The sequence below is a fragment of the Acidihalobacter sp. genome (genome assembly GCF_037381185.1).
Taxonomy (GTDB): Bacteria; Pseudomonadota; Gammaproteobacteria; order DSM-5130; family Acidihalobacteraceae; genus Acidihalobacter_A.
This window is the reverse complement of record NZ_JARRQY010000006.1, coordinates 1-57671: the sequence shown is the minus strand read 5'-3', so window position 1 is coordinate 57671 and position 57671 is coordinate 1. Positions and strand designations below refer to the sequence as shown.

50 protein-coding genes, 1 tRNA gene and 2 pseudogenes (1 of these 53 running past the window's edge) are annotated in these 57671 nt (G+C 61.4%); 17 read left to right on the top strand and 36 right to left on the bottom strand.

The window, feature by feature from the left end; all coding sequences use genetic code 11:
• The 6 genes and pseudogenes from P8014_RS02980 to dnaE all read right to left on the bottom strand — a co-directional run.
• Positions 1 to 106, bottom strand: partial view of a YqhA family protein gene (locus tag P8014_RS02980; RefSeq protein WP_337815818.1) — the beginning only. Its footprint begins 251 nt before the window's first position; 106 of the gene's 357 nt are visible here — the first part of the coding sequence; the start codon lies at positions 104 to 106; the stop codon falls past the left edge of the window.
• Positions 107 to 117: 11 nt separating this feature from the next.
• A complete protein-coding gene (locus P8014_RS02975; protein ID WP_337815817.1) occupies positions 118 to 255 on the bottom strand; it encodes a hypothetical protein in 138 nt (45 codons plus the stop codon).
• A gap of 104 nt (positions 256 to 359) precedes the next feature.
• Positions 360 to 1664, bottom strand: coding sequence for a tRNA lysidine(34) synthetase TilS (gene tilS, locus P8014_RS02970; protein WP_337815816.1), 1305 nt, complete (start codon positions 1662 to 1664; stop codon positions 360 to 362).
• On the bottom strand, positions 1661 to 2887 hold the full coding sequence (locus P8014_RS02965; protein WP_337815815.1) for a diguanylate cyclase: 1227 nt from the start codon (positions 2885 to 2887) through the stop codon (positions 1661 to 1663). Before P8014_RS02965 ends, tilS begins: the two co-directional genes overlap by 4 nt.
• A 48-nt stretch (positions 2888 to 2935) precedes the next feature.
• Positions 2936 to 3889 (bottom strand): acetyl-CoA carboxylase carboxyl transferase subunit alpha, encoded by a 954-nt coding sequence (accA, locus tag P8014_RS02960; protein WP_337815814.1) that lies wholly within the window; start codon positions 3887 to 3889, stop codon positions 2936 to 2938.
• A 514-nt stretch (positions 3890 to 4403) separates the two neighbouring features.
• Positions 4404 to 7763 (bottom strand): annotated as a pseudogene (gene dnaE, locus P8014_RS02955) (DNA polymerase III subunit alpha); the annotation flags it as partial.
• Positions 7764 to 7902: 139 nt separating this feature from the next.
• Between dnaE and cysZ the strand changes: the two are divergent.
• Positions 7903 to 8655, top strand: a complete 753-nt coding sequence (cysZ, locus tag P8014_RS02950; RefSeq protein WP_337815813.1) for a sulfate transporter CysZ — start codon at positions 7903 to 7905, stop codon at positions 8653 to 8655.
• 180 nt (positions 8656 to 8835) lie between these two features.
• Positions 8836 to 9474 carry a hypothetical protein gene (locus tag P8014_RS02945; RefSeq protein ID WP_337815812.1) on the top strand — a complete coding sequence of 213 codons (639 nt, stop codon included), beginning with the start codon at positions 8836 to 8838 and terminating at the stop codon, positions 9472 to 9474.
• 79 nt (positions 9475 to 9553) lie between these two features.
• On the opposite strand, the gene P8014_RS02940 is transcribed toward P8014_RS02945, so the two are convergent.
• The 19 genes and pseudogenes from P8014_RS02940 to P8014_RS02850 form a co-directional block, all read right to left on the bottom strand.
• Positions 9554 to 10726, bottom strand: coding sequence for a pyridoxal phosphate-dependent aminotransferase (locus P8014_RS02940; RefSeq protein WP_337815811.1), 1173 nt, complete (start codon positions 10724 to 10726; stop codon positions 9554 to 9556).
• Positions 10727 to 10763: 37 nt separating this feature from the next.
• Entirely contained in the window at positions 10764 to 12176 is a 1413-nt protein-coding gene (der, locus tag P8014_RS02935) for a ribosome biogenesis GTPase Der (RefSeq protein WP_337815810.1), read from the bottom strand.
• Between the two features lie 31 nt (positions 12177 to 12207).
• Complete coding sequence (gene bamB / locus P8014_RS02930; protein WP_337815809.1) at positions 12208 to 13449, bottom strand: outer membrane protein assembly factor BamB; 1242 nt, start codon at positions 13447 to 13449, stop codon at positions 12208 to 12210.
• A complete protein-coding gene (locus P8014_RS02925; protein ID WP_337815808.1) occupies positions 13449 to 14090 on the bottom strand; it encodes a tetratricopeptide repeat protein in 642 nt (213 codons plus the stop codon). Before P8014_RS02925 ends, bamB begins: the two co-directional genes overlap by 1 nt.
• Before the next feature lie 2 nt (positions 14091 to 14092).
• Positions 14093 to 15382, bottom strand: coding sequence for a histidine--tRNA ligase (hisS, locus tag P8014_RS02920; protein ID WP_337815807.1), 1290 nt, complete (start codon positions 15380 to 15382; stop codon positions 14093 to 14095).
• A gap of 56 nt (positions 15383 to 15438) precedes the next feature.
• On the bottom strand, positions 15439 to 16452 hold the full coding sequence (locus P8014_RS02915) for a RodZ domain-containing protein (protein ID WP_337815806.1): 1014 nt from the start codon (positions 16450 to 16452) through the stop codon (positions 15439 to 15441).
• A 1-nt stretch (position 16453) separates the two neighbouring features.
• Entirely contained in the window at positions 16454 to 17182 is a 729-nt protein-coding gene (pilW, locus tag P8014_RS02910) for a type IV pilus biogenesis/stability protein PilW (RefSeq protein ID WP_337815805.1), read from the bottom strand.
• 38 nt (positions 17183 to 17220) lie between these two features.
• The gene (gene rlmN, locus P8014_RS02905; protein ID WP_337815804.1) at positions 17221 to 18330 is read right to left on the bottom strand and encodes a 23S rRNA (adenine(2503)-C(2))-methyltransferase RlmN; all 1110 of its coding nucleotides are present in this window, start codon (positions 18328 to 18330) and stop codon (positions 17221 to 17223) included.
• Between the two features lie 4 nt (positions 18331 to 18334).
• Positions 18335 to 18766 (bottom strand): nucleoside-diphosphate kinase, encoded by a 432-nt coding sequence (ndk, locus tag P8014_RS02900; RefSeq protein WP_337815803.1) that lies wholly within the window; start codon positions 18764 to 18766, stop codon positions 18335 to 18337.
• A 184-nt stretch (positions 18767 to 18950) separates the two neighbouring features.
• A complete protein-coding gene (iscX, locus tag P8014_RS02895) occupies positions 18951 to 19151 on the bottom strand; it encodes a Fe-S cluster assembly protein IscX (RefSeq protein ID WP_337815802.1) in 201 nt (66 codons plus the stop codon).
• 14 nt (positions 19152 to 19165) lie between these two features.
• Positions 19166 to 19504, bottom strand: a complete 339-nt coding sequence (fdx, locus tag P8014_RS02890) for an ISC system 2Fe-2S type ferredoxin (protein ID WP_337815801.1) — start codon at positions 19502 to 19504, stop codon at positions 19166 to 19168.
• Between the two features lie 46 nt (positions 19505 to 19550).
• Positions 19551 to 21425, bottom strand: a complete 1875-nt coding sequence (gene hscA, locus P8014_RS02885; protein ID WP_337815800.1) for a Fe-S protein assembly chaperone HscA — start codon at positions 21423 to 21425, stop codon at positions 19551 to 19553.
• Between the two features lie 110 nt (positions 21426 to 21535).
• Complete coding sequence (hscB, locus tag P8014_RS02880; RefSeq protein ID WP_337815799.1) at positions 21536 to 22084, bottom strand: Fe-S protein assembly co-chaperone HscB; 549 nt, start codon at positions 22082 to 22084, stop codon at positions 21536 to 21538.
• Positions 22084 to 22407, bottom strand: coding sequence for an iron-sulfur cluster assembly protein IscA (iscA, locus tag P8014_RS02875; RefSeq protein WP_337815798.1), 324 nt, complete (start codon positions 22405 to 22407; stop codon positions 22084 to 22086). Before iscA ends, hscB begins: the two co-directional genes overlap by 1 nt.
• A gap of 19 nt (positions 22408 to 22426) precedes the next feature.
• Positions 22427 to 22543: pseudogene (locus tag P8014_RS02870) on the bottom strand (iron-sulfur cluster assembly scaffold protein); the annotation flags it as partial.
• A gap of 31 nt (positions 22544 to 22574) precedes the next feature.
• Positions 22575 to 23798, bottom strand: a complete 1224-nt coding sequence (locus P8014_RS02865) for an IscS subfamily cysteine desulfurase (protein ID WP_337815797.1) — start codon at positions 23796 to 23798, stop codon at positions 22575 to 22577.
• A 43-nt stretch (positions 23799 to 23841) separates the two neighbouring features.
• Positions 23842 to 24330: an Rrf2 family transcriptional regulator gene (locus tag P8014_RS02860; RefSeq protein WP_337815796.1), complete on the bottom strand. Its 489-nt coding sequence runs from the start codon at positions 24328 to 24330 to the stop codon at positions 23842 to 23844.
• A 52-nt stretch (positions 24331 to 24382) separates the two neighbouring features.
• Positions 24383 to 25177: a serine O-acetyltransferase gene (gene cysE, locus P8014_RS02855; protein ID WP_337815795.1), complete on the bottom strand. Its 795-nt coding sequence runs from the start codon at positions 25175 to 25177 to the stop codon at positions 24383 to 24385.
• Positions 25178 to 25213: 36 nt separating this feature from the next.
• Positions 25214 to 25960 carry an RNA methyltransferase gene (locus tag P8014_RS02850; protein ID WP_337815874.1) on the bottom strand — a complete coding sequence of 249 codons (747 nt, stop codon included), beginning with the start codon at positions 25958 to 25960 and terminating at the stop codon, positions 25214 to 25216.
• Between the two features lie 63 nt (positions 25961 to 26023).
• On the opposite strand from P8014_RS02850, the gene P8014_RS02845 reads away from it, so the two are divergent.
• The gene (locus tag P8014_RS02845; protein WP_337815794.1) at positions 26024 to 26824 is read left to right on the top strand and encodes an inositol monophosphatase family protein; all 801 of its coding nucleotides are present in this window, start codon (positions 26024 to 26026) and stop codon (positions 26822 to 26824) included.
• Positions 26825 to 26907: 83 nt separating this feature from the next.
• On the opposite strand, the gene secF is transcribed toward P8014_RS02845, so the two are convergent.
• The 5 genes from secF to queA form a co-directional block, all read right to left on the bottom strand.
• Positions 26908 to 27834: a protein translocase subunit SecF gene (secF, locus tag P8014_RS02840; protein WP_337815793.1), complete on the bottom strand. Its 927-nt coding sequence runs from the start codon at positions 27832 to 27834 to the stop codon at positions 26908 to 26910.
• 14 nt (positions 27835 to 27848) lie between these two features.
• Positions 27849 to 29705, bottom strand: a complete 1857-nt coding sequence (gene secD / locus P8014_RS02835; RefSeq protein ID WP_337815792.1) for a protein translocase subunit SecD — start codon at positions 29703 to 29705, stop codon at positions 27849 to 27851.
• 18 nt (positions 29706 to 29723) lie between these two features.
• Complete coding sequence (yajC, locus tag P8014_RS02830) at positions 29724 to 30056, bottom strand: preprotein translocase subunit YajC (protein ID WP_337815791.1); 333 nt, start codon at positions 30054 to 30056, stop codon at positions 29724 to 29726.
• 78 nt (positions 30057 to 30134) lie between these two features.
• Complete coding sequence (gene tgt / locus P8014_RS02825; RefSeq protein WP_337815790.1) at positions 30135 to 31253, bottom strand: tRNA guanosine(34) transglycosylase Tgt; 1119 nt, start codon at positions 31251 to 31253, stop codon at positions 30135 to 30137.
• On the bottom strand, positions 31243 to 32277 hold the full coding sequence (gene queA / locus P8014_RS02820) for a tRNA preQ1(34) S-adenosylmethionine ribosyltransferase-isomerase QueA (RefSeq protein ID WP_337815789.1): 1035 nt from the start codon (positions 32275 to 32277) through the stop codon (positions 31243 to 31245). Before queA ends, tgt begins: the two co-directional genes overlap by 11 nt.
• Before the next feature lie 110 nt (positions 32278 to 32387).
• On the opposite strand from queA, the gene P8014_RS02815 reads away from it, so the two are divergent.
• Positions 32388 to 32474: transfer RNA gene (locus P8014_RS02815), tRNA-Leu, on the top strand.
• A 136-nt stretch (positions 32475 to 32610) separates the two neighbouring features.
• Here the strand turns inward: P8014_RS02815 and P8014_RS02810 are convergent.
• Together P8014_RS02810 and lexA are read right to left on the bottom strand one after the other, a co-directional pair.
• The gene (locus P8014_RS02810; protein WP_337815788.1) at positions 32611 to 33816 is read right to left on the bottom strand and encodes a DNA polymerase IV; all 1206 of its coding nucleotides are present in this window, start codon (positions 33814 to 33816) and stop codon (positions 32611 to 32613) included.
• A 49-nt stretch (positions 33817 to 33865) separates the two neighbouring features.
• Complete coding sequence (gene lexA, locus P8014_RS02805) at positions 33866 to 34456, bottom strand: transcriptional repressor LexA (protein ID WP_337815787.1); 591 nt, start codon at positions 34454 to 34456, stop codon at positions 33866 to 33868.
• Between the two features lie 263 nt (positions 34457 to 34719).
• Here lexA and P8014_RS02800 point away from each other — a divergent pair, with 263 nt between their 5' ends.
• From P8014_RS02800 to P8014_RS02765, 8 genes are all read left to right on the top strand, one after another.
• Positions 34720 to 37524 (top strand): PAS domain S-box protein, encoded by a 2805-nt coding sequence (locus P8014_RS02800; RefSeq protein ID WP_337815786.1) that lies wholly within the window; start codon positions 34720 to 34722, stop codon positions 37522 to 37524.
• A complete protein-coding gene (locus P8014_RS02795) occupies positions 37521 to 38720 on the top strand; it encodes a response regulator (RefSeq protein WP_337815785.1) in 1200 nt (399 codons plus the stop codon). The genes P8014_RS02800 and P8014_RS02795 overlap by 4 nt, the downstream gene beginning before the upstream one ends.
• Positions 38717 to 40468: an EAL domain-containing protein gene (locus tag P8014_RS02790; RefSeq protein WP_337815784.1), complete on the top strand. Its 1752-nt coding sequence runs from the start codon at positions 38717 to 38719 to the stop codon at positions 40466 to 40468. The genes P8014_RS02795 and P8014_RS02790 overlap by 4 nt, the downstream gene beginning before the upstream one ends.
• Before the next feature lie 296 nt (positions 40469 to 40764).
• Positions 40765 to 41400 carry a CerR family C-terminal domain-containing protein gene (locus tag P8014_RS02785; protein WP_337815783.1) on the top strand — a complete coding sequence of 212 codons (636 nt, stop codon included), beginning with the start codon at positions 40765 to 40767 and terminating at the stop codon, positions 41398 to 41400.
• Between the two features lie 18 nt (positions 41401 to 41418).
• On the top strand, positions 41419 to 42963 hold the full coding sequence (locus P8014_RS02780) for an efflux transporter outer membrane subunit (protein WP_337815782.1): 1545 nt from the start codon (positions 41419 to 41421) through the stop codon (positions 42961 to 42963).
• Between the two features lie 11 nt (positions 42964 to 42974).
• On the top strand, positions 42975 to 44108 hold the full coding sequence (locus tag P8014_RS02775) for an efflux RND transporter periplasmic adaptor subunit (RefSeq protein ID WP_337815781.1): 1134 nt from the start codon (positions 42975 to 42977) through the stop codon (positions 44106 to 44108).
• 3 nt (positions 44109 to 44111) lie between these two features.
• Positions 44112 to 47267 carry an efflux RND transporter permease subunit gene (locus tag P8014_RS02770; protein ID WP_337815780.1) on the top strand — a complete coding sequence of 1052 codons (3156 nt, stop codon included), beginning with the start codon at positions 44112 to 44114 and terminating at the stop codon, positions 47265 to 47267.
• A gap of 136 nt (positions 47268 to 47403) precedes the next feature.
• Positions 47404 to 48483 carry a DUF1207 domain-containing protein gene (locus tag P8014_RS02765; protein WP_337815779.1) on the top strand — a complete coding sequence of 360 codons (1080 nt, stop codon included), beginning with the start codon at positions 47404 to 47406 and terminating at the stop codon, positions 48481 to 48483.
• Between the two features lie 88 nt (positions 48484 to 48571).
• Here P8014_RS02765 and P8014_RS02760 read toward each other — a convergent pair whose 3' ends face one another.
• Positions 48572 to 49471, bottom strand: a complete 900-nt coding sequence (locus P8014_RS02760; RefSeq protein ID WP_337815778.1) for a DMT family transporter — start codon at positions 49469 to 49471, stop codon at positions 48572 to 48574.
• A 142-nt stretch (positions 49472 to 49613) separates the two neighbouring features.
• Here P8014_RS02760 and P8014_RS02755 point away from each other — a divergent pair, with 142 nt between their 5' ends.
• Positions 49614 to 51059: a PLP-dependent aminotransferase family protein gene (locus tag P8014_RS02755; RefSeq protein ID WP_337815777.1), complete on the top strand. Its 1446-nt coding sequence runs from the start codon at positions 49614 to 49616 to the stop codon at positions 51057 to 51059.
• A gap of 94 nt (positions 51060 to 51153) precedes the next feature.
• On the opposite strand, the gene icmH is transcribed toward P8014_RS02755, so the two are convergent.
• The 3 genes from icmH to tssJ all read right to left on the bottom strand — a co-directional run bounded on the left by icmH (position 51154) and on the right by tssJ (position 54045).
• A complete protein-coding gene (icmH, locus tag P8014_RS02750; protein ID WP_337815776.1) occupies positions 51154 to 51918 on the bottom strand; it encodes a type IVB secretion system protein IcmH/DotU in 765 nt (254 codons plus the stop codon).
• Entirely contained in the window at positions 51915 to 53258 is a 1344-nt protein-coding gene (gene tssK, locus P8014_RS02745) for a type VI secretion system baseplate subunit TssK (protein ID WP_337815775.1), read from the bottom strand. The genes icmH and tssK overlap by 4 nt, the downstream gene beginning before the upstream one ends.
• 109 nt (positions 53259 to 53367) lie before the next feature.
• A complete protein-coding gene (gene tssJ, locus P8014_RS02740) occupies positions 53368 to 54045 on the bottom strand; it encodes a type VI secretion system lipoprotein TssJ (RefSeq protein WP_337815774.1) in 678 nt (225 codons plus the stop codon).
• Positions 54046 to 54416: 371 nt separating this feature from the next.
• Between tssJ and P8014_RS02735 the strand changes: the two genes are divergently transcribed.
• From P8014_RS02735 to P8014_RS02720, 4 genes are all read left to right on the top strand, one after another.
• Complete coding sequence (locus P8014_RS02735; RefSeq protein WP_337815773.1) at positions 54417 to 55025, top strand: hypothetical protein; 609 nt, start codon at positions 54417 to 54419, stop codon at positions 55023 to 55025.
• Between the two features lie 48 nt (positions 55026 to 55073).
• On the top strand, positions 55074 to 55580 hold the full coding sequence (tssB, locus tag P8014_RS02730; protein ID WP_337815772.1) for a type VI secretion system contractile sheath small subunit: 507 nt from the start codon (positions 55074 to 55076) through the stop codon (positions 55578 to 55580).
• Complete coding sequence (gene tssC, locus P8014_RS02725; protein WP_337815771.1) at positions 55577 to 57067, top strand: type VI secretion system contractile sheath large subunit; 1491 nt, start codon at positions 55577 to 55579, stop codon at positions 57065 to 57067. The genes tssB and tssC overlap by 4 nt, the downstream gene beginning before the upstream one ends.
• A gap of 94 nt (positions 57068 to 57161) precedes the next feature.
• Positions 57162 to 57665 carry a type VI secretion system tube protein Hcp gene (locus P8014_RS02720; RefSeq protein ID WP_337815770.1) on the top strand — a complete coding sequence of 168 codons (504 nt, stop codon included), beginning with the start codon at positions 57162 to 57164 and terminating at the stop codon, positions 57663 to 57665.
• Positions 57666 to 57671: the final 6 nt, after the last annotated feature.

The following is a 57671-nucleotide window of genomic DNA, read 5'->3' as shown; positions in this document are numbered from 1 at the left end:
CGGCCTCGTCGATTTTGCTCGCGAAAAACTCATAAAGCTTCGGCGCGAATATCAGCGGCATGGTGACCAGCAGATAGCCGCCAAGGATACCGGCCACGTGGGCCATGGTGGAAGCCCTCACCCCGGGACGCCGGCGTTGCCCAGGTCGGGCGAAGCGTAGTGCCCCAAATGCAGGATCATGTACCACGCACCCACCGTCGCCGCGTAGAACATCGCCAGCGCCAATGCCAGACTGGTGATTACCGCGACGGGCATCACCAAGTGAAAAACCTTCGGAGACTGCTTCGAGCCACTTCATGCCGCCGAGAACCTCTGCCTGCTTGGGATTGGTGAGCGCTATCGCTGTAGCGTGATAGCGTTCACGAATCCAGCTCTTCGCACAACCAGTAACCGATCACCTCATGCAATTGCTCCCCCACATAGAGCAAGGGGATACGGTCACGCTCCCAAGGCGGCACCCCGGCTTCCTGCAGCATCGACTTCAGTGCACGCGAATGCGCCGTGCCCCTAACCCGGCAGCGCTCGCCCCCGCGCCTGAAACGAATACTGATCGCCCGCCCCGCCCGTCTTAGACCTTCGACATCAGCACGCAAATCGGCCACGCAAAGCCTGCATCCGAGGTGGGGAAGATCAAGCGGATCCCCGTTCAAATCCCAGTCGATGACCTGAGTGGGGTCGTGCGGGGACAGCGGTGTCATAGCGTACAGCGCACCCCGATAGCGGCGCAATTCGCCGCCAGGCCAGCGCAGGTGCGGCTGCGCGTCCGTCGCGGCCGCGAGCACCCGACTGCGCACCTGCTCCAGGCGCGCGGCATTGGGCGCAGGAAGCCCCTTGTCCGTCAACCAGACTCGCAGAACGTTATGCAAGCGCGCTCGACTCAGCACACGCAGCGCGGATACGCTGAGCGCCCCCGGTTCATCTGCCGCAACGGCCTCCATATCAACCCGCCCCAGGGTCGCCGTCAGTTCCAGAGTTTCGGCCTGATGCCCGGCGGCGCGTGCAAGCGTGCGTCCTGCAGCAGGCCAGCGCGCCTGGAGTGCCGGCATGATCCGGTGACGCAGATAGTTGCGTGCGGGGTCGAGCGAGCTGTTGGAAGGATCCTCGATCCACCCCAAACCCCGACGTTTCAGGTATTCCTGCAATGTCTCACGCGTTTGACCCAACAGTGGTCTTGCGTGCCAGCCTTTTCCGAACGGTACGAGGGGAGGCATACCGGCAAGACCCGCTGGCCCGGCACCGCGCAGCAATTGCAGCAGCAGGGTTTCAGCCTGATCGTCGCGGTGATGCGCGGTCAGCACGACGTCTCCCGGACGCATCTGTTGCGCCAGAGCCTCATAGCGGGCCGAGCGTGCTGCCGCCTCGGGCCCCTGCTCCGACATCCGCTGCACACTCACGCGCAGCAGCTGAAACTGCGCGCCGGTCTGGCAGGCCACGTCTGCGCATCTCAAGGCCCATTCTTCGGCCTGAGGCTGCAGCCCATGGTGAACATGCAGGGCTATCACCTCGCGGCCCAGACCGTCGAGCGAGGTCAACGCATGCAACAGCGCGTAGGAGTCCGCGCCGCCACTGAAACCGATCAACCATCGCCCGCTATCGGGCAGCTTTCGCAGTTCGAACGCCAGCGCTTCCGCATCGAAGCTCTCCACGCGGCTTCGCACGCTCATTGCGTTTGCCAATGAACCCGATTGCGCCCCGACTGCTTGGCTTTGTACAACGCCCGGTCGGCCCACTCCAGCAGACGCGAAACGCTGGTGTCCATCCCTGCTGTGCAGTATGCCGCTCCGATGCTGACCGTCACCTCGAGACTTCCAGCTTCCGCGTCCCTGTATGGAGCCTCCTGCACAGCGCGGCAAATGCGGCTGGCGACCTCTTCCGCCTCATCCAACCCGGCCTCCTCCAACAGCACGCAGAACTCCTCACCTCCGAGACGTCCGAAACGATCGTTATTCCGCAACTGCGCGCTGACCACGGCAGTGAAGTGCTTGAGCACCCTGTCACCGAACATATGGCCGTAGCGATCGTTGAAAATCTTGAAATGGTCCAGATCGAGCAACAGCAGCGCATACGACCGCTGATACCGACGACATCGCCGGATTGCATCGTCGATCTGGTTCAGAATCGTGCGGCGGTTACCGATCCCGGTGAGTTCGTCCGTGGTAGCGCGATATTCCAGTTCGCGCTCGAGCGTACGGCGCTCGGTGATGTCGCGCCAGATTCCCTCGACTCCGACGAAGGCTCCCTCCTCGTCGTACAAGGCTCGGGTGCTGATCGAGATATCGATGACTCGGCCGTCCTTGCATACCATCTGTCCGGGAAAATCCCGTACTGCACCTTCCCGCAGAATAATTTCACGCAGAGCCTCACGATCTTCAGGATCGGGATAGAAGTCGGCCGCCGGACGCCCGATGATCTCCTCCGCTTCGTAGCCAAGCACATTGCGCACCGCAGGACAGACCAGACGCGTGATACCCTCAGCATCGGTGCGATAGAAAACGTCCTGCATGTTCTCCAGCATACTGCGGAAGTTTTCGTCGCTTTCACGCAGGCGCTGCTCCATCTCGGAGCGGGCCGTCATGTCCATAAACACCGCCAATAAACCATTTGTGTCGCCGACGGGCTGCGTCACGCTGGTCAGCCCCAGGACGCGCAGCTTGCCCTTGGCGGTGTGAATGCGAAATTCGGTGGGAGGATTGTGCTGACGCCTCGCCTCGGCGCGACGGATGCGAGCGGTGATACGGGCCTGATCCAGCGGGTGGATGAACTCCATGACCGAGCGGCCGATCAATGCCTCGGCGCTGTCACCCTCGAGCAAGACCACCCCCGCAGGATTGATGTAGCACATGCGGTCGCCGACGAACAGAACGACCCCGGCTGGGAGATTATCCAACAAATGCTGAGTATCGGGCCCCGCGATGATCATTGTCCGGGCAAAACATCAGCCAAGAGCGCTATAGCTCATGAGCCGCTCATAACGGCGTTCCAACAGCTTCTCGACGCCTTGCTCGCGCAACTTGTTGAACGTCCGTTCCAGAGCCTCTCCAAGATGCGTGGCCATCGTTTCCGGATCGCGGTGCGCGGCGCCCGCCGGCTCCGGAATCACTTCGTCGATGAGTCCCAGCGAGCGCAGCCGCCCGGAGGTAATGCCCAGGGCCTCGGCAGCATCCGGAGCCTTCTCCGCGCTCTTCCAGAGGATAGAGGCACAGCCTTCGGGCGAAATCACCGAATAGGTGCTGTACTGCAGCATCATCACGTGGTCACCGACTCCGATCGCCAGCGCGCCGCCAGAACCGCCTTCGCCGATCACCGTGCAGATAATCGGCGTGCGTAGTTTCGACATCTCGAACAAATTGCGCGCGATAGCCTCGCTCTGGCCCCGTTCCTCGGCACCGACGCCGGGATAGGCGCCGGGCGTGTCGATAAAGGTCATGATCGGCAGCGAAAACCGCTCTGCCATCTGCATCAGACGCAGCGCCTTGCGGTAGCCTTCCGGGCGAGGCATGCCGAAGTTGCGCCTGACCTTCTCCTTGGTGTCGCGCCCCTTCTGATGACCGATTACCATGACCGGATGGTCGCGAAAACGCGCGAGACCGCCGACAACGGCCGCATCGTCGGCATAGGCGCGATCGCCGGCCAGTTCCTCGAAATCCGTGAACAAATGCCCGATGTAGTCCAGCGTATACGGACGACGCGGATGACGGGCGACCTGCGAAACCTGCCATGGCGTCAGATTGGCGAAGATCGACTGAGTCAATCCGCGAGCCTTCTTCTCCAACTTGGCGATCTCTTCGCCGAGATTGACCTCGTTGTCATTGCCGACGTACCGCAGCTCCTCGATCTTGGCCTCAAGTTCGGCGATCGGCTGTTCGAAGTCTAGAAAATCAGGGTTCATGCGCGTTGGGTCGTCCGCTTGTGCTTATGAAAAGATGGCGCATTGTACGCGCCGAGTCTACCAATGTCAGGCTAGACCCCGCTATCGGAGCGGATGGTGAAGGCAAAATCCAAGGCTCCCTGCCAAGATCTTTAGGGCCTCTGTTTGCATTATTGCAGGAGCCGCTTTTCGTGACCCGCTAGACCCCGAAAGTGCTTTATAGCCCGAGTTACATGCGCGAACGGCAACGCCCTGGCGCCCGACAAGTGGCCTGGGGTTCTTCGGGTTGTGCCCGCCTAAGCGCCACTCGGCGTTGCTTGTCGTATATTTAGAGTAGCCAAACTTCTCTCCTCTCGCCTTGATTGACGCTCGGGCAGACGCAACGGCACACCACGCAATAATGTGAACAGACTCTAAGGATAACGGAGATCCCGAGAACCGGTGATTGCAGCGCAGCCCGTACACCTCGGGAGCTGAATCACGCTCGCACCCCTGCCCCGCCGTTGAACGAAGAGCTATTCAGAGTGGCATTCCATCAACGTCCCTGCTCCCCATTCGCATACCGCAACCGAACGTTGTCGCCGCCGGCCAGCATCTGCAGCCGATGAAGCAGTTCATCGCTGGGCCGCACCCGCCAATTATCGCCCAACGCCAGACGCGCCTGGGCCCAGCGGTTGCGATAGCGGATGTTGATACGGCAGCCCCCCTGGCGAAACGGTTTGAGAATGTGCTCGAGTTCACCGATGAAACCATTCAGGCTACCTTCGTTGCTGACGGTGAGTTCGAGATCTCGGGCGAATTGCGCACGAGCCTGTTCGATGCTGAAAATCCGCCTTGCCGTCACGCGCTGACGGCCACTGAAATGATCGACGCTGATTCCGGCCTCGATCACCAGCAGACTGTCCTTGACCAACAGGTCGGCATAGGACTGATGCTCCTCTCCGAACACGCCGACATCAAGCCGCCCCGTTCGATCATCCAGCGTCACGAACGCGAAGCGGCCCGATGACCCGTTACGAACGGACAGACCTACCACCAGACCCGCGACGATGACCATGCGCTCCTTGCGCTCACCTCGTCCACGGCCGCTGTCGCCGGCATCGTCGCGTAGCCAAGTCTCGATCGGAGCGGTCACCATATGGCGCAGTTCTTCGGTATAGCGGTCGATCGGATGCCCGGTCAGATAAAGCCCGAGCGTCTCCTTCTCGGCGCGCAGGCGTTCGTCTTCCGCCCACTCGGGCAACCGTTCGGGCTGTCTGCTCAGCTCAGCCGACGGCTGCGCGCCGAACAAATCCACCTGCCCCAAATCCGCATCCCGCCGATGCTGCTCGGCGGCCTGAACGGCTTCCGGCAGATGCGCCATCAGCGAGGCTCGGTTGTGACCGAGCGGATCGAGAGCGCCGCCGCGAATCATCGCTTCCAGCACGCGTCGGTTGACCTTCTGGCCGATCATGCGCCGGCACAGATCGTCGAGATCGGCGAATTCACCGTTGCCTCGCCGTTCCTCCAGCATGCTGCTGATGGCCGACTCACCGACCCCCTTGATCGCTCCCAGACCGTAAAGGATGGTGCTCTCGTCCAGCACGGTGAAGCGGTAATCGGAACGGTTGATGTCCGGCGGCAATACGCTCAGGTCGAGGCGCCGGCATTCCTCGATCAGATTCACCACCTTGTCGGTATTGTCCATGTCCGCGGACAGCACTGCCGCCATGAAAGCGGCCGGATGGTGCGCCTTGAGCCACGCGGTCTGATAAGACAGCAGCGCGTAGGCGGCCGAATGCGACTTGTTGAAGCCGTAGCCGGCGAACTTCTCCATCAGATCGAAGATGTAGGTCGCAACATCCGCGTTCACGCCGCGCCCGACCGCTCCCTCCATGAAGATTGCGCGCTGTTTGGCCATCTCCTCGGGCTTCTTCTTGCCCATGGCACGGCGCAGCTGGTCGGCGCCGCCCAGCGTGTAGCCGGCCAGCTCCTGCGCGATCTGCATGACCTGTTCCTGGTACAGGATCACGCCGTAGGTCGGCTTGAGGATTGGCTCCAGCGCGGGATGCGGGTATTCGACCTTGGCCCGTCCATGCTTGCGGTTGATGAAGTCGTCGACCATGCCCGACTGCAACGGACCCGGGCGGTACAGCGCAACCAGCGCGACGATGTCCTCGAAATTATCCGGCTGCAAGCGTTTGATCAGCTCCTGCATGCCGTTGGACTCTAACTGGAACACCGCCGTAGTCTGATGGCGTTTGAGCAGATCGTAGGTCGCAACATCGTCCAGCGGCAGCAGGTTGACGTTGAGCGGCTCCTCGCCCTCGCCGCGACGCCGATCGATGTTCTGTACCGCCCAGTCGATGATAGTCAGCGTGCGCAGGCCGAGGAAGTCGAACTTGACCAGACCGATCGACTCGACATCGTCCTTGTCGAACTGGGTGACCAGGCTCCCTCCACCCTCTTCGCAGTACAGCGGCGTGAAATCCGTCAGCGCGCTGGGGGCGATGACCACGCCGCCGGCGTGCTTGCCCGCGTTGCGCGCCAACCCCTCCAAGCTGCGCGCCAGTTCGATCAAGGCGGCGACTTCCTCTTCTTCCTCGCAAGCGCGCCGCAGTTCCTCCTCCTGCTGCAGCGCCTTCTCCAGCGTCATGCCGATTTCGAAGGGGATGAGTTTGGCGATCCGGTCGACGAAACCGTAGGGATGGCCGAGCACACGGCCCACGTCGCGTACCACCGCCTTGGCTGCCATGCTGCCGTAGGTGATGATCTGCGACACCTGGTTGCGGCCGTAGCGTTCGGCCACGTAGTCGATCACCCGGTCGCGCCCCTCCATGCAGAAGTCGACGTCAAAGTCGGGCATCGACACGCGCTCCGGATTGAGAAAGCGCTCGAAGAGAAGGTCGTAACGCATTGGATCAAGGTCGGTTATCTTCAGCGCATACGCAACCAGGGAACCCGCTCCCGAACCACGCCCCGGCCCCACCGGCACATCGTTTCGCTTGGCCCACTGGATAAAGTCGGCGACGATGAGGAAGTAGCCCGGAAAACCCATCTGGATGATGATGTCGAGTTCGCGTTCCAGACGCTCGTGATACGGCGCCGTGCGCTTGTCGAAATCAACCGCCGTCCGATCGAACAGCATGTCCAGACGGGCCGCCAGCCCCTGCTCCGACTCATGACGCAGGAAATCTTCTGTGCTCATGCCTTCCGGCACGGGGAACTGCGGCAGCACCGTCTTGCCCAGAGTCAGTTTGACGCTGCAGCGCTTGGCGATCTCGACGCTGTTCTCCAACGCCTCGGGCAGGTCCGCGAATAAGGCCCGCATTTCCTCCGCGGAGCGCAGATACTGCTGCTCGCTGTAACGCCGCACACGGCGCGGATCGGCCAGAACGTCGCCATCGCGGATGCACACGCGCGCCTCATGCGAATCGAAATCCGACGACTGCAGAAACCGCACATCATTGGTCGCGACCACCGGCGTATCGGTCGCCGCAGCCAAATCGACCGCGGCATGCAGATAATCCTCCTCGCCCTCGCGTCCGGTACGCTGGACCTCAAGGTAGAAGCGGCCGGGGAACAGCCCCAGCCACTGCTCCAGCAGCGCGCCCGCGTTACCCTCGTTGCCGGCCAGCAGCGCCCGGCCGATGTCGCCGGTACGCCCTCCGGACAAGGCGATCAATCCGTCGCTGGCACCATCCAGCCAGGCGTAGTCCAGCATCGGCACACCGCCGTGCTGGCCTTCCTGGTAACCGCGCGAGATCAGGCGGGTGAGATTGCGGTAGCCGTCATCGTCCTGGCACAGCAACAACAGGCGCCCCGGTGGGTCGGCTTCCAACGCACCCGCTGCGGGAGGGCGGCGAATCCACGTGTCGACACCGACGATGGGCTTGATCCCGTGACGTTGCGCGGCGTCAGACAGTCATCTCGCGTACTTCCTCACTTCGGAGGGTGAAAAACAAAGGCGGAACCGGCCGGCTGCGCACAAGCGGATGGCACACAGGACAGCGCCAAAGGCACAATGTACGCCACGCATTCACAAGGAGCACACCGTGCTGCGCGATTTCCTCATCGGCCTCGGCTACGTCATGCGCGGCCTTCGCCTGATCGGCCAGCCCGGCCTGCGGCGTTACGTCATCCTGCCGCTTACGATCAACGTCGTCGTCTTCGCGACTGCAATCTACTGGCTCGTACGCATGCTCGACACGATCATGCAGCGCTACATTCCGCAGTGGCTGAGCTGGCTGGAGTGGCTGCTATGGCCCTTGCTCGCCGTCGGTTTCGCCGTGGCGGTATTCTACACCTTCACCCTGATCGCGAACCTCCTCGCAGCGCCTTTCACCGGCCTGCTGGCCGAACGCGTGGAGCAGCGCCTCGGCGGCCGCCCGCCGAGCGCGGAAGCCAGCCTGTGGGGCAATCTGCGCAGCGCACTGCTGGCCGTTCGCGTGCAGGGCGCGGCTCTGCTCTACATGCTGGCCTGGTCCATACCGCTGATCCTGCTCGGCTTCGTTCCCGGCATCGGCTTGCTGTTGGCGCCGCTATGGATGGTGTTCTCCGCCTGGATGCTGGCACTGGGCTATCTGGCGACGCCGACCGGCAACCACGATTTCGATTTTCGCCGTAACCGCGCCCTGGTCGCCGACCACCGTGCGCTTGCCCTGGGACTGGGCACGGGCATCACCGCGCTGACCGTGATCCCGGTGCTGAACTTCCTGGCGCTTCCCGCGGGCACGGCCGCAGCCGCAGCCTTGTGGACGGAAAAGCTTTCCGCTCAGATGAATTTGAACCGATCAGCCGGCAATTAGTCCTATTTGTCGGCAAATACGAATTTCCCCACGCATCCGCTCATCGATATGCGATCAAATGTACCCGTTGAATCGGCACTGATTGCGGCAATGTCCCTCACTATACCGGCCTACCGCGGGTAGTCTCATCCGATTGGACACCACAGACCCTACAGCCGCTACATCGGCGAAATCCTGCGCGTGGACGACCAGCATCAAGTCATCGAACTGCAACGCGCACGCGAATTCCGCTTCTTTACCCCGGACGACGTACGCAAGTTGGAACTGCCCGGCAACCTCGCCGTCAGCAAACCCTCGCCATACACGCACAACATCATCGCCTACATGGAGTGCACATCCGATGAACAGCGTATCTATTCGCTCGGCGTGAGCCGTATCGAGGCGGCGGCGCAGGGGGCCGACGAAGCGGCCAAGGAAATGCAGTATCGACTCAGCGTACACACCCTGCTGCAGCCCATCGACCATCTCGCCACGCGCGTCTACAGCCAGAACCGCGGGGTCGCGATCCTCGAATATCTGTCCTGGTCGAGCTACTACTATAACGACGGCGAGACTGACGGCATGGAGAACATCGAGTACGTGGTGAAGGTCATCGCCGAACAAGGCAAGGACTTCCTACTCGACGTCGTCGGCTCCAAGGAGGAAGGCCTCAAGCAGATATTCTCCAGCGCCTCGGAGCATTCATCCCTGCCCATCGAGTATGTGCAGCGCTTCGGCCAGTTCGACGGCTTTTTCGCCCGCGGCAACGTCGCCGAACTCACTCGGGCGGCAGGCGTGGATGAATCGCTGAAGAAACTCGAAGCCGAAGCGCGCCGTTAACAGCGCTCGCGACAGATACAAAAACGCCGGATGGACAAACCATCCGGCGCTGCATGGGGTCCGGGCGGCGTGTACGCATTCAGCCTCGCAGAAATTTTTCCAACCTCGCCACACCCTCGCGCAGTTGCTCCATTCCGGTCGTGTAGGCAAAGCGCAGATGCTGCGCGGCGCCGAAGTCGCCGAAATCGATGCCTGGAGTCACGGCGACACCTGCCTCCTCCATGATCCGCTGCGAGAGTTCGAAGCTGTCCTGGCCGAAGCGCTCGCAGTTGGCGTACAGATAGAAAGCGCCTTGCGGCGTGACCGGAATATCGAAGCCTAGATCCCTCAGCGCCGGCAGTAAATAGTCACGCCGCTCACGAAACGCTTCACGGCGTTGCTCGAATATTTCTTCGGCCTCGGGCGTGAACGCCGCCAGGGCTGCATGCTGAGCCGGAGTCGATGCGGATATGTAAACGTTTTGCTGCAGCTTCTCCAACGGACGCACGTATACCTCCGGCGCCACGATCCAGCCCAGACGCCAGCCGGTCATGCCGAAATACTTGGAAAAGCTGTTCAGCACGAAAGCCTCGTCCGACAGCCCCAGAACTGTCGGAGCCTGCGCCTCGTACACCAGTCCGTGATAGATCTCGTCCACGATCAGCGCGCCGCCCTGACGCGCTGAGAACTCGGCCATCGCCGCCAGATCGTCGGCTCCGATCAGCGTGCCTGTCGGATTCGCGGGCGACGCCACCAGCGCTGCCACCGTGCTGCGGCTCCAGTGCGCGCGCAGCAGTTCGGCATTCAGCTGATAATGCGTATCGCGATGCACCGGAATATTGCGTGCATGACCTTCGAACAGGCGCACGAAGTGCCTATTGCACGGGTAGCCTGGATCGGTCAGCAGCACCTCGTCGCCAACGTCGACCAGCGCAGCCAGGACCAGTTGCAACGCCGCCGAACCGCCTGAGGTGACAATCACCCGGCGCTGATCGACGTCGACACCGTAGCGACGCGCATAGTGCCCGGCAATCGCCTCGCGCAGCGCCGGCAGGCCCAAAGCCGGACTGTAGGCGGTATACCCATCCTCCAGCGCACGCTGTCCCGCGCGGATTATGGGCTCGGCGGTAGCGAAATCCGGTTCGCCGATCTCCATGTGTACGATTGAACGCCCCTCCGCCTCCAGAGCTTTAGCGCGCACGAGCAGATCCATCACATGAAACGGGGCGATGTCGCGGACGCGGGCGGCGAGATGCGGCGACCCAGCGTTCACTGCAGTTCCCGGCGACGGCGCATTTCCCACCATCCGGTTACTTACGCCGCTTGATGTGTTTCAACATGCGAGTCCGGCTGCGCTCTTGTCGCGGTGTCAGCGTATTGCGCTTGCCGGCATAGGGGTTGTCGCCGGTGCGGAACTCGAGCACCACCGGTGTACCGACGAGCTTGAGAGCGCGTCGAAAACCATTGGCCAGATAGCGCTTGTAAGCGCCTGGCAGGCGCTCGGTCTGGTTGCCGTGAATGATCACGGTAAACGGCCGGTGTCCGCCGAGGTGCGCATAGCGCAGCTTGATGCGCCTCCCTCTGGACATGGGCGGTTGATGCGCAGCGACGAGCCCCTCGAGCAAGCGGTTGAGTTCTGCCGTTGAAACCTCGCGATGTGCGCTCGCATGAGCCTTGAGCACGGCACCGAACAGCGTACCCACACCGGTACCGTGCAGCGCGGAAATGAAATGCCGTTCGGCGAAATCGAGGAAGGTCAGTTTCAGGGCGAGGCTGCGCTTGACGGCTTCACGGTCATCGCCTGAAAGGCCATCCCACTTGTTGATCGACACCACCAGAGCCGCGCCGGCGTCCAGCACCAAGCCGATCAGATGTGCGTCCTGCTCGCTGATGCCGGCACGCGCGTCGAGCACGAGGATCACCACGTCCGCGGACTTGATCGCATCCAGGGTTTTCACCACGCTGAATTTTTCGATGGTTTCGTGTACGCGGGCACGGCGCCGCACGCCCGCCGTGTCGACCAGTGTGTACTGCCGACCATCGCGTTCGAACGGCACGTCGATCGTATCACGCGTGGTGCCGGGATGGTCGAAAACCACCACACGATCCTCGCCGAGGATGCGGTTGATCAGCGTCGACTTGCCCACATTCGGCCTGCCGACGAAGGCGATGCGTATCCGCTGCGCGGTTTCGTCGTCGTCCTGCGACTCGCTGCCGCCCTCTTCCACAGACGCCGTGGACGCCTCGACGACGTTTTCGATCAACGCCTCGACACCGGCTCCCTGGTTGGCGGAAATGAACACCGGCTCACCCAGCCCCAGACTCCAGGCATCGGCCAGAGCAGCATCGCGGTTCGCCACATCCGCTTTGTTGACCACCAGCGTCACCGGCTTGCCGAGCGTGCGCAACTCGGTCGCCAGCTGTTCATCGCCCGCCGTCACGCCGATCCGACCATCGATCAGGAACAGCACCTGGGTGGACTCGCGCATGGCCTGGCGGCTTTGCTCGCTCATCAGCGCATCTATCGCGTCGGTCTCTTCGCCAAGACCACCGGTATCGATCACCAGATAACCGCGACTGCCGATGCGCCCGAGCCCGTATTTGCGGTCGCGGGTAAGGCCGGGAATATCGGCCACCAGCGCATCGCGGCTGCGGGTCAGACGGTTGAACAGCGTCGACTTGCCCACATTGGGGCGCCCTACCAGGGCCAGAACCGTCTGCATTTATCGCCTCGAAGTGCCGCAGCGCGGCCCGTCAAAAATTAAAACCACCGACCTTGGTCGATGACGAACCGCCGTCGGAATTGGAACCGTTCGCCTTGTCGGACGGGCCGAGCACACGGTAAGCACTCAAGCGCCCACCTGCAGTCTGTACATAGATCGTATCGCCTACCACGACGGGGGCCACCTGAATAGCTCCGCCGCCGACCTGTTCGCGCGCAACCAGACTGCCGTCACTGCTGGACAACCACTGCAGATAGCCGGCGTAGTCACCGACCACGACGTAGCCGGCAACCACCGTCGGTGCAGTCACCTCACGAAAATGCAGCGCGTCCTGCTTCCACAGCGAAGCACCGTTGCTGCGGTCCAGTGCCCAGATGTCGCTGTCCGCGTCGGTGACGAACACCGCATTGGGACCAAGCGCCAAACCGGCATAGGACGACATCTTGTGCGACCATTCGAGCTGACCACCCGCAGTCTGCGCGGCGACCACACGCCCGTTGTAGCTCGCCGCATAAACGGTATTGCCCGAATCGGACAACACGATGCGCCCGTCCACGTCGACCAGGCGCTGCAGTTCGGAGGCGCCACGTGCTTCGCCAACTCGCAGTTCCCAAAGCTGCGCACCGGTATCGAGGGAGAAGGCCGCGAGCTTGCCGCTGGAAAAACCCGCGATGACGTTGCCCGAATCGATGACAGGCCGCGACTTGCCGCGCAGGATGAGGTTCGGCGGCTCGCTGCCGTGGCTCCACAACACGTTTCCAGTCGTAGTATCGATGGCGAACAACTTACCGTCGTTGGTGTGCGCGACAATCGTACCTTCGCTGATCCCGGACAAGGCCATCACCTCGCTGGACAGCTGGGTCTGCCACACCAGGCCGCGCTGCTTGAGCGAAATCCCCAGCACCATACCATCCTGCGTGCCGACGAACAGCATCCCGTCGCCGCCGACCACGCCACCGACCAGCTTGCGTCCGGTCTTCACCGACCACTGTTGGCGGCCGTCCTTGAGCGCATAAGCGGCCACGGTGCCCGCGTGGTCGGCCGCGTACAGGAGTTTTCCGGACACATAGGGTCGCAAATGCAGGAAATAGCCACCGTTGCCATTACCGATGGAACTGGTCCACAAGTGATCGACTCTCAGCGTGGTTTTGATAGGCGCCAAGGCGGTCGGCGGGCGCGTGTTCTTCGCGCCACCGAATATCCCGCAGCCGCCCAGCGACAGCGCTCCAAGCAGAACGGTGGCCAGGGTAACGATGCGCGCAGCGCGGCTCATCAAGCTTTCCCCTGTGTAACGGCAGCGAGGGCAGCGATCTTCATCTTCAGCCCGTCAACCGGCAAACCGGCGATCTGCGCGCCGGCCAGCGCCTGCTCATACGCGGCGCGGGCCCGCTGAGCATTCCCCTTGACCTCCCATGCGTCGCCCTCGACTTCCTTCACCAGCGGCATGTAAGCCTCGGAGAAACCGGTCTTGAGCAGACTCAGCGCCGCATCGGGCTTCTTCTGCGCAATGCGCACCTGAGCCAAGCGCAAAACGGCAATACGTTGCAGGCTTTGCTGCGAACCATGGTCGGCAACCCACTGCAGATCGACTGCCGCAGCGTCGAGTTTGCCGGTTTCGACCGCTCGTTTGGCGAGAATCAGCTGCGCCAACGCTGCATACGGCGTATCAGCGTAGCCCTTGATCAACTGCTTGGCCGCCTGATCGATCCCATTGGCATCGTCGCTCTTCGCCGCCTGCTGCAGGGTCGCATAGATCGCCGAGGCCTGCTGTGCCTGGTGCATACGGTAATAGCCCCAGCCCTTCCATGAGCCGAAACCAAGCACGCCGACCAGCACGATCAGTGTCACCCAGCGGCCATATGCCCTCCACCAGCGTTTGATGCGTTCGAGATCTTCGTCTTCGGTCGTATACACGCTCAACGTCCTTCTTGATCCATCGGGCAATGGCGCAGCAATTCGGCCAGCAGGGCCGTCTGCGCCACCATGTTCTGCGTTGCCTCGCCTCGCAGCGCTCGGACGGTCACCATTCCTTCGACCACCTCCTGTTCGCCGAGAATCAACGCGACTTCGGCACCGCTTCGATCAGCGCGTTTCATCTGCGCCTTGAGACCGCCCTCGCCACAGTACACCTGCACTCCGAGTTCGGGGCGTGCCTCGCGCACGGCTTCAGCGATGTGCAACGCCTCACGCCGCGCCGCCGCCCCCTGGCTCAACACATACACTCGAGGAACGGCTGGTGCAGGCAGCAGGTCCTGCGCCTCAAGCAAAGCCAACAGGCGTTCAATGCCCATGGCGAAACCGCAGGCCGGGGTTTCCCGCCCACCGAGCTGGCTGACCAGCGCATCGTAGCGTCCACCCGCGCAAACCGTACCCTGTGCGCCCAACGCGTCGGTCACCCACTCGAACACGGTACGCGAATAGTAATCGAGACCGCGCACCAAACGTGGGTTGATGACGTACTCAATTCCCGCCGAGGACAACAGCTCGCACAATCCCTCGAAGTGCTCGCGCGAGGACTCGTCCAGCGCCTCCAGCAACTGCGGGGCTTCGCGCAGTACCTCACGGGTGTCCGGATCCTTGCTGTCGAGCACCCGCAGAGGATTGCTTTCCAGGCGACGTCGGCTGTCTTCGTCCAGTTCGTCACGGCGGCTGCGCAGAAAACTCTGCAGTTCGTCACGATAGGCTGCGCGCGCTTCGGCGTTGCCAAGGGAATTGAGTTCCAGACGCAAGCCGCCGAGTCCCAGCGCACGCCACAGCCGCGCAGTCATCAGAATGAGTTCGGCATCGATGGCCGGCCCTTCCATGCCGAAAGTCTCGGCGCCCATCTGATAGAACTGCCGGTAGCGCCCCTTTTGCGGCCGCTCATGACGGAACATCGGGCCGCTGTACCAGATCCGCACCAGCTGATTGTGCAGGAAACCGTGCTCGATGCCGGAGCGCACGCAGCCTGCCGTGCCCTCAGGACGTAGCGTCAGGCTCTCTCCGTTGCGGTCGGCGAAGGTGTACATCTCCTTCTCGACGATGTCCGTCACCTCGCCGATCGAACGTGCGAACAGTTCGGTCTTCTCCACGATCGGCAGGCGAATCTTCTGATAGCCATAGCTCTCGACCACCTCGCGTATCGTCGCTTCGAGCCAGGACCATGCCGCTCCCGCTTCGGGCAGGATGTCATGCATTCCGCGGATGGACTGAATGCGATCTACCATATGATTCCTTTCAATTCAGAGTCGATGCGACTCGTCGAGCTTCTTCTGACGCCCCTTCAGCGGCGCGTCCGTCCATCCGCCAGCAGCTTGAAACGAGCAGTGCTATTGCTCTGCGTATACTGCACCGCACTTACCTGTTTGCCGTCGACATGCAGGGTCACACCGGGGGCATAGCCAAGAAAGACGGAAAATGGCGGTGTGCCGGAAAACGTTCTTTTCGTGCCTGCATCGAGCAAACCGCGAAACAGTTGCGTGCCGCGGCCGTCATCGATCTGCACCCAGCTTTTAGCGGTGAGCTGCAGCACCAGTTGGGTTCCAGATACGCCGGCGGACGGCGAAGCTGTCGTCGACGGGGCTGAAGAAGACACGCTAGGCGTTGACGGAGTCTGTGTAGATGACCCGGGTTTGGAGGTTGCGACGACGACGGGCGTGGTCGGTTTTGGCAACTCGGCCTTGCTTGCATTGCCAGCGGACGCCGCAGCGCTCGGCGCGGAACTGTCCGTCTTGCCGTTCGCTGGATCAGCAACGCCCGAAACCCTCGGTTCGACCACCTGAGATGCCGTCTGACTGATCGCCGGCGTGCCAACCGCATTGGCAGTCGGAGTCTGCTGTGCCTGCTGGGTGGTGGTTTGCACCTGCGGTGGCACGCTGGAATGCTTGGGCCGCGTCAGCCACCAGGCGGACACGACGATCAGGATCAGAATGATCAACCCACCCACCACTTGAACACGAACGCGCCGCTCCGCATCCGTCGACGCGGATTCGCGCGGCAGGACCTCGGGCTGCTGCACCGCCAGCCCGGAATACGCCTGCAACAGCTCGTTTGCATCCAGATCCAGCAAACGCGCGTACGCTCGCAGATAACCTTTCACATAGGCTGGCTCCGGCAGGCGTTCGACATCGTCGCACTCCAACGCCTCGACTACCGCTTTCTCGAGATTCAGCGAGCGAGCCACGTCTTCTCGGCTAAGCCCCGCAGCTTCACGCGCATCGCGCAGGTGCGCCCCAGGGCCTTCGCGACGCGCCTGCTGCCGGACTTCCTCGATGCTGGGGTCGGCGTCCTGCGACATGTTACGAGCCTCCGTTCTGGAGCGCCTTCGCCTCCGGTGAATTGGGGAACATGCGGTACAGATCCCTCGCGCACTGGGTCGCCCCCATCAGATCGCCCACGTGTTGCTTCACCTTCATGCACAAGGCGAGGATGGGTGGCGAATAATGCGCTCGCCCCTGGATGCGTCCAAGATACTTGTCCGCACTCTTCCAGTCGCCTTCGTCGGCAGCGACTCTGGCGAGGCCGTACAACGCCGACGGAAACCCAGGGTATATCTTAAGAGCTTTATTAAACGCGACATCGGCGTGCTTGTAGTCGCCCTGGTTCAGATAGCACAAACCCGAATTGGCGTACGCGCCCTGCGGCGTGGGATACAGAGGGTTGGCCAGGGCAGCTTTGAACTCCTTCTGCGCCTCACCGTAGCGTTTTTGCTCGCACAGGAAAATGCCGAAGTTGTTGTGCGCCTGGGAGTCCTTGGGGTCAAGTTCGATGGCCTTGCGGAAGCTCGCCTCAGCCTTGGCGTTCTCGCCCAGGCGTTGCATCAACAGCGCATATTCATAGCGGATCGACGACGAATCCGGATACTGCTCCATCGCAAGCTTGAGTTTGTCGTGCGCGCGCTGGATATTGCCCGAATTCATGTAGTCGATGCCGAGACGTGCGTTGATCAAGCCTGCCTGCTGCAGACGCTGCTGGTCAACCTGGGTCTGCTGAGTGGCACAACCGCCGACGAGCAGAAGTACGGACATGAGCGAACCGATCCCGAAACAGTGCAAGCCAGGACGCATCACTGCAAGCCCTCTTCCATTCGTGAGAAGCGCAGCGCACGACGGCTGCGGTCGGCCACCTTGCCGGCCAATTGGCCGCAGGCCGCATCGATGTCGTCGCCTCGGGTCTTGCGCGTGATCGTGTGCAGACCGCCGACGATCAGCAGCTCGCGGAAACGATCCATCGTGGCTGGATCGGAACGCTCGAAACGCGTCTGCGGAAACGGATTGAACGGGATCAGATTAACTTTGGCGGGAACGTTACGCAGCAGCCTGACCAGCTCGCGGGCGTGCTCGGGTTGGTCATTGACGCCCTTGAGCATAACGTACTCGAAGGTCACGCTCTGTTTGCGCGTACGTCCCTCGACGAAGCGCTTGCAGGCAGGCAGCAACTGCTCGATCGGATACTTGCGATTGAGCGGCACCAACTGATCGCGCAACGCGTTGTTAGGCGCATGTAGCGAAACCGCCAGGCTCACGTCCAGCGTGTCCTTGAGGCGGTCCATGGCCGGCACGACGCCGGACGTACTGAGCGTAACCCGCCGCTTGCCCAGTCCGTAGGCTAGGTCGTCCATCATCAGCGACATCGCGCTGACCACCGCGTCGTAGTTCAGCAGCGGCTCGCCCATACCCATGAGCACGACATTCGTGACCGTACGCGAACGCCCCGGTTCAGGCTGCAGACGCGACTTGGCGATCCACAACTGCCCGACGATCTCAGCCGGCGTCAGATTGCGATTGAAGCCCTGGCGCGCAGTCGAGCAGAAGGTGCAGTCCAGCGCGCAGCCGACCTGCGAAGATACGCACAGCGTTCCCCGCCCATCATCCGGAATGAACACGGTTTCGATGCAGTTGCCGTCGTCCAGGCGCAGCAACCACTTGCGCGTACCGTCGTTGGACCTCTGCTCCATGATCACTTCGGGCGCCCGCACTTCCGACTCCGCCGCCAGCAGCGCACGAAGGTTGCGTGAAAGGTCGGTCATCAGTTCGAAGTCGGACAGGCCGTGATGATGCACCCACTTCATCAACTGACGGGCGCGAAAGCCCGCTTCACCGCGTGCGGTGAAGAACGCCTCGAGTTCCTGGCGCGCCAGGCCGAGGAGATTGACGGGCTTTGCGTCCGCAGTCATGACCTTAGCGCGTGCGCGGGCAGATTTCGTCTGGCCCGAAGAAAAAGTTGATCTCCTGCTCGGCGGTTTCGGCGCCATCGGAACCGTGCACCGCGTTCTCGTCGATCGAGTCGGCGAAGTCCGCACGAACGGTGCCGGGCTCGGCCTTCTTGGGATCGGTGGCGCCCATGATTTCGCGGTGACGCGCAATGGCATTCTCGCCTTCGAGCACCTGCACCATCACCGGACCCGAGATCATGAACGAGACCAGATCATTGAAGAAAGGGCGCTCGCTGTGCACGGCATAGAAACCTTCGGCGCGCTCGCGCGTAAGGTGCTGCATGCGAGCGGCGACGACTTTGAGGCCGGCGCGTTCGAAGCGGCTGTAAATTTCACCGATGATGTTCTTGGCTACGGCATCGGGCTTGATGATGGAAAGCGTGCGTTCGACCGCCATGTTCGGTACAACTCCTTGGTTCTGAATCCTGTGGCTCGCTCCTCGCCACCGCGGCCGTCAGCCGCGCATGCAACGAAGGTGGGGTCCCTCTAGCAACAAACCCGCGTCACGCGCGGGTTTGTAAGCCCTTGGGGGCACGGATTTTACTCGTTATGCAACCACCGTGACAAATGCCGCGGCACGCTCATTCGCGCTCTTCCAGCCAAGTCATCTGGATCGCTTCGAGGATCTTCTCCCCGGAGTGCTCCGGGTCGTCATTGAAATCCTCCAGTTCGCAGACCCAAAGGTGCAAGTCGGTGAACCGGACGTAGCGCGGATCCACCTCGGGATGCGCCTCGTCCAGTGCAATGGCGATGTCGCGTGTATCGGTCCAGCGCAGGCTCATAGTGTGAACAGGTCCTAATGGTTTTCGGACACCATGTTGATAGTGTACTTCGGAATTTCGACAATCAGATCCTCGTCGTCCACGATGGCTTGGCAGCTGAGACGCGAATCGGGCTCCAGCCCCCAGGCCTTATCCAGCATATCCTCCTCTTCTTCCTCCGGCTCCGCCAGCGAGTCGAAACCCCCTCGGACGTAGACGTGGCAGGTCGTGCAGGCGCAGGACTTTTCGCAGGCATGCTCGATCTCGATGCCGTTGCGCAACGCTGCGTCGCAGACGCTGACGCCGGACTCGACCTCGATCTCCGCCCCTTGCGGGCAAAGCGTCTCGTGCGGCAGAAACGTGATACGTGGCATGTGTGGATCCTGATCGTCTGTGGTGGATTGAGTGATGGGAAAGCTTTCAGTCGAAATCTTCGACGCGGTGTCCGGCCATCGCGCTGCGGATCGAGGAATCCATGCGGCGCGCGACGAAATCGGCCGCCGCAGCCTCAACCTGCTTGATGGCCTCGTCTATGGCCTCCGGCGCACCACCCTGCGAGGTCTGCTCCAGCTTCGCGCGCGCCTGACCGATACGCTCCCGCTCGGAGGCGTCGAGCAGGCGCTCGCCATCAGCCTCCAGCGCGGCATCGAGCGCCTCGATCACGCGCGCCGCCTCGACCTGCTGCTCACGCAAACGCCGCGCGACCATGTCGTCACGCGCATGGTCGATGGAACTGCGCAGCATGTCGGCGATCTCTTCGTCGGACAGGCCGTAAGAAGGCTTGACCTGCACGCCCGCCTGCGCTCCGCTGATCTGCTCCTGCGCGGTCACGCCAACCAAGCCGTCCGCATCGACCTGAAAGGTAACCCGTATACGAGCGGCTCCGGCGACCATGGGAGGAATGCCGCTGAGAGTGAACCGAGCCAGAGAGCGGCAGTCATCGACCAGCTCGCGCTCACCCTGCACGACGTGAACCATCAACGCGCTCTGGCCGTCCTTGAATGTAGTGAACTCCTGGGCGCGGGCCACCGGAATCGTGGTATTCCGCGAGACGATCTTTTCGACCAGGCCGCCCATCGTCTCGATACCGAGCGACAGCGGAATGACGTCGAGCAGCAGCATCTCGTCTTCGGACTTGTTGCCAGCCAGCACATCGGCCTGCAATGCCGCGCCGATCGCCACGACCTTGTCCGGATCGATGTTGACCAAGGGTTCGCGCCCGAAGAACTCCCCGACCTTGTGGCGCACACGCGGCACGCGCGTAGAACCGCCGACCATCACCACGTCGACGATGCCCTCGCGTCCCACGTCGGCGTCACGCAACGCCCTCCGGCAGGAGGCCAACGTCTTCTGGATCAACGGATCCAGCAATTCGTCGAGCCCGGAACGGTCCAGCGTACCCCGCCACTCGTCAGCACCGTCCAGCTGGACACGTATCTCGGTCCTCTCCGAATCGGTTAATGCTTCCTTGGCATCGCATGCCTCACGCATGATGCGCCGCATGAGCCGGTGATCACGGGCATTCTCGATCCCCGCCTCGCGCATGATCCATTCGGCAACCGCGCGGTCGAAGTCGTCACCGCCGAGAGCGCTGTCGCCGCCCGTGGCGAGCACCTCGAACACGCCCCGGTGCAGGCGCAAAATGGAGATATCGAACGTGCCGCCACCAAGGTCGTACACGGCGATGACGCCCTCGCCGCCCTGATCGAGGCCGTAAGCGACCGCTGCGGCGGTAGGCTCGTTGAGCAGACGGAATACGTTGATCCCGGCAAGCGTCGCGGCGTCCTTGGTGGCCTGCCGCTGGGCGTCGTCGAAATAGGCCGGCACGGTAATCACGGCACCGCTCAACTCGCCGCCCAGCGAAGCTTCGGCGCGCCGCTTGAGCGTACCCAGGATTTCGGCGGACACCTCCACCGGCGTCACCTCGCCGGCCGCGGTACGAATGCGCGGCACCCCGCTTTCGCCTGGCGCGAAGTCATACGGCACGTGCCCGGCCAAGGTCTTGAGGTCGGCCGCGCCGCGGCCCATGAGGCGCTTAATCGAAGCAAGCGTATTGAGCGGATCGTCGGCAGCAGCGGACTTCGCCGCATAACCGACCTCGGGCGAACCGGATTCGGAATACCGCACGACCGAGGGCAGAAGGTGCACTCCCTGTCCGTCGGCCAGGGTTTCGGCCACGCCGCTGCGCACGGTCGCCACCAGCGAGTTGGTCGTGCCTAGGTCGATTCCAACCGCGAGCCTGTGCTCATGTGGATCGGTCGACATCCCGGGTTCTGAAATCTGCAACAGAGCCATGAAAAATCCGTAATCTCTACAAACAGGACAGCGTGTCGCACACGATGCGTCACACTGCGCGAATCTAATGCGGGACGCGGCAGGGCGTTAGATGCTGCCGAGACGGATACTCAATCCAAGGCGTCTTCCAAGGCGGACAGACGCTCCTCGATCTGCGTCAGTAAGCGGTCGAAAAAACTCATCTGCAGCACGTCGGCCTTGGCGGCCTCCAATGCCTCCTCGGCGTAGTGCCGAGCGAAGCGTTCGATGAGTTCGCCGCGTTGCCCGCGCAAACGATCGTGCAGCTCATCGAGCCGTGTCAGCGCGTCCTCGGCATGTTGCGCTTCGTCCAACGCTTCTCGCAATTCAAGCTGCGTCATCAGGAACTCGGGATCGTTGAGCGTGTCTCGCTCCTCATCGAGAGCCACGTTCGCCAGCACCAGGAGATAGCGAGCGCGCAGACGCGGATCGCGCAGCGTGCAATACGCCTCATTGATCCGCGTCGCGGCCTGCAAGGCCTCGCGCTGCTCGCGGGCTTCGCCGGCCGCGTGGCGATCCGGATGATAGCGGGACTGCAGTTCCCGATAACGACTCTGCAACTCGTCGATATCGAGTTCGAAAGCGGGTTCCAGGTCGAACAGCTCGAAATCGCTGCGCGTGGGATCGAAAACGTCGCGCATCAGACGTTAAAGCTTTCGCCGCAGCCGCAGCGGCTCTTTTCGTTCGGATTGGTGAACTTGAAGCCTTCGTTCAAACCTTCACGCACGTAATCCAGCTCGGTGCCCTCGAGATAGACAAGACTTTTCGCGTTGACCAGCAGCTTGACACCCTTGTCCTCGAACACGGTATCGCCGACGTCGACTTCATCAGCAAACTCCATCACGTAGGCCATGCCCGAGCAGCCCGTGGTTTTTACGCCAAGGCGCACGCCGGCGCTGTTCCCGCGTTTGGCGAGAAAAGTCCGCATCCGGTCGGCCGCCGCTTCCGAGAGCGTGATTCCCATTACCGTCTCCATGAATCCTGTCGCCGCACGCCGGCGCTCCCACCATCCCCGTTCCTACCTCCAGAGAATCCTTATCCAGACTCCCCACGTTGCGCGGGTTCTCGTAGTGATCGATCACCTTGTCACTGTATGCCATGCTCAAATCTCCTAGCGCTTTGCCGCGGCGCTCAGTGCGCCGCCCATTCGATGCTCTTGAGATCGATGCCTTCCTGGTGCATCTCCCACAGCGGCGACAGCGCACGCAGCTTTTCGACCGCGCGCTGGATGCACTCAATAGCGAAATCGATCTCTTCGGCGCGTGTGTAGCGGCCGATGGAGAAGCGAATCGAGCTGTGTGCCAACTCGTCATCACGACCCAGCGCGCGCAGTACGTAGCTCGGTTCCAGGCTGGCGGAGGTGCAGGCCGACCCGGAAGACACCGCCAGTTCCTTGAGCGACATCAGCAAACTCTCGCCTTCGACAAAAGCGAAGCTGACGTTGAGAATGCCGGGATAAGCGTGGGCCAGATCGCCGTTGACGTAGACCTCGTCCATATGTTGCACGCCGGCGAGCAGACGGTCGCGCAGACTCCGGATGCGCTCCAGATCGGCGCCCATCTCTTCGCGAGCGATGCGCGCAGCCTCGCCGAGGCCGACGATCTGGTGCGTGGCCAGGGTGCCCGAACGCATACCGCGTTCGTGCCCGCCGCCATGCATCTGGGCCTCGATGCGCACGCGCGGCTTACGGCGCACGTACAGCGCGCCGATACCCTTGGGGCCATACATCTTGTGGCCGGAGATACTCACCAAATCGACATCGATCTCTTGCACGTCGAGCGGCACCTTGCCGGCACTCTGCGCAGCGTCCACGTGCAGCAGCACGCCGCGACTGCGCGTAAGCTTGCCGATCGCGGCGAGATCCTGAATCACGCCGATTTCATTGTTCACGTGCATGATGGACACCAGTGTGGTGTCGTCACGCAGCGCCGCCTCAATGCGCTCAAGCGGAATCAAGCCATTCGGATCGGGGTCCAGGTAGGTGACTTCGTAGCCTTCGCGCTCCAACTGGCGGCAGGTATCCAGCACTGCCTTGTGCTCGGTGCGGCTGGTAATCAGATGCTTGCCCTTGCGCTGATAGAAATGCGCAGCACCTTTGAGCGCGAGGTTGTCGGATTCGGTCGCGCCGCTGGTCCACACGATCTCCTTCAGATCGGCATTGATCAGTCGCGCCACGTCGGCCCGCGCCTCTTCGACCAGCTTCTCCGCGTCCCAGCCGAACTGATGGCTGCGCGAGGCCGGATTGCCGTAGACGCCTTCCCGGGTCAAGCAGTCGCACATACGTTTGGCGACGCGTTCGTCTACCGGAGCGGTCGCCGCGTAGTCGAAATAGATCGGGGTTTTCAACTCACTCATGCTCTGAACTCCATCAAATTGTTCTGTCCGCAGACCCCAGGGCCTATTTCGCCTGAAGGACCGCACCGGCAAATTCGTGGCGGCACTGGTGCTCACTGGCCTCAGCCTGACGATCGGCAACCGCGCGCACGCCTTCGCGCTCCATCAGGTCACCCAGCGTCACCCGCATCAAGTAGTCGCGGATCTCTTCGCTCAGCTCCGTCCACAGATCATGCGTCAGGCAGCGCTGATGATTGTGGCAATCGGCGGCACCGCCGCAACGCGTCGCATCGACCTGCTCGTCGACCGCATCGACCACCTCTCCGACCGGCATGCTGGAAGCCGAGCGCGCAAGGTTGTAACCTCCACCGGGACCGCGCGTACTGACGACCAGGCCTTTCTTGCGCAATCGCGAGAAAAGCTGCTCAAGATACGAAAGCGAGATGCTTTGGCGAGTGGAGATATCCGCCAGCGTCACGGGCCCTGAATCATTGTTCAGCGCCAAATCCAGCATGGCTGTCACCGCATAGCGGCCTTTGGTGGTCAATTTCATTGCATAGCGCTCCAGTTACGGGTGACAGACTACCCATAACATAGCAATTTAGTCAACTATTGCTGCCAGCAGTTTCGTCGGCTTCGTCATTCGCCTCGGCATCCACCACCGAATCGAGTTCGCAGCCGGTGATTTCCGGCAGACGCGACTCGTCGATATCGCCGCCGAGTTTGCGCACAACCGCGCACAACTGCATCATTTTCTCATCCACCAGATGAGTATGATCCAGCAGGCAATCGATCGCATGCGCCACGGGATCGGGCGCATCACGGGTAACGCCATAGGCGTCGAAACCGAGTTTGCTGGCTTGCGAGCGGCGCCGCTGCGAGACTTCGTCACGACGCACGATATGGGCGGGGATACCGACCGCCGTGGCCTCTTCCGGCACATCCTTGAGCACCACGGCATTGGATCCGACCCGCGCACCCTTTCCGATGTTGATAGGCCCTAGGATCTTGGCGCCCGCGCCGACCACCACGTTGTCGCCCAGCGTTGGATGGCGCTTGCCCTTCTGCCATGAAGTACCGCCCAGGGTGACGCCGTGATAAAGCGTGCAGTCGTCGCCGATTTCCGCCGTCTCGCCGATGACCACGCCCATGCCGTGGTCGATGAAGAAGCGTCGTCCCATCCGGGCACCGGGATGGATCTCGATACCGGTCCACCAGCGCGAAAAGACGGACAATACCCGCGCCGGCCAGTGCAGGCCAGAACACCAGAGGGCATGCGCCCAGCGGTGCATGATCACCGCATGCAAACCGGGATAGGTGGTCAACACCTCGAATGTGTTGCGCGCCGCAGGATCGCGGTCGAACACGCAACGGATATCTTCGCGCAGGCGATCGAACATGAAATCTCCAGGCGGGACAGGCAACGGCCCCGCTACTCAGCGCTCCCGCACCAGTTTCACCTGACGCTGAGCGGCGGTAAGGATACCACGCAATATGTTGACTTCAGTGGTCAACAATCGGGTACGGACAAATAGCCTGCGCAGTCGGCGCATCAGCTGCCGCGGGTTGTCCGGGTCGAGAAAGTCGATATCGATCAGCGCCTCCTGCAGGTGTTCGAAGAAACGCTCCACCTCAATCTGCTCGGCATGTGAATCGTCCTGCCGGACGTCATCGCTCGGCGTTTGTACGCTACCGGCGAGCGCCATTTCGTAGGCCAAAATCTGCACTGCAGCTGCCAGGTTCAGGGAACTGTAGTCCGGATTGCTCGGAATGTGGACGCGAAACTGGCAGCGCTCCAGCTCCGCATTCGTCAATCCGCTGCGCTCGCGCCCGAACAGCAGCGCCACCTCGCCACCGCCGCCCTGCTCCTGTGCTACCTGGGCGGAGCACTCGCGCGGCGCCAACGTTGGCCATTCCAGGTTGCGCGGCCGCGCACTGGTCCCCAGCACCATGTTGCAGCCCGCCAAGGCCTCGTCAAGCGTCGAACACACCGTCGCCGCGGCAAGCACATCGTCTGCGCCCGACGCCCGCGCGGTCGCTTCGGCGCTCGGGTAGTTATCGGGATTCACCAAGTACAGGCGCGACAGGCCCATAGTCTTCATCGCGCGGGCGGCCGCGCCGATGTTGCCGGGGTGGCTGGGTTCGACCAGCACGAAGCGCAAGCGGCGCGCATCGACCCCCATAGATTCATCACTCACAGGCATAGTCTGGTATCCTTGCGCCCCACTTCGCAGCCTTCACGCATCATGCATCCTTATCTCAATACCGCCGTTAAAGCCGCCCGCACCGCAGGTTCGCTCATTCAACGCCACACCGACCGGCTCGATGCTCTCAAAGTCGAGAACAAGCAGCGCAACGACTTCGTCAGCGAAGTCGACCGGCAGGCGGAGGAAAGCATTATACGGACCCTACGCAAGGCCTACCCGGATCACGCCATCCTTGCCGAGGAAAGCGGGCATCGCGGCGACAGCGAGTACGAGTGGATCATCGATCCTCTGGACGGCACCACTAACTTTCTGCACGGCATCCCCCACTACGCCGTATCCATCGCGCTGCGCTACCGCGACCGTATCGAGCACGGTGTCGTCTACGACTCGGCCAAGGACGAGATGTTCAGCGCCTCGCGTGGCGCCGGCGCCACACTCAACAACCGCCGCATCCGCGTCAGTCCGCGCACCAGCCTGGAAGGCGCCCTGCTCGGCACTGGCATTCCGTTCCGCGATGACCAGGACATCGACAACTACATGGGCTCGCTGCACGCGTTCCTCGGCCCCATCGCCGGCATCCGCCGCGCAGGTGCCGCCGCGCTCGACCTAGCCTACGTCGCCGCCGGCCGTCTGGACGGCTACTGGGAAGCCGGCCTGCATCCGTGGGACCTCGCGGCGGGCACCCTGCTGGTGCGTGAAGCCGGCGGCCTGGTCACCGATTTCGAGGGAGCCGATGGCTATCTCGGCAGCGGCAACGTAATCGCCTCCACTCCCAAGTTGCTCAAGCCCATGCTGACCACCGTACATCCCCATCTCGGCAAGAAAAAATCGGCTGGCTGAACTTGAACGCCCTGATACGGTAACGAAAAAGGCCCGGCATTGTGCCCGGGCCTTTTTCGTCGTGTCGTCAATCCGCTCAAACGTCAGGGCCGGTCGTCGATTTCCTCTTTCTTCTGCGGCATCAGATCGGCTTTGCTCACCCCGAGCGACAGCGCCAACGCGCTGGCGACATACACCGAGGAGTAGGTGCCGAAGATGACGCCGATCAGCATCGCAAGCGAGAAGTTATGGATCACGCTGCCACCGAAGAAGAACAGCGCGAGCAGCACCAGCACCACCGTCAAGGAAGTGATGATGGTTCTCGATAGAGTCTGCGTCACAGCGGCATTGATGATCCCCGCCGGCGTGCCCTTGCGCATCTTGCGGAAGTTCTCGCGCACCCGGTCGAACACCACGATGGTGTCGTTGAGCGAATAGCCGAGCAAGGCCAGCAGCGCAGCGAGCACCGTCATGTTGAACTCGAGCTGGGTGATCGCGAACACGCCGACCGTGATCGTGATGTCATGCACCAGGGCCAGCACGGCGCCTAGGGCGAAGCGCCACTCGAAACGCAGCGTGACGTAGATCAGAATCGCTATCACCGTATACAGCAGTGCCAGAGCACCGTTCTGACGCAACTCGCTGCCCACCGTGGGCCCGACGAAATCAACCTTGCGCAGCGTCACCTTGTTCGTCGTGGTCTGGCTGAGAACCGCCACCACCTGATCGCCGACCTTAGAGCGATCCTTCTCCGCACGCGGCGCGATGCGGATCATGACGTCCCGCGCGGTACCGATGTTACTGACCTGGGCATCGGGATAGCCGGCCTTATGCAGCGCGTCACGTACTTGTTGCAACGGCACTGCCTTGGCGTAGCTCACCTCGATCACGGTACCGCCCGTGAACTGGATACCGAAGTTCAGGCCGCGTAGACCAATGGCGAACACCGAAATCACGACCAGCGTGGCGGACATCGCCATGAAGATCCAGCGCGGCCGCATGAAGTTGATCGTATTCTTTACGTAAAACATATCTGCGGCGCTCCTCAAACGGCCAGCTTCTTGACCCGACGGCGCCCGCCGTAGATCAAGTTGACCACGGCGCGCGTACCCATGATCGCGGTGAACATGGATGTCACGATACCGATCGAGAGCGTAACGGCGAAGCCCTTGACCGCGCCGCTGCCGAAGGCGAACAGAATGATCGCCGCAATCAACGTGGTGACGTTGGAGTCGACGATGGTTGCCATCGCGCGGTCATAGCCGGCGTGAATACTGGCTTGCGGCGAGTTGCCATTGCGCAGCTCCTCCCGGATGCGCTCGAAGATCAGCACGTTGGCATCCACGGCCATACCGACCGTCAGCGTGATGCCCGCAATGCCCGGCAGGGTCAGTGTCGCCTGGATCATCGACATCACGGCCACCACCAGGACTACGTTGGCGAACAGCGCCAGATTGGCGATAAGGCCGAACACGCGGTAGTAGACCGCCATGAAGAGCACCACCAGCAGGAAGCCAATCACGGCAGAATTGAAGCCCTGCTGGATATTTTCCTTGCCCAGACTTGGGCCGACGGTGCGTTCCTCGACGATATTCATGGGCGCTGCCAGCGAACCGGCGCGCAGCAGCAAAGCCAGATTGCGCGCCTGCTGCGGACTGTCCAGGCCCGTGATCTGGAAGCGCTTGCCCAGCTGTTCCTGGATACGCGCAACGTTGATCACTTCCTGCGTCTTCTTGTAAACGGTCTTCTTCTTACCGTTGACCATCTGGGTCGCGGGCTTGGTCTCGATGTAGACCACGGCCATAAGCTTGCCGACGTTGTTGCGCGTGGCAGCACTCATCAGGCTTGCGCCCTGCCCGTCCAGCGTGATGAACACCGCCGGCGTGTTGTTCTGCTGCTCGAAGCCGGACGAAGCGTTGGTGACGTAGTCACCGGTCAGGATGACCTGGCTCTGAAGGAGAATCGGCTGACCGTTACGCTCCCTGAACAGGCTCGCTCCCAGCGGGACATTGCCGGTCTTGGCGGCCTGCGCGGCGTCTCCTCCGTTGTAGACAAGACGGAACTGCAGGCCTGCGGTTGCGCCGAGAATATTCTTGGCACGCGCCGTATCTTGTACGCCGGGCAGTTCGACCACGATGCGGTCCTTGCCCTGGCGCTGGATCACCGGTTCGGCCACGCCCAGTTCGTTGACGCGGTTGCGCAGAGTGGTGATGTTCTGCTCCATCGCGTATTGCTGGGTCTGCTTCAGCGCCACCTCGCTCAGCTTCGCACTCAGCGCCGGTCCACCATCGTGCGTCACCGGCGAAAACACCAGGTCACGATACTCGTTGGACAACAGACCTTGCGCCTTGTCTCGCGTGGCCGCGTCGGGGAAGCGGACAAACACCTGATCCTTGACGCGCGAAACTGCCCGGTACTGCAACTGCTTGCTCATCAGGAAGCGGCGCATACCCGTTTCGTCGCGGTCGAGCACCTGGCTGACGGCAGCCTCCATGTCGATCTGCAACAAGAAATGTACGCCGCCACGCAAATCGAGACCGAGGTACATGGGATTGGCCCCGATGGCCCGCAGCCAACCCGGCGTCGACGACGCAAGGTTGACGGCGACGACATACTGATCTCCCAGCGCCCCCTTGATCGGGTCGATCGCCTTGAGCTGAGTATCGGTGTTGTAGAAGCGCACCAACAGGTTGTCGCCTTCGTGCTCGATCCGCTTGTAGCGCAAACCATCTTTCTTGAGCACCGCCTCGACCTGCGACTGCAACCCGGCACTGACAACGGCGTTGCGCTTTGAGATCTGGATTGCCGGATCCTCGCCGTACAGATTGGGCAGCGCATAGAGCAGCCCGACCACCAGCACGACCAGGATCAGCAGGTACTTCCATAGCGGATATCGGTTCATCCCGCCCCAACCTTCGGCTTATAGCCCCTTGATGGTTCCTTTCGGCAGCACCGCGGTCACGGCCTGCTTCTGCACCTTGACGACGGTGCCTTCGGACACCTCCACCTCAAGGAAGTTCTCACCCACCGCGCTGATCTTGCCGACCATACCACCGGTGGTGACCACCTCGTCGCCCTTGGACAGCGCTCCGAGCAGTTTGCGATGCTCCTTGGCTCGCTTGCTCTGCGGGCGGATGATCATGAAGTACATAAGCGCGAAGAAGATCGCGATCATGATCATGAATTCGATGCCGCCTCCGGCGGGCGCCGGCGCGCCGGCCTGTGCATAGGCGTTGGAAATAAAGAAGCTCATGCCCTTTCCTCTTTAGTGATTTAAGCCTGCCCCGCAGCGGGATCGCCGATAGTACCCGGCTGCCCGCAAAGGGCGGCATTATGGCACAGCGTCTGCACCAAGTGCGCGCCGTGCCGCATAGAATGCATCGACCCACTGCTCCAGTCTTTCGGCCACGATGGCCTCGCGGATGGCGCGCATCAGTGCCTGGTAGTAATGCAGGTTGTGGATCGTGTTGAGGCGAGCACTGAGGATCTCGCCGCACTTGTCCAAATGCCGCAGGTAGGCGCGCGAATAATGTTTGCAGGTATAGCAGTCGCAACTCTCGTCGATCGGACGCGTATCGTCGGCGAATTTCGCATTACGGATACGCATGACGCCCTGGCTGGTATACAGAAAACCATTCCGGGCATTGCGCGTGGGGATCACGCAGTCGAACATGTCCACCCCGCGGCGCACTGCCTCGACAATATCCTCCGGCGTACCCACGCCCATCAGATAGCGTGGCCGGTCTTCCGGCAGCGCGGGCACGGTGTATTCCAGCGCCGCTTCACGCACGTCGGCCGGTTCGCCGACCGCGAGCCCACCGACCGCATAACCGTCGAAACCGATCTCACGCAGGCGCTCGGCGGACTCCAGGCGCAGATCCCTGTGCATACCTCCCTGAACGATGCCGAACAAGGCCGACGGGCTGTCGCCGTGCGCATCGCGCGAGCGCTGCGCCCAGCGCATGGACAAACGCATCGAATCCGCAGCCTGCGTTTCAGTGGCCGGAAACGGCGTGCATTCGTCGAAGCTCATGACGATGTCCGAGCCCAAGGCCCGCTGCACCTCCATGGAACGCTCCGGAGTCAGCTCGACACGGTCGCCGTTGACTGGGGAACGGAAGGTCACGCCCTGCTCGGTCAGTTTTCGCAGCTTGGCCAGGCTGAACACCTGAAACCCGCCCGAGTCGGTCAGGATCGGGCGCTCCCAATGCATGAAATCGTGCAGATCGCCGTGGCGGGCGATGATTTCGGTGCCCGGGCGCAACATGAGGTGGAAGGTATTGCCGAGTACGATCTGTGCGCCCAGCGCCTCCAACTCCTCGGGCGTCATCGCCTTGACCGTGCCGTAGGTACCCACCGGCATGAAGGCCGGGGTTTCCACCTCCCCACGCGGAAAGATCAGGCGCCCGCGACGTGCGGCGCCATCCTGTGCCAGACGCTCAAAGCGCATGGCGTCGACTCAAGAACATGGCATCACCATAGCTGAAGAAACGGTAGCCCTCGGCCACCGCGTGCCGATACGCACGCATCACCGGCTCATAACCGCCGAAAGCGGCCACCAGCATCAGCAACGTGGATTCGGGCAGATGAAAGTTGGTTATCAGCGCATCGACGACATGGAAGTCGAAGTCGGAACGAATGAACAGACGCGTGTCGCCGACATACGGACGCAACTCACCTCCCCGCGCCGCCGTCTCCAGGCTGCGTACCGTGGTCGTGCCCACCGCAACCACCCGTCCGCCGCGAATCCGGCAATCTTCAACCGCCTCGCAGACCTCGTCGCCGACCTCCACGTACTCCGCGTGCATTAGATGCTTGTCCGGATCCTCAACGCGCACCGGCTGAAAGGTTCCAGCGCCGACATGCAGGGTAACCTGAGCACTGCGCACGCCCCGCTCTTGCAGCCGGCCGAGCAACGCCTGGTCGAAATGAAGGCCGGCCGTGGGCGCGGCGACCGCGCCGGGGCGCCGAGCGTAAACCGTCTGGTAACGCTCGCGGTCGGCAGCGCTGTCACCGCGTTCGATGTATGGCGGCAACGGCACATGTCCGTGGCGTTCGAGCAGATCCAGCACCGACTCATCACCACAGAACTCGAGAACGAACAACTCCTCCTCGCGGCCGAGAACCTCGACCTCGATGCCTCCATCGAGCAATAGAAAAACGCCGGGCCCAGGCGACTTGCTGGCACGAACATGCGCCAGCGCGCGGCGTCCTTCCTGCAGACGCTCGATCAACACCTCAACCCGCCCGCCGCTCTCCTTACGGCCGTGGAGGCGCGCCGGGATCACGCGGGTATCGTTGAAGACGAGCAGATCTTCCGGATTCAGGCGCTCCACCAAGGAATTGAAGAACGCGTCCTCAATCCGATCCTCAACTGGATCGAGCGCGAGCAGACGGCTCGCGCTGCGTTCGGGCAAGGGTTGCTGTGCGATCTGCGCCTCGGGCAGATCAAAATGGAAATCGCTGGTTTGCATGGGGGCGCAATGGTAGCACGCAACGAATACGACGGAATCAACCCTGCCCATCGGGATGCACCCCACCATCTTGGTGAAGCGCTCGGCTTAGGGTAGACTACCGCGCTCGTGCCGGGATGGCGGAACTGGTAGACGCGCCAGACTCAAAATCTGGTTCCCGCAAGGGAGTGCGAGTTCGATTCTCGCTCCCGGCACCACACATGCCCACGGCTGCTCCACTGCACGCCCACCGGGCATATCTGAATCCAGTACACCGCAATCGACACTGAACAGCACGACCTTTGTCCTCACCGGTCGCGAACGACTCCTTCCTCAAGTACCACTCAGCGCCATTCAGACCGTATGGCGATGTCCATGCGGACGCCATGCCGGCGCGATCACGTCGGCCGTTAATGAGCGGCCGAGCAAAGCTGCAGGACCAAGGGCCATCGCACCGAACCTTCGGTTCACTTCGTCCACTACACGGTTAACTCCCGCACGGCGCGGCTCCTGCCTGTCGAATAGATCCATCTGAACATCCGCGAGCCCTGGATCCAGCGCCGTCACCTGTACCTGGTATGCCAGTTGGCCGAGCCAGGCATCCTCCAGCAATTGCCGGCAAAGACTCACGAGCGGCTTGGCGTCATCGGTCGGTTCGGGAGTCAAGAAACGCCCACCGACCCAGCCGGCATCCGTCTTCAAACCTATGAAAAACTGCTGCGCTTCCAGACGGTGCCGGCGCAGACGCGCGGTCACCTTATGCGCCATGTGTTCGAGATAGGTCAGCAGCGTACGTTCGTCGCTTGTTGCAGGAGGCAGCATTTTGCCGTGTCCGATGCTCTTGGGTGGTGCCACCTCGGTGCGCACGGGTTCCGGATCGAGGCCCTGCGCCATCAACCAGACGCGTCGTCCCACGTTGCCCCATCGCTGCGTCAGCGCGCCGATCGGCAAACCAGCCATTTCTCCGCACGTCCGCACGCCCCGCGCAGCCAGAAAGCCGCCGATTCCGCGCCCCACTCCGCATAGCGCCGTCACCGGCACGTCGCGTAGACGGGCAGCGCTTTCCCACGGCGGCACAATAGTCACTCCGTCTGGTTTATGCTGCTTGGCGGCCCACTTGGCAGTGGTCTTGTCGCCGGCCACGCCGACGGAACACCGCAGCCCGGCAACCTCCCAAATCACCTGACGCACGCGTTGCGCAACTGCCTCTGGCGAGCCGTGCAACTGCTGCACGCGGGTCACATCAATGAAGGCCTCATCGACCGAAAACACCTCGATCTCCGGCGCCACGCGATCACGCAACGCTTCCATGATCCGGCTGGAAACTTCGGCATAGAGCTGCGAACGCGCGGTCACACGAAACAAACCGGGGCAAAGACGCCGCGCCTCGCGCAGCCGCATACCGGTTCTCACTCCATACTCTCTGGCCTCGTATGAAGATGTGATGATGCAGGTACCCTGATCGCCATTCGTGACCGCAACCGGACGCCCTTTTAATTCAAGGCGATCGCGTTGCTCGATCGAGGCGAAAAAAGCGTTCATATCGACCAGCACGATCATGCGCTGCCACAACGCCGGTCGCGCGTCTCCGGATACGGCTATACCCATATCAGCGATACCTGCGCAGTTGAGCCACGAGCACGCCCTGGATCCGCACCCGTTCAGGTGCGTAATGCAGCGGCGCCATGTCTGCGTTCTCGGGCAGTAACAGGACCTCACCGCTCGTGGTACGCCGGAACCGCTTAAGCGTGGCCTCCTCGTCATCTATTAGCGCCGCCACGATGTCGCCGTCCTGGGCCACGTCACGATGTTCGAGCACGACGTAATCGCCGTCAAAGATGCCCGCATCGATCATCGAATCACCCTTGACCTGCAGCGCGTAGCGCCCCGGCCCCAGCAGAGTCGACAGATCGAGTGCGTCCCGCCCCGGAATGGCCTCGATGGGCCTGCCCGCGGCGATGCGTCCGACCAGCGGCAGTGATGTGGATGCATCCTCATCATCGCCCTGCGGCAGGCGCAAACCCCGCCAGCCGGGGGAGCGCTCCAGAATTCCCGCGCCGAGCATGGCTTTCACGTGATAGTGCACCGTGTTTTTTTCCAGTCCCAATGCGTCGCCGATTTCAGCCAGGGTCGGCGAACAACCGTGCGCCTGAAGATGGTTTCGAATCACCGTTAGGATTTCAGCTTGACGAGGATGCATTTAAAAGTTCCAAAAAGTTCCATACAGTCAAAAATAGAACTTTTATAGAACATTTGCAAGCACTCTCAATACTCGCAGCACCGACTCCACCCTTCCTGCCCGCTCGCTTGCACATTAGCCCCTAACAAATCTAGGGTAACGGTAACGGAAATGGTGTTTAATCGGAGTTAGCGGCCATACGCGCCGCACAGAGCATCCGGCCAAGTGCCATCCTCTTCGGGGTGGCGCCACAGAACAAACACACAGCGCACGGAACTCGACAGATGACGACAGGGCTGAGAATCGGAGAAACCCGCGCAGACTCAGAACACCTGCCGGAGAGTCTCAAGATCCGCGCCGAACTGACCCGCATCCTCTACAAGCAGGCACCGCTGTCATGTCTTACGGCGATTGTGCTCGCGCTGATTCTTTGCGCCCTGCTGTGGCACTTGAACTTGGAACGCATATTGCTGCTGTGGCTGGGTAGCGTGATCGCGATCTATGGGCTGCGCATGCTGTTGGTGTTTGCTTTCATAAGAAAGGCGCCAGGTGACGCCGCTACCGAAATCTGGGCACGCCTGTACGCTTTCAGCACCTTTTTGGCGGGATTGATCTGGGGAACACTGGCTCTGATCTGGGCACCTGACTGGGCCGTTGCGGAGCAGACGATTTTGATCCTGTCCCTGGCCGGCATGGCCTCGGGGTCCGCGACGGCGCACGCCTCGCGCTTGCTCACCTATCTGGCGTTCGTTGTGCCTTCTCTACTCCCCATGATCGGCGTACTGATACTTCAGAAAGCCAACCACGATGCCTTTCTCGGGCTTAGCAGCGTTATCGTTCTGTACCTGGGCGGACTTTCTTTCCTGGCCAGAAACCAACATGCCAATTTGGTGGAAAACATCTACACCACCTTGAAAAACAGGGATCTGACCGACGAACTCAGGCACCACATCAAACGCCTCAAGGATGAAGCCCATGCCCACGAACAGGTCAGGAAAGAGCTGAAAACCCTGAACGAAACACTGGAGCAACGCGTCGCGGAACGCACTGTAGCACTCAATGCCGAAACCGGACGCAGTCTTCGCGCCGCGAATGCGCTGAAACTGGCCAACAAACGCAATCAATCGATCCTCGACGCCGCCGGCGAGGGCATCCTCGGCATCGACGAACAAGGCAAAATCACATTCATCAACCCGCCCGGGGCACACATGCTGGGGCGAGATGTACATGCACTGCTCGGCTGTTCCTATATCGACGTGCTATTCGGCGGACAGCAACACGGAGGAGCGCTGTTGATCGAAAAAACCTTGCGCGAAGGCCTTCGTCATCGGGAAGACAAGCAAAGCTTCATGAAAAACAACGGGACACTATTTCCGGTCGACTACTACAGCACGCCGGTCCTGGATATGCAGCACGCCATCGGCGCCGTCATCACCTTTGTCGACACCACCGAACGCAAGCGTGCCGAAGTTGCGTTGCAGGACAGCGAACGCCGCTTTTCAGCCATCGCCAATTCGGCCCAAGATGCGATTGCCATGCTCGACGACCGACACGAGGTCGTGTTCTGGAATCAAGCCGCCACAAGCATATTTCAGTACACCGCCCGGGAAACGATCGGGCATTCGGTCTATGACCTTTTGGCGCCGCCAGAGCTGCGCGCGAACTATACGCGCGCATTCAGCGCCCTAGCTAAACGTTCGCGCGGCAAAAAAACCGGCAAAATCATCGAAATTCAGGCGATCCGCAAGTCCGGCGAACGAATCCCTATCGAGCTGTCCATCGGCTTGATCACGCTCAACGCACGCGGGCATTTCATCCTGGTCGCGCGCGACATCAGCGAACGCAGACGTTCCGAGCAAGCCCTCGCCGCCGAACGCGCCCTCTACCAAACGCTGGTCGACAACCTACCGTTGCGCATTTTCTACAAGGATACGAAGGGAACATATCTATCTGCCAATCGGCGCTTCGTGGAAGATCTCGACATCAGCGCGGCCGAACTCCCCGGCAAATCCGATCTCGATCTTTTCCCCGCGGAACTGGCACAGATCTACCGCGCCAATGACCGCCAGGCGCTGCAGTCCGGCAGCATTCAGGAGAACGAGTTTCAGTATCGACATGGAGACGATGAGCGCTTTCTCCACACCACCGTCACGGTTCTGCAAGACGCAGTGGGAACACCCACCGGCGTACTCGGAATCATCTCGGACATCACCGATCGCAAGCGCGAGGAGCAACGGCGACAGAAGCTTGAAATCCAACTACGGCATGCGCAGAAACTCGAAGCCGTGGGCCAGCTCGCTGCCGGGATCGCACATGAAATCAACACGCCGATCCAATTCGTCAGTGACAATACGCGCTTTCTCGATGACGCGTTCAAAGACCTCGAGAAACTACTGCAGATCGACCACCGCCTGACCGCATGCGAACCACCGGAATCGCTTATCGAAGAATTGCGCAGACTCTCCCAGGACGTAGACCTGGAGTACCTGGAAGACGAAATTCCCAAGGCCATCGCACAGTCCCTGCAGGGACTTGAGCGCATCGCTCACATCGTCCGCGCTATGAAGGAGTTTTCACATCCGGGCACTGAAACCAAGATTCCGACCGACATCAACAAAGCGATCGAGACGACTGTCGAAGTTTCCCGCAACGAGTGGAAATACTACGCCGACATGGAGTTCGATCCTGCCCCGGATCTCCCGCCCGTACCGAGCCTGCCTGTCGAAATCAATCAGATGCTCCTGAATATCGTCGTCAACGCAGCGCACGCCGTCGCCGAACGGGTCGGCGATAGCGGTCAAAAAGGGCTGATCCATATTTCGACGCGAGAAACCGAGCATCATGTCGAAATCCGCGTGACCGACGACGGATGCGGCATGCCGGAAACAGTACGCAGACGAATCTTCGAACCCTTTTTCACCACCAAGGAAGTCGGCAAGGGCACAGGCCAGGGGCTGGCCATAGCCTATTCCGCCGTCGTCGACAAACATGGAGGTACTATCGACGTGAGCAGCGAAGAAGGTCTCGGAACGACATTCGTCATACGGCTTCCGCTGACAATCCCGGCTGTCGAACAGGAGCCAACATGAACAAACGCATCCTATTCGTGGACGATGACGCGGACTTGCTCAACGGTCTTCGCCGTGCGCTACGCAAGCAGCGCAAGTACTGGGATATATCGTTCGTGCAGTCGCCCCAAGAAGCGCTTGCGCTCACCGCACGCATCGCACCGGACGCCGTTGTCGCCGATATGCGCATGCCGCATATCAACGGCATCGAACTGCTATCACGCATCGGGCAACAGCATCCGACAGCCATCCGCATGATTCTGACGGGGCATGCAGACCGGGAACTCGCCGCGCGCGCGGTCGGTATCGTCCACCAGCAGATAAACAAACCCTGCGACACCGCAACGCTTGTCGACGCTCTGCAAAACGCGCTTGCCTTGCGCGACATGCTGAGCGACGAAAACCTGCGCGCACTGGTGTCCACGACGCAGTGCCTGCCAAGCCTGCCGCATATTTACCAAGAGCTACGCACGATGCTGCGCAACGAGGACACGACGCTTCCCCAAATAGCTGATCTGATCGCCGAAGACCCGCCGATGACGGCGAAACTGCTGCAATTGGTCAACTCGGCATTCTTCGGCCCCGGGCGCCGCATAGCCAGCCCGCGCGAAGCCCTCGCGATGATAGGAATAGACACTCTTCAGAGCCTGGTCCTGAACGCGGGAATCTATTCACAATTCATCGCCGATCTTCCTCAAACCGAGCTGGAACTGCTCGATGCGCTGTGGCAGCGCAGCGTCGGCATCGGTACCCTCGCTCGCCAGATCGGTGCTGCCGAAGGACTCACCGGTCAGGAACTCGACAGCTGTTTCACCGGCGGCTTGCTGCACGGCATCGGACAGCTCATTCTCACGTTCAACCTGCCCGACCAGTGGCGTCAAATCGAACAGCTTGCTCAATCACGGCACATGAGTTTCAAAGAGGCTGAAAATTCCGTCATCCACACCGACCACAGTATCCTCGGTGCATACCTGCTGTGCCTCTGGGCCCTGCCGGTAGACATCGTCGAAGCCGTCGCCTACCAGGACCGTCCGGCACAGTCGTCTCACGGCTCCTTTTGTGCGTTGACTGCGGTACACGTCGCCAAGGCACTCTACAAAACCGACGGCGACCACCTAGATTCGCCCTACCTCGAATCGCTGGGACTTGGCGACCGACTGCACGCCTGGCGGGAAATCGCCGATTGCCAAGCACGCGAAACAGGCGCGTTATCATGAATCAAAAAATCCTGCTGGTGGATGACGAAATCAACGTGCGTCAGGCCTATAGCCGCGCCTTCCACAAGCGCTTCAATCTCGATACCGCGTGCAGCGGGCAGGAAGCCCTGCACATGATCGCCACCGATGGCCCTTATGCGGTTGTGGTTTCCGACATGCGTATGCCCGGCATGAACGGCATAGAGCTGCTGCAAGAGCTGCGTATGCTCACGCCGCACACCGTACGCATCATGCTGACCGGCAATGCGGATCAGAAAACCGCCGTCGAAGCGGTCAATAGCGGTGAGGTATACCGCTTCCTGAATAAACCCTGCAGCATTGAAAAAATGGCCGAGGCGCTGCAGGACGCGTTGACTCTCTATGATCAAACCTCATCGGAACGCGAGCGCAACTCGCAGAATGCTCAGGCCGTCGAGGAACTATCCAAGCGCCTTTTGCATCAGGCGCGCCACGACGTCCTGACCGGCCTTCACAATCGCCCCGCCTTCGAAGAAACCCTGGAACAGTTGCTCGAAGCCCCGCCCTCCGCCACAGATCACGCCCTCATCTACCTCGACCTCGATCTGTTTCGCGTCATCAACACAAGCGCCGGCCCGTCCGCCGGCGATGCACTCCTGCGCCAAACCGCGCAGATACTCGCCGACGCCTGCGGTAGTCAGGACGTACTCGCCCGCACCTCCAGCGACGAATTCAGCCTGCTGCTGATGAACAGATCGATCGCCGAGGCGCAACGTCTCGGCGAAGACATCAACATCCGCCTGCATGGGATCGGTTTTCAGTGGGATGGGAAGGACTACGACATCTCCGCCTGCATGGGCATCGTACCCATCACGCAGGATGAACGGCGCAAAGCCTCCGCAGTGCTCGGCACTGCCGAAACGGCGTGCAACGTGGCAAAAGACAACGGCCGCGGCCAGTTGCATGTAAGCAGCCCCAGTGACCCAGAACTCACTCGACATTTCAATGAGATGCAATGGGTAGGACGCATCGAGCACGCCCTCCAGTCGGACCGTTTTCGGCTCTATTACCAGACCATCTCACCACTGCAGACCAATGACGAGGGAGAACACTACGAGTTGCTCCTGCGTCTGGAAGAAGCGGATGGCACGATCATCCAACCCAATAGCTTCCTACCTGCAGCCGAGCACTATCATCTCTCGCCATTGATTGACCGCTGGGTGGTCCGCACACTGGTCCGATGGCTAACGGACAATCCGCAAGCACTGCAGAGACTGTCGATCTGCTCCATCAATTTATCAGGCCACTCTCTGGGCAACGCGGAAGTACTTACCGCCATACGCGAAATTTTTCCCAATAACCACCTGCCGGCGCACAAGATCTGTTTCGAAATCACCGAAACGGCCGCCATCGCCAACCTCAACAACGCCACACAATTCATCAAGGAACTGAAACAGGAAGGCTTCCTGTTCGCGCTGGACGATTTCGGTAGCGGCTTGTCCTCTTTCGCCTATCTACGCAACCTGCCTGTCGACTATCTCAAGATCGACGGTGTGTTCGTCAAGAACATCGCCCAGGACCCTATCGACCAGGCCATGGTGCGCGCCATCAGCGAAGTAGCCCGGGTCATGCACAAAAAAACCGTGGCCGAATTCGTCGACAACGAGGAGACACTGAAAATTCTGCGCGACATTGGCATAGATTATGTTCAGGGCTACTACCTCTCACGGCCGCAACCACTCGACCAGCTCGCCGACGTCCCAGCGGAGCAGGACATGTCGAATAGATGAGCGGCTGCGCACCGAACGTCGGATTCAAACCACGCCGCTGACGCAAGCCCTCTCCCCTCTGTAGACGCCTGTGACTGGGCGAGCACCTCGCGATGCGGCCATTCGTTCGGCGCCGATTCAAGCCATTCCCGTAATAGACAGAAGACTTCTCAAACAAATACATCCATACCCAAACCATCCCCTGCAAGGCGGTGGGATACAAGTTGAAGCGAACGTTTCAAACAATTGCTTGAAACGTTCGCTTCAATCGACTAGGCTTCACCTCACTGGTCAAAAGTCCCACCGAGCAACCACGTATGCATCACCAAGACAGCGCCCGGGATCGCCTCTGCAAGGCGGCCATTGAGGTCTTTGCCCAAAAAGGCTTCAACCGCGCATCCACGCGCGAAATATGCCAAAACGCAGGCGTCAACGGCGCCGCAATCAACTATTACTTCGGCGACAAGATTTCCCTCTACCGGGAAGTCACCCGACCTCCGGCTTATCTCACCGAGGTCCCCGAAGAATTGACAGATCCCAAAACCGGCCTGCGCGAAGGACTCATCTCGTTTTTCCGACCTTTCGTCCGCACGTTGTCCGACTGGTCGATCACGCCGCACCTCCACATGTTGTTCGTGCGCGAACAAATCCAGCCCAGCGGACTGCTCGGTGAGGAGTGCAACAACGGCTTCCGCCCCCGCTACGAGAAGATGCAGGAATTCCTGTGCCGGCACTGCGGCACCGATGAGCCGGACGACAACATCAATCACCTGACCTTGAGCCTGTCCGGTATGGCGATGATGCTGTTCATGAAGCGAGACATCGTGGAAGCCTACGCTCCGTCATTGCTCGACAACGAAGCCGCCGTAGAAGCGACATTGCAACGTCTGACGGACCAAGCCATGACACTCGTCCAGGCCGAAGCAGCCCGCCGTCACAACAACAACGCCTGACCCCAGCGAGACCCCCGCATGCCCCACACGCCCCCTCATATCGCCCCGTCGCTGCCGGAGAACAAGCTTCCGCGAAGCCGTGCTCTGCCCGTGGCAGCCTCGCCACTGGCGGCCGCTCTGCTTGGTCTGAGCCTCAGCGCATGTGCCGTTGTTCCCGCGTACCAGCCGCCGGCATCCGACGCGCCGGCGCACTACACGGGCACCAAGTTGGCCAAACAAACGGCCCAGGCAGGAAGTGCCACGGGCAACAACTCGCAACGGCTGCGTTCCGGCAAGACTCCGGCCCGGTGGTGGCGACAGTTCAAATCGCCCCAACTAGACACCCTGATCCGCGACGGCTTTGAGCACAGCCCAACGCTGGCTGCCTCGCGAGCCACACTGCGCCAGTACGTCTATCTAGCCAGTGCAGCAGGCGCCGCCTACTATCCGAGCATCGGCATCAATGGCTCGGCCACTCGCCAACGCTCACCCAAGCAGGGGGCAACACCTCCGCTGATATACAACACCTTCGCCGGCAATCTCACTGTCAGCTACAACCCCGATGTGTTCGGCCGCACCGGCTACGCCAAGCAAAGCGCGGCCGCACAGGCACAACAGCGCCGCTTCGAACTGCAAGCGGCCTACCAGACGCTGGCCGGCAACATCGCCTCCACCACCATACAGGCGGCGGGTTACCAGGCTCAGATTGACGCCACCAGACACATCCTGCGTGACCGCCAACGAATGCTTAAACTCGTCGAGGAGCAATACCGGCTCGGTTCCGCATCCTACAGCGACGTGCTCACCCAGCGCAGCGAAGTCGCCAACGCCCGGGCGAGCCTGTCATCGCTGCGTCAGGCCTTCGATCAGACCCGCAATCAGCTAGCGACTCTGACCGGCCGCTATCCGTCCGACGATATGGTGCAACTGCCTCAACTCGACCGGCTGACCCTGCCGGCGGACATACCCGTCGGGCTCCCAAGCAAACTGACCCAGGAACGTCCCGACATCCGCGCCGCCGAAGCGGGCCTGCGCGCCACTTATGCGCAATACGGCCTCGCCTACGCTCAGCGTTTCCCCAGTTTCGCGATCACCGGCGCTTTCGGGCAAGGCGCTCCCAAGCTCAGCGACCTCGGCGAATCCGCCTACAATCTGTGGAACATCGCTTTGAGTGCAAGCGCTACACTGTTTGATGCCGGCGCCCTCAAAGACAAGTCGCAAGCGGCCAAGGCAGCTTTCGAGGCCAGCACGGCAAGCTATCGCTCCACCGTATTGGACGCCTTCAAGCAAGTCGCCGACGGACTACGCGCATTGAATGCCGATGCCGAAATCCTGAAAGCCCGCAAGGATGCTCTGGACTCCGCACAAGGCGCGCTCACGATCATTCATGACCAGTACCGCCTTGGCAGTGCTGACTACCAGAGTCTGCTGACGGCACAGATCAACGCCAGCCAGACCCATATCAGCTACCTTCAGGCGCTGCAGCAGCGCTACCTGGACACTGCTGCACTCTACGTTGCCCTGGGCGGTCAGGCCTGGCCTGCCGAGGATAATTCATCCACCTCTCCCACCACGCACTCCTGAGGAGCTCACTCATGGCTTCCCGCAAAACGCGCCTCGCGTTCCGCATCATTTTCATGCTTGTATTCATCGCCGTGATCTACGGTGGTGTGATCGGCCTCAACCGATTCATGGGAGCTAAGTTCCTGGCAGCGATGGCATCCGCCCCACCGCCGGCCATCACTGTGTCGGTAAGCAAGGCCAAGCAGCAAACCTGGGAGAACCAGCTCCAAGCCATAGCGACTCTGAAGGCGAAACAGGGCACCACACTGACTTCCGAGTCCTCCGGCGCCATCACCGGCCTGCATTTCAAGTCCGGCACCACGGTGAAGAAGGGCCAGTTGCTGGTGCAGATCAACGACAATGTCGCCCGTGCCCAACTCGCCGCCGATCAGGCCAAACTGATCAACGCCAAACAGGAGATTGACCGTCAGCGCAAGTTGTTCGCCCGCCAAGCGACCAGCCAGGCCTCGCTACAGTCGGCCGAAGCCGCCTACCGCGAAGCGCAAGCTGCAGTCCAGGCCGATCACGCAACGCTGGCCAACCTGCAGGTGCGCGCCCCGTTCAGCGGTCACCTTGGCCTGCGCGACGTCAGCCTCGGGCAGTACATCACCCCCGGCACCGGCATCGTCGACATTCAACAGTGGAATCCGCTACGCGTAACCTTCAACCTGCCCCAGCGCGACCTGTCCAAGCTGGCCATCGGTGACGCAGTCAAACTGAGCGTCGACGGTCTGACCGGAAAACACTTCGATGGCCGCATCACCGCGTTCGGCTCGGCCATTGACGGCAGCACCCGTACCATCGCCGTACAGGCCGAGGTGAAGAACGCCAAGAACGAGCTGCGCCCCGGCATGTTCGGCCAGGCCACCATCCGTCTCGCCGCCAACACCAACGTCGTCGCCGTACCGGCAACCGCCATCACCTACAACACCTACGGCGAATACATTTACGTGATCGAGGACAAGGGCAAGGGCCCGGTCGCCGAACAGCGCATCGTGCAGACCGGAATCGCCCGTAACGGCATGATCGCCATCACCCGTGGCGTGAAACCAGGCGAAAAAGTGGTCATCGCCGGCCAGGTCAATCTGTATCCCGGCGCACGGGTCAATATCAGCCCCGCCCCCAAAGGCATCAGCTCCCCCGACACCGCAGCCTCAAGGAACTGAACCATGTCACGGCACCTCCACAACGCGCGCTGGACCGACCTGTTCATCCGGCGTCCCGTGCTCGCCGTCACGCTCGCCACCGTGATCGCTGTGCTCGGGGCGTTCGGTCTGAGCAAGCTCACCGTGCGCGAGTACCCGAAACTCACCACGACCGTGCTGACGGTCACGACCTCCTACCCCGGAGCCAGCCCGGAGACCGTACAGAGCTACATCACCCAGCCGCTTAGCCGCGTGCTGGGCAGCGTGCCGGATCTGGACTACATGACCTCCAGCAGCAGCCAGGGTTCCTCGACCATCACGCTGAATATGCGGCTGAACACGAGCCCTGACAGTGCCCTGACCAACACGCTGACCAAGATCAAGCAGGTCGAGTCGCAGCTGCCCAAGAACAGCTTCCCACCTACGGTCAACTCCTCCTCCGGCAGTTCGACGGCGCTGATGTACATCGCCTTCTACAGTCCCGATTCAACGATGAACACATCGCAGATCGTCGACTACGTAGCGCGCATCGCGCAGCCGCTGCTGCAGACCGTATCCGGCGTCTCGCAGGCGCAGATCCTCCCCCCAGGAGCCTCCGGCGGCAACGGCAACAATCAGGCCGTGCGCGTATGGCTTAATCCGGTACAGATGACTGCGCACAACGTCACACCGGGCGATGTCGAGAACGCTCTAGCCTCACAAAACGTCATTGCCGCTACCGGCAAGACCGAAGGCAACCTGATCACCGTACCGCTGACCAGCAACCTCGGCCTCACGGCCGCCAAGCAGTTCGACGATCTGGTGGTCAAAACCGTCAAAGGCACACCGATCTATCTCAAGGATGTCGCCCGCGTCCAGCTCGGCGCACAAAGCTACACTTCCCAGTTCTACTACAACGGCAAGCCGGCTGTGGCGATCGCCGTGAACACCACGCCGTCTGCCAACGCGCTGGACGTCGCCCTGGGCGTGAGCCACAAACTCGAGGGCCTGAAGAACCGCCTGCCCCCGGGGCTCAAGGTCGGCCTGCCCTACAACGCGGCTGATTTCATCCACAGCTCCATCGAGGAAGTCGCGATCACCATCGGCATCACCCTTGCCGTGGTGGTGTTCGTCATCTTCCTGTTCCTCGGTTCGGTCCGCGCCCTACTGGTACCTACGCTCGCCATTCCTCTGTCTCTGGCAGGCGCAGGATTCTTCATGTATTTGTCTGGTTATTCCTATAACCTTTTGACATTGCTTGCTTTTGTACTAGCCATAGGCCTAGTGGTCGACGACGCCATTGTCATGGTGGAGAACGTTCACCGACATATCGAGGAAGGCCGATCGGGTTTCCAGGCCGCGGTTCTGTCGGCCCGCGAACTCAGCCTGCCGATCATCGTCATGTCCACCACGCTGATCGCCGTGTACCTGCCGGTGGCTTTCTCCGGCGGCCTTAGCGGCATTCTGTTCACAGAGTTCGCCTTCACCATTGTGTTCGCCGTGGTCCTCTCCATGATCATCGCGCTCACGCTGTCGCCGGTGCTGAGCGGCGCGATTCTGCGCAGAACGCCGGAGCACGGTCTGAACCACGCGCTGAACGCCGCCTTCGACAAGCTCAACCACTGGTTCGACCGCTCGCTGCACAGTTTTCTTGAGTTCCCCAGCGTCGGCCTGCTGTTCATCATCGCGACGTTCATCGCGCTCTATTTCATGTTTACCGGCGTACGTCACGAACTATCGCCACCGCAGAACAGCGGCATCATCTTCACCATCGGCACCGCCCAACCCAATGCCGCACCCGGCTACCTGGAAACATACGGATCCCAGGTGCTGAAGGCGATGGACAAGTTCCCCGAGAAGCAACGCACCTTCATGGTCACCGGCTTCAGCCCCACCGGGGCCGGCAACAACGCCCTGATCACCGGCATGCAGCTCAAGCCGTTCAGTGAACGCACCAAGACCGCCACCGACCTCAAGCCGGAGGTGCAGCATGCGCTCGGCGGCATTGCCGGGCTCAAGGGTGCCGCGTTCACCCCGCCGCCGTTGCCGGGCTCGGCCGGCTTGTTCCCGATCGACTTCGTGATCACCTCATCCTCGTCCTACAAGGATCTCGACCACATCGCGAATCAGGTACTTGCCAAGGCTCGACAAAGCGGCAAGTTCCTGTTTCTACAGAAGGACCTCAAGGTCGACCAGCCGCAACACGAATTGGTGGTCAACCGCAAGATGGCCGCCAACCTGGGCATCAGCATGAGCGAGATCGCCAACAGCCTGCAGCCCATGCTGGCCGGAGGCTATGTCAACCGCTTCATCATGGACGGCTACGCCTATCAGGTCATTCCAGAAGCGCCGATGAACTTCCGCGACACCACCAAGTCGCTGGAGCAGATCCACGTCCGGGCGGCCAACGGCGCGCTGGTACCGCTATCTACGCTGGTCAGCTTCAAGACCAAGGTCATTCCCGAGAGCCTGCCGCAGTTCAACCGGCTGAACAGCGTCAGCATCCAGGGCGTGCCTTTTCCGGGCGTTTCGGATGGCGAAGCACTCAACCTCCTGAAGCAAACCACGCATGAGATCTCGCCGACCTCGGCAATCAACTACGCCGGCGCCTCGCGGCAGTTCATCGAACAAGGCAACACGTTCATGGTCTCCGTGGTACTCGCACTGATCCTGATCTACCTGCTGCTCTCGGCGCAGTTCAATAGCTTCCGCGACGCCCTCATCGTCATGTTCGCCGTGCCCATGTCAGCTGCCGGTGCGCTGCTATTCATGACGCTCGGCTTCGCCAGCCTGAACATCTACACCCAGATCGCCCTGATCACCCTGATCGGCCTGATCACCAAACAGGGCATTCTCGTGGTGCAGTTCGCCAACGACCTGCAGGAAAGTGAAGGCATCGGCCTGCGCGAAGCCGTGGAGAGAGCCGCCAGCATCCGTCTTCGGCCCATCCTTATGACCACGCTGTCGATGGCGCTCGGCGTGATCCCGCTGATCATCGCCACCGGTTCCGGCGCGCCGCCGCGCAACCAGCTCGGTATCGTCATCGCCACCGGCCTTGGCATCGGCTCCCTGTTCAGCCTGTACATCGTGCCGTTGATGTACCTATACCTGTCCAAGGATCACGCCAAGATCAAGGCGAACGAAGATGCCCAGCAGCGTGACCTAGACCGCCTCACCGCGGAAGAGGAAGGCGAGAACTGAGGCAAACGCCCTCGCGGCAACAACGATCGGCCGGGAAATCCCGGCCGATCTCGTTCCGCACGGACTGGATGCGTAATACGCGGCTGTTTCGACACACGCGGTCGGAGCGATCGCAATAAATTATGGAGTGCTTCCAATGAGGTTGACTTGGCGTGCCCTGCTGTTCTGTGTGCTACTGAGTGGTAGCGGTGCCGCTGCGGCTACGGGTACGACCTACGCTGAAGGCTATGCCGACGCCTTGCTGCAGCAGATTCTGCACTGGCAGCCCGGCAGCTATCGGATCGGCATTCGCGGCGGGACCCTGCAAGTGACGCCGCCGCCAGGCTCGAAGGACCCCGTTGCGAAAGTCCAGAAGACGCTCGAGTCGGTGCCCGGCGTACAGGCCGTACAGGTATTGAAGGGCCCCGAGGTTGCAGGAACGGGCTCCATCGACCTGCCTTGGCTGCATCTAGCCGGCGGGTCCTTCTTCCCCCGCGGCGATCTGTTCCGCCCGCTCATCGCCGACCCCAAAGAACCGCGATTTTTCACCAGCTATCGCGTGTACTGGACTCCGTATGGAACGTATCACCTGGGCGCCGTCGGCTACGGTGGAACCCTGGGCCTGTATCGGTGGGCGCAGGGACCCGCCGGGGGTCAGCTTCAGGTGGATTTCGCAGCCGGTGCATTTTCGCAGTTCAACCTCGACGAGGCCTCGCCGCAGCTTCTCAACACCGATTTCACAGTCGGCATACCGGTAACGTGGCGCCACGGTTCCAATTCAATGCGGGTGTCGTTCTACCATCAGAGTTCTCATCTCGGGCCTCGGTTCTTCGCGCAATACCGTCCGACCGACTATGCACTGAGTTACGAAGCCCTGAGCGCCCTGTGGTCGCATGAATGGGGACCCTGGCGCGCGTACGGCGGCGGAGCCTACCTGCTGTGGCCGACTCCCAGCGACCTGAAGCCGGTGCAGCTCCAGGGCGGTATCGAATTTCGTGGACAGCGTATTCTATGGGGGTTTGCCAAGGTAATCGCCGGTCTGGACATCAAAAGCTGGGCCGAAACCGATTGGAATCCCGACGCCAGCCTCAAGCTAGGATTGCAGTACGCCGGCTTCAATCCCGCGCACCGCACGCTGAGCGTCATGCTTGAGGCGTACAGCGGCCGCATGCCTCATGGACAGTTCTACAAGTTCACCGCAGGGTATGTCGGCATAGGGGCATATCTGGGCTTCTGAGTGTCGGTTCGTGCTTGCTCAAAAACCCATGGGCACGCCTCGTTGCCGTGTCTGCCCGAAGACGATGAAAAGGGAACGCGACAAAAAATCATGCTCCGCTGCGAGGCTCGCCTGCAGGGGCGCGCCGGCCGGCGACGCTGCGACCCACTGCCACCGCCGCAACCACCCACAGCGCAAACAGCCAAGTACTCCAGGCGACCGGCTCACCCAGCAGCGCCCATGCCGCCATCAGCGTGAAGAACACCTGCAGCAGCTGCACCTGCGAAGTCCGCGCCACTCCCGCCAGAGCCATGCCGCGATACCAAGCGAAGAATCCCAACCACTGACTTACCAGCGCAAGATACAAAAAGCCCGTCCAGGCCGACCACGGCGCCGCATGCCGCGGCCAGTTGAGTACCGCCGGAATCAGCAGCAACGGAGCGGCGAACACCAGGGCCCAGGAGATCACCTGCCAACCGCCCAGCTCCCGCGCCAGACGGCCACCCTCGGCGTAGCCGAATGCGGCGAAGAACACCGCCGCCAGCAACGTCCAGTCTCCGGTGCCGAGCAGCGTTCCGCCACGCCCCGCCGCATAGGCAATCACGCCAAGACTGCCCAGCACTGCCGCAATCCAGAATGCGCGAGGTGGACGCTCACCTGCGCGCCATGCGCCGGCAGCCGCCGTGACCAGGGGCAACAGGGCCGCCATCACACCCGCCTGTACCGCCGATAGATGTACCAGCGCCTCCGCGCTGAGCCAGGAGAACCCCGCCACCACGCCTATTGCCACCCGCGCCAGAGCCGGCCAATGGCGCCGTTGCGGCAGCCGCTGGCGAGTAGCTAGCAGCAGCACGGAGGCACACAGCGCCGCGACCACAGCCCTGCCGGTGCCCACGAAGGTCGGCGGAAGCCCCTGCAAGGCAAATCTAAGCGCGGGGAACGTCAGACTGAACGAGGCCACCCCGAGCAAAGCCCACGCCAGACCGGACTTTTCGTTATCCCGCGACATAACGGCATCCTTCCAAATGATGAAGGTTCACCATAACCGCCGGCCAATTTTCATTACAGATCCAGTTTTTTGAGATTAATACGGCACAGAATAATTTGCTCTGCTACTGTATTGCACAGCAATCCAGCACAGTACGGATCCCATGCCCCATCTCTATGAAACCGTTGCCGCCGAACTCGAAACCCGCATCGAGAACGGCAGCTATCGCCCCGGTGACCGTCTGCCCGGCGTACGCCGCCTGAGCACGCAGTTCCAGGTCAGCATCTCCACCGCTGTCGAAGCCTGCCGACTGCTGGAGGACCGGGGCCGTCTCGAAGTCCGTCCCCGCTCCGGCTACTACGTATGCGCCGCGCGCCCGCAACCCCGGCACGAACCCTCGGTTTCGCACCCTCCCGACGAACCCCATGCGGTAACCGGCCAACATCTGGTGCTGCAAATCGCCCGCGCGACCAATGATCCAGGCAACGTACAGCTCGCCGCCGCCGTACCCGACGTCTCCTTCCTGCCTACCGCCGCGGTGAACCGGGCGATGGCCGAAGCCGCGCGCAAACACGCCGCCGAAGGCTCGCGCTACGAGTTTCCCCCGGGCAACCCTGCCCTGCGTCAACAGATAGCCCGCCGCATGGCAGACCTGCGTTGCGCCGTCGGCCCCGAGGACATCATCATCACCAGCGGTGCACAGGAGTCGCTCACGCTCGCACTGCATGCCGTCAGCAAGCCCGGTGACGTCGTCGCCATTGAATCGCCGGCTTTCTACGGGCTGCTGCAGGTCATCGAGGCCTCCGGCCTGCAGGCTCTCGAGATCCCCACCCACCCGAGCGAGGGCATCTCGCTCGAAGCCCTGCAGCTCGCCGTCGAGCGCTGGCCCGTGGCGGCCTGCGTCGTGGTTTCCAACTTCAGCAATCCGCTCGGTTTCTGCATGAGCGACACGCGCAAGCAGGCCTTGGTCGAACTGCTCAGTGCACGCGGCATTCCGCTGATCGAGGATGACGTTTACGGAGAACTGGGATTCGGCGTGAACCGCCCCGGCGTTGCCAAATCATGGGATATCGGCGGCGGCGTGATCTACTGCAGTTCGTTTTCCAAGACCTTGTCGCCCGGCATGCGGCTAGGTTGGATCGTCCCCGGTCGCTATCGGGACAAGGTCGAATACGACAAATATCTGCTCAACCTGGCCAGTGCCACCCTGCCCCAATTGGCCATTGCCCAACTACTCGAACGCGGTGGCTACGACCGTTACCTGCGCCAGGTCCGCCGACAGTATGCTGCCGCCGTCGCCCGGGTCAGCGACGCAGTCGAGCTGTTGTTCCCCACCGGCACCCGCGTCAGCCACCCTCGGGGCGGCTTCGTGCTCTGGGTGGAGATGCCGCCTCAGGTCAATGCCCAAACCCTGCACCGCTTGGCTCTGGAGGAAAATATCATCATTGCCCCCGGAGCCATCTTTTCCGCCAGCGGGAAATATCCCCATCACATCCGCCTGAACTGCGCCCTACCATGGGATACGCGCCTGCAGGCCGCCTTACGCCGCCTCGGCGAACTGGCAACTCGGCTGGCAGAGACGGAAAAAAACTCATCCCTGCTTTGTTGATACGGGTTGATACGGGTTGATACGGGTTGATACGGGTTGATACGGGTAGATACGGCAAGTCGAACAGTCATCTGCGCAAAGCCCTACCGCCCGATCAAGGCAATGTAATGACGAGACTGGCTGTACGCGCCGGCATTTGCACCACATCGTGATACGCCGCCAGACGATGATCGATATCGCCGTGCAGACTCAGGCGCATGGCGGAATAGCTCAAGAGCCCCACCACCGCCAGCACACCCGCGGCGCCCCACAAAGGCACCGTCCGGCGCAATGCGTGAACCACCTTGTCCGGTGGCTCCCAATGCGGAGCGAAACCGCTGCGCTTGCCCTTCAGATAAACGATTTCGTCACCCAGACGAGCAGTAAGGTAACCGAGCTTTTCCGTACCCTCGAGGCGGTACTGGCCTTCGAATCCCAACAGCAGACAGAAATAGCACACCTCAAGGGACTGGAGCCGCACAGCGCCCTGCGCACGTAGCTGCTCCAAACGCACGAAAAAATTCTCCCCCGCGAGATGATCACCGAACAAAGCCAGCTGCAGCGGCTCACGTGCCCACTCCTCGCGAAAACTGCAGGACGAGCTAAGAAGGACCTCGTCCACCAGTGCACAGTAGGCATACTTCGCCGCGTGCACATCCTCGGCGGGGATCCCCTGCCGACTGGCGGCCCGCTCCATATTGGCAAGGAATTTACGTACTTCAGTGGCGAACGCTTGCGCTTCCTGAGGGACCTGCCCACGCTTGATCAGCAGGAGCATGTAAAAGCCGTCGGACATCAGGTCGAGCAGAGTCCGCGGCATTTCTTCGGCCAGAGGCGCGCCCGCCCCTGCCGGAGTGGTAATAGTGGGTGTTTTATTCATGAGGTCACTGCCATCAGTTCAAGCTTGAGTTCCGGGATGCCCGTAGGCACGTAGATCATGATCGATTGCGACTTCAGCATGCGTTCGTAAAGCGGACCTCGCGCCTCGATCGCAAAATAGGTGCTTCCCGGTCGAACCGGGATCGCCGCGGGGACCTGCGGCGCATGGCTGAGCTTGACTCCCGCCAGCGCAGACAACACCGCCTTTTCCACATCGTCGGGTGCACCGACCTTGAAACGCACAGGCACCACGCTGACCAGTTCCGCGGGCGGTATCGCGGCATTGACCGCAAGATAAAAGGTTGCGCTCTCGTCGATCCGTTGCGAATCGAGATGGCCCAGATGGTACGACGGCCGCACCTCCGTAAGCGCAATGCCGAAGTAGCGCGCCGAGATGACGACATCGACCAATTCCCGAATGATTCCGAACAGTTTGTCGAAGCCGGCTCCGGAATCCGCGTGGTTGTAGGCGGGAAGATCGGACAGTTGATATGCAGGCGAAAAGGTCAGCAACGCGCCGGCCAGACGCAACAATTCCTGATATAGGCGTTCGGGTGCCAGTCCCGGGTTCTGGTAGATATGCGCCAACGAAGCGAAAGCGCTGTTCACCGTATGCAGCAACCAGAAAGACGCAATGTCGCCGGAGCGAAATTCAATCACGTGCTGCGACGGCTCGCGATGCAATCCATACAGTGCCTGCGCCTTGGCCTCCAGCGCATCGAGCAGACGACGCAACTGCAGGAACAGGCCGGGTGCGGCCCGTAAGCTGACGACGGGGGGGATATGGCGCATGTCCAGCTCGAACCCCCCCGTACTGTTGCGGCGCAACCGGGCGAGCGGCACGTCGATGAACGCATCGCGCGGCTGATCCTCCGTAAGCAGGCGTACCGCCTTCTTGAGGTAGACCAACTCCGCTTCGGCCGCATCGGAATAAACGTCCGGTGTCTGCATGCTGTCCTGCACATAACGAACCGCGCCGTCGATCGTGTCGGCGGAACAGTTGCCGCCGTACTCCTTCAGCAAGGGCATCGCCAGATAGACGGTCACCTCCTGCGTGCCTTCCGGAAGTGCATCCAGGGAAATCGGCGGGGGCAGCTCATCGCCATCCGGTGCGTTGTACAGCTCGCCATCAGGGAAAATCACCGACAGTTGCAAGGGGCGCAGCACACCGGTTGCGAGACTCTGAGTATCGAAACGGACCTGGCGTACGCCCCAGCCATAGGGATGCAGAGCCTGGCTGATTTCATGCAGGCGCGCCTCGTGGTACGCATCCTGGCGTTGGAAGTGCTGCGGGCGCAGGAACAGGCCTTCACCCCAGAATAGCTTCGCTGCTTGACTCACGCTGACCTCAACTCGATTCGAAAATTATTGATGCAGCACTTCAGCCGATCCCGACCGCAGCCGCTCCACAATCCGTCCCTTATCAATGATCCGCTGGCGTCGCCCTGCATCACGAGCCCGCCGATGGGCAGTGCACGGAAGCCAGGGAACCCGCATTGTCAGGCAGTGCGGTCACCAGCGCACCGCTGGTGGAAGACATCGCGCAGGCGTGCATACCCAAGGTAATGCCCGCCTGCGACGAGCGGGCCGTATCGTAGGCAAAGCGCCAACGCAGGGATGACGGCGAGCGGAACAGCGCCACGACTCCCAGATAGCGCGCGGTCGCAGGCAGATGCTCGACGCTGACATAGCGTTGATCCGGCAGCAGCAGCATCTCGCGGCTGTCGATCAAGTCGTCTCCGAGCGCGGAGCGGACTTTCTTCTTGCTCAGGAAAGTGTCGAACGACATCGCATTGAAGCGGCTCAAGGAGCGCAGATAGTAGACCTTGACCACCAGCGCGAGCGCCTTGTCGCCGTTTCCGGCATTCAGGTTCCTCGCCGTGAAAATCCGCATCTGCAGCTGCTGCCCGGCGGGTTCGCTTTTCTTTTCCAGACCGACCGCCTGCAGAATTTTAGACACGATGCCTACCGACTTCGACACCGTCGAACTCACCTCCCCCGCCTGAGTCACCGCGCTATCGGCAGCCTGCGGCGTGACGCCGCTGCTTGCGCATCCGGCCAGGGCCGACGCCAGAACCAAGCTGCCGAAACCGACTAGGAAACGGCGATAACCGGAATAAATGACCATTGGACAAATAACGTTCCTAGTTGGAAATGAACGACTGCGCCGAGCGGACAACGGCCAGCTCGCAAATCAACACAGTAGAGAAGGAAAGCCTCACGCCCCAGTTCCCATCCGTTTGCCCGTACCTTCGCGATCCTCCATCACTCCTCTCCCTTGAACCCGTTGGGACCTTGTGTCCGTGCCTGTCTTCTTCACGTGCTGAAGCATTTTTTACTTGCATCAGGCGGCACAATCATATACTTCTATTGTGGAATTTGTCGCCTACTTATTGTGTGGACTTGGACTCGGACTGGCGCAACGTGCGTCTCAAGCGGCGATCAAACAACGGAGAACAAGGGAGTTCGCTGGTGAACCCTCGTGTAGGAATCACTTTTTTGCTGTTGTTCATGATTACGGCTCTGGCCGGCTGTGCGTCGATGCAGCAATCGGGGAAATCCGCTGCGAGTCCCTACGATCAGCTGATGCAGCAAGCCGATGCGCTGTACAAGGCGGAAGACGTGGAAGGGGCCAAAACGGTCTACCGCAAAGCGGCCGACGCGGATCCGACGCGCGCTCAGCCCTGGTATCAGCTGGCCAAGATCAATTTCGACCAGCAGAACTACGGCCGCGCCATCGTCGACGCGCAGGAAGTCCTGAAGCGCAATCCCACCGACCCGAACGCCGAAAGCATTCTGACCGTTGCCGGCTTGCGCGTCGCGGTGGAGGCGTTGAGCCATCTCCATGAGGAGACCAATGTGCACGGGCCCGCACACGTGGAAGCCAGGAAACTGGCGGCAAAGATGCGCGAAACACTCGGTCAGAACGTGTTGGTTCCGCCCGCAGCAAAACCCAGGCGCACGTACAAACGCCCCTCGTCTAGCAAAAAACGGCGCACCGTGCAGCGCGCCACCCCCGTGCCGATTCCCGACACGTCCAAGTCTGCGCAAACAAATTCCTCGTCCGGCAGCAACCCGTTCCAGTCCCTGCCAGGCGGAGGACAGTAGTTCCAAGGTGCCCGGTACTCAGGCCAATCATTTCTCGGAGATATACCCATGGCGAAAAAGGAAAGCATCCAAAAACGCCTGCAGAAAGTGCGTCCGCCGCGTGTTCAGCTGACTTACGACGTTGAAAAGGGCGATGCGATCGAGCAGAAGGAACTGCCCTTCGTGGTAGGCGTGTTGGGTGACTTCAGTGGCGCCCCGGAGCAACCCCTTCCCCGCTTGCGGGACCGCAAGTTCATCAACATCGACCTCGACAACTTCGATGACGTCATGGCCGCCATGACGCCGCGAGCCGCCTATCGCGTGCCGAACACGATTGGCGGAGAAGGTGAGTTCGGCGTGGAACTGAACTTCAAGTCCATCGACGACTTCCGGCCCGAATCCGTCGTGCAGCAGGTGGAGCCACTGCGCAAGCTGCTCGATGCGCGCAACAAGCTGGCCGACCTGCGTAACAAGCTGGCCGGCAACGAAAAGCTGGAAGACATCCTTAGCGAAGTGCTCACCAATACCGAGCAGCTCAAGCAGATCGGCACCGAGTCGGATGAGGAACAAGCATGAATACCGAAGCAGCCAACAGTCAGGCCAGCCAGGACGCTCCGGCCGAATCCGTTGATCTGCTCGATCAGATCGTCGAACAGAGCCGGGTCGCGAAATCCAGCGCCGAGCATCAGCGCGCCAAGGACATCATCTCGGAACTCGCCCGCGAAGTGATGAGCGGCACCGTGGTCGTGTCGGACAACCTCAACCGCACTCTCGACTCGCGCGTGGCCGAACTGGACCGAATGATCTCCGAGCAGCTTAGCGCGGTTATGCACGCGCCCGAGTTCCAGCAGTTGGAGGCTAGTTGGAGAGGCTTGCATTACCTGTGCGAACAGACTTCCACCGGCGCCATGATGAAGCTCAAGGTATTCAATGCCTCGCAAAAGGAATTGAACCGCGACTTCCGCTCCGCGCTCGACTTCGATCAGAGTTCCCTGTTCAAGAAGATCTACGAAGAGGAGTTCGGCACCTTCGGCGGCGCCCCCTTCGGCGCCCTGCTCGGCGACTATCACATCGGACGCCAGCCCGAAGACATGTACTTCATCGATCAGATGTCGCATGTTGCGGCTGCGGCGCACGCTCCGTTCATCAGCGCCGCCTCGCCCGAGCTCATGGGTCTGGAGAGTTTCGCCGACCTCGGCAAGCCGCGCGATCTGGCCAAGGTGTTCGACACCGTGGAATACGCCAAATGGAAGTCGCTACGCGACTCCGAGGACAGCCGCTACGTCGGTCTAACGCTTCCGCACTATCTTGGCCGCCTGCCCTACAACCCCGTAGACGGCACCCCCGTGGAAGGCTTCAACTTCGTCGAAGACGTCGACGGCACCGACCACTCGAAATACCTCTGGTGCAACACCGCATATGCCTTCGGCGCACGCCTGACCCACGCCTTCGAAGACTTCGGCTGGTGTGCGGCAATCCGCGGCGTCGAAGGCGGCGGCCTGGTCGAGGACCTGCCGACGCACACGTTCCATACCGACGACGGCGAGGTCGCGCTCAAGTGCCCTACCGAAGTCGCGATCACCGACCGCCGCGAAAAGGAACTCAGCGACCTCGGATTCATCCCGTTGGTACATTGCAAGAACACGGACTATGCGGCGTTCTTCGGCGCACAATCGGCGCAGAAACCCCGCAAATACAACACCGATGCGGCCAATGCCAATGCGTCGCTCTCCGCGCAGCTGCAATACATCTTCGCCGTTTCGCGCGTAGCGCACTACCTCAAGGCCATGATGCGCGACAAGATCGGCAGCTTCGCATCCGCATCCAACGTCGAGTCCTTCCTCAATCGTTGGATCACCCAGTACGTGCTGTTGGACGACAACGCCACTCAGGAGGCCAAGGCCCAGTTCCCGTTGCGTGAAGCGTCCATCCAGGTGTCGGAAGTGCCGGGCCGCCCCGGTGCTTACCGCGCGGTGGCTTTTCTGCGTCCGCACTACCAGCTCGACGAGCTTTCGGTATCCCTGCGGCTCGTAGCGGAGCTACCCGCCTCGGCCAAAGGCTAAACCTTCATCCGAGGCAATTTGAAAACGTACCCGCTCGACCGGTACGTCAGTTCGTTAACCCTAGTTTTTCAACCCTCGCGTCAAGGAAGCAACGATGAAGGATATCTACATTAAGTTCAGTGGCCCGGACATCAAGGGCGAGTCCGCCGACAAGGACCACACCAGCTGGATCGAAGCCAGCTCCTGGGCCCACAACATTGCACAGCCCAAGTCGGCAACGGCCTCCACCGCCGGTGGCTTCACTGCGGAGCGCTGCGAACATGGCGACATGGAGTTCACCAAGGACATCGACGTGGTCAGCCCGCAGCTGTTCCAGGCCTGTTCCGGGGGTACCACCTTCGGTGACGTGCAGATCGACTTCATGCGTGCCGACGGAGACGGCAAGCGCGTGAAATACCTGGAAATCCAGCTCAAGAATGCCATCGTCGCCAACGTTGCCCCCTCCGTACGGGACGAAGGCCTGCCCACCGAAACCTTTGCGCTGAAGTACGCCGCGGTGCAGTGGCGCTACACGCAGCAGAAGGTCGGCGGCGGCCAGGGCGGAAGCTCGCAAGGTGCCTGGAGCCTGACCAAGAACGACAAGACCTTCAGCGCTTGATCGTTT

Coding starts and splice junctions, on each gene's coding strand:
- P8014_RS02975 (WP_337815817.1), bottom strand. CDS start 255: ATGCCCGTCGCGGTAATCACCAGTCTGGCATTGGCGCTGGCGATGTTC.
- tilS (WP_337815816.1), bottom strand. CDS start 1,664: ATGAGCGTGCGAAGCCGCGTGGAGAGCTTCGATGCGGAAGCGCTGGCG.
- accA (WP_337815814.1), bottom strand. CDS start 3,889: ATGAACCCTGATTTTCTAGACTTCGAACAGCCGATCGCCGAACTTGAG.
- der (WP_337815810.1), bottom strand. CDS start 12,176: ATGCAGACGGTTCTGGCCCTGGTAGGGCGCCCCAATGTGGGCAAGTCG.
- bamB (WP_337815809.1), bottom strand. CDS start 13,449: ATGAGCCGCGCTGCGCGCATCGTTACCCTGGCCACCGTTCTGCTTGGA.
- hisS (WP_337815807.1), bottom strand. CDS start 15,382: ATGGTAGATCGCATTCAGTCCATCCGCGGAATGCATGACATCCTGCCC.
- P8014_RS02915 (WP_337815806.1), bottom strand. CDS start 16,452: ATGTCGCAGGACGCCGACCCCAGCATCGAGGAAGTCCGGCAGCAGGCG.
- pilW (WP_337815805.1), bottom strand. CDS start 17,182: ATGTCCGTACTTCTGCTCGTCGGCGGTTGTGCCACTCAGCAGACCCAG.
- rlmN (WP_337815804.1), bottom strand. CDS start 18,330: ATGACTGCGGACGCAAAGCCCGTCAATCTCCTCGGCCTGGCGCGCCAG.
- ndk (WP_337815803.1), bottom strand. CDS start 18,766: ATGGCGGTCGAACGCACGCTTTCCATCATCAAGCCCGATGCCGTAGCC.
- iscX (WP_337815802.1), bottom strand. CDS start 19,151: ATGAGCCTGCGCTGGACCGATACACGCGACATCGCCATTGCACTGGAC.
- fdx (WP_337815801.1), bottom strand. CDS start 19,504: ATGCCACGTATCACGTTTCTGCCGCACGAGACGCTTTGCCCGCAAGGG.
- hscA (WP_337815800.1), bottom strand. CDS start 21,425: ATGGCTCTGTTGCAGATTTCAGAACCCGGGATGTCGACCGATCCACAT.
- hscB (WP_337815799.1), bottom strand. CDS start 22,084: ATGCGCGACGTTTTCGATCCCACGCGCAGCGATTTCGAGCTGTTCGAC.
- iscA (WP_337815798.1), bottom strand. CDS start 22,407: ATGGGAATCACGCTCTCGGAAGCGGCGGCCGACCGGATGCGGACTTTT.
- P8014_RS02865 (WP_337815797.1), bottom strand. CDS start 23,798: ATGAGTGAGTTGAAAACCCCGATCTATTTCGACTACGCGGCGACCGCT.
- P8014_RS02860 (WP_337815796.1), bottom strand. CDS start 24,330: ATGAAATTGACCACCAAAGGCCGCTATGCGGTGACAGCCATGCTGGAT.
- cysE (WP_337815795.1), bottom strand. CDS start 25,177: ATGTTCGATCGCCTGCGCGAAGATATCCGTTGCGTGTTCGACCGCGAT.
- P8014_RS02850 (WP_337815874.1), bottom strand. CDS start 25,960: ATGGGGGTCGATGCGCGCCGCTTGCGCTTCGTGCTGGTCGAACCCAGC.
- P8014_RS02845 (WP_337815794.1), top strand. CDS start 26,024: ATGCATCCTTATCTCAATACCGCCGTTAAAGCCGCCCGCACCGCAGGT.
- secF (WP_337815793.1), bottom strand. CDS start 27,834: ATGTTTTACGTAAAGAATACGATCAACTTCATGCGGCCGCGCTGGATC.
- secD (WP_337815792.1), bottom strand. CDS start 29,705: ATGAACCGATATCCGCTATGGAAGTACCTGCTGATCCTGGTCGTGCTG.
- yajC (WP_337815791.1), bottom strand. CDS start 30,056: ATGAGCTTCTTTATTTCCAACGCCTATGCACAGGCCGGCGCGCCGGCG.
- tgt (WP_337815790.1), bottom strand. CDS start 31,253: ATGCGCTTTGAGCGTCTGGCACAGGATGGCGCCGCACGTCGCGGGCGC.
- queA (WP_337815789.1), bottom strand. CDS start 32,277: ATGCAAACCAGCGATTTCCATTTTGATCTGCCCGAGGCGCAGATCGCA.
- P8014_RS02810 (WP_337815788.1), bottom strand. CDS start 33,816: ATGATCGTGCTGGTCGATATGAACGCTTTTTTCGCCTCGATCGAGCAA.
- lexA (WP_337815787.1), bottom strand. CDS start 34,456: ATGCATCCTCGTCAAGCTGAAATCCTAACGGTGATTCGAAACCATCTT.
- P8014_RS02800 (WP_337815786.1), top strand. CDS start 34,720: ATGACGACAGGGCTGAGAATCGGAGAAACCCGCGCAGACTCAGAACAC.
- P8014_RS02795 (WP_337815785.1), top strand. CDS start 37,521: ATGAACAAACGCATCCTATTCGTGGACGATGACGCGGACTTGCTCAAC.
- P8014_RS02790 (WP_337815784.1), top strand. CDS start 38,717: ATGAATCAAAAAATCCTGCTGGTGGATGACGAAATCAACGTGCGTCAG.
- P8014_RS02785 (WP_337815783.1), top strand. CDS start 40,765: ATGCATCACCAAGACAGCGCCCGGGATCGCCTCTGCAAGGCGGCCATT.
- P8014_RS02780 (WP_337815782.1), top strand. CDS start 41,419: ATGCCCCACACGCCCCCTCATATCGCCCCGTCGCTGCCGGAGAACAAG.
- P8014_RS02775 (WP_337815781.1), top strand. CDS start 42,975: ATGGCTTCCCGCAAAACGCGCCTCGCGTTCCGCATCATTTTCATGCTT.
- P8014_RS02770 (WP_337815780.1), top strand. CDS start 44,112: ATGTCACGGCACCTCCACAACGCGCGCTGGACCGACCTGTTCATCCGG.
- P8014_RS02765 (WP_337815779.1), top strand. CDS start 47,404: ATGAGGTTGACTTGGCGTGCCCTGCTGTTCTGTGTGCTACTGAGTGGT.
- P8014_RS02760 (WP_337815778.1), bottom strand. CDS start 49,471: ATGTCGCGGGATAACGAAAAGTCCGGTCTGGCGTGGGCTTTGCTCGGG.
- P8014_RS02755 (WP_337815777.1), top strand. CDS start 49,614: ATGCCCCATCTCTATGAAACCGTTGCCGCCGAACTCGAAACCCGCATC.
- icmH (WP_337815776.1), bottom strand. CDS start 51,918: ATGAATAAAACACCCACTATTACCACTCCGGCAGGGGCGGGCGCGCCT.
- tssJ (WP_337815774.1), bottom strand. CDS start 54,045: ATGGTCATTTATTCCGGTTATCGCCGTTTCCTAGTCGGTTTCGGCAGC.
- tssB (WP_337815772.1), top strand. CDS start 55,074: ATGGCGAAAAAGGAAAGCATCCAAAAACGCCTGCAGAAAGTGCGTCCG.
- tssC (WP_337815771.1), top strand. CDS start 55,577: ATGAATACCGAAGCAGCCAACAGTCAGGCCAGCCAGGACGCTCCGGCC.
- P8014_RS02720 (WP_337815770.1), top strand. CDS start 57,162: ATGAAGGATATCTACATTAAGTTCAGTGGCCCGGACATCAAGGGCGAG.